Raw genomic sequence first — 56772 nt, forward strand, 5'->3', positions numbered from 1 at the left:
AGCTCGGCATTGGATGGAAATACGATCAAGGGCGCGCTGCCGTCGAGCAGCGTCTCGGGATGAAAGCTGAGCAGCGCTTCCAAAACCGCAATGGCTCGGTCGGACAAGAAAAAGGCTGCGCGCGCTTCCGTAAGCGAGCGCAGCAACGGCCATTTTTCTGGATGATCCGCTGTCGCATCTGCCATTCTTTCGCGGGCTCGCGCAGTCTTTTCCTGCGCGGCCAGCATGGCATACGACAGCGATCGCCCGCCAAACGGCGTGGTCGCGAAACGGTCAGTCATGTCTTTACCTCAAATTGAGGCAAGGGAAAGGTGTTGCCGGAACGCGTCCGACTCTTGACAAGTCTGGGCGGAAGTGATTCTCTCGAATTGCTACATTGAAGAGGGCTTCCGGGGCGGTGACGTTCTGGGGGCCTTTTTTCTTGCCGTTGTTCCTTCTCGTTTTCTCTCGGATTTTACGCTTACGCAAAGATCTGTGGCGGGTATCAGCCCCGCTTCTGTTGTTTGAACCTGTTCAAAAGCGCATCGAGCTCGCTGACCACAAACTCGGCAAAGCCCTCCGGCGCGTGCTCGGCAAAGGATAATGTCTTCTTGCCGTTGTCTGTCTGAAGACGAGCGACCGCGGCAGTGTTCCTGCCGGATTGTGGTATCGCCTGAGCCGTCGCAACGGGAAGTACGACAGGCTTTTCCTGCTTCAACAGCAGTTCGAAGAGCCGGTTGAACCGTCCGTTGCTATCCGCACCCTTGAAGACCGGCGTGGCAATTTCGGTAAGTGCCGCCTTGCGCGCTTCTTCCGGCCGCAGCAGTTCGGAAAACCTTATCCAACGCGGGCGGCCGATTTTCGGTGCGGGCCCGATTGCACGAACGATCGGGGCCGGAACAGCCGCAGCAACCTGGAGGAAGCGGGTCATTTCAGCCTTGTCGATCGACAGCGCGTCTTGCACAAGACCGCGCTCGAAGCCTCGTTCCACCAGGTTGCTGGCAAAAAATGCGCGTTCGATGAACGACAGGTCGCGCCGTTCGGTGTTTTCCTTGCCCTGCGCGAGGACGAGTTGCACATCGGTAAGATCGCGAATGATCGCCTGCACCGGTTTGGCAATCCGCGCTGCAGCGCGCAGACGCCGATGTCCATAGGCCGTCTGGTACACTCCGTGCTTGTCCGGATGCGGCCGCACAAGAATTGGTACCTGCTGTCCGTTCGAGCGGATGCTTTCGACGAGTTCTTCGAAGCTTTCATCGAGTGGCGAATCGCTGCTGAGGCGATCCTCGATGAAGGAACTTTCAACCAGGGCAGGATCGAGTTCGACGATGCGTTCGCTGCCTTCAAAACTATCCCTGATGCGGCGGGCATCCTCCAGCTCGCGCGAAATCCCTCCGAGCGAAAGTCCCATGGCTTTCACGGCGCCCGAAGCCGCGTGCGGCTTCAGCGGTTCGACGTTGCCGGGCGGCTGCGCCGCCGGAGCTTCTGCCGGCTTTGCTTCGGGTTGCGGCACCGTTTCAACGGTCCCGAACAAGGCTTTCAACTGATCCCTGCGGTTCTTGTCCATCACCGCCCCCTCACCCTGGCCTGTTCCAGGCCTTGGCGATCAGGCCCTCAATCTCGGCATTGACGGATGTCAGCGACTCAATCGCTCGGTCGTAGGTGGCGCGGGTAAAGCTGTCGCGCGACACTTCGTACAGCGTTTGCTTGGTCAGGCCCGCATCGGAGAATGCGGTCGACTTCACCACGGACGACGTTAGCACCCGGTCGCCGAAAAGCGAGCGCAGGAAGCCTGCAATCTGCTGTTGTGGTGCATCGTTCGGCTCAAAGCGGGTGATGAGATAGCGCATGAAATCGAAGTTCAATTCACCACCGGCTTCGCGGACAACTGCGAGAAGATCTGCCGTCATGAACAGAAACTGGCTCATTGACGCAACATCCAGCATTTGCGGATGCACCGTAACCAGAACCGAGGTCGCGGCACAAAGCGCCGAGAGCGTCAGGAACCCCAACTGCGGCGGGCAGTCGATAACGACGACATCGTAGTCATCGGAGACCGTGTCCAATGCCGCCTGAACCCGGGCGAAAAACAGTTGCTGCTCGACACTCTGGTGCGTTCCGTGTTGGCGATCGGCCAGCATTTGCGGGGTCGTGTGCTCGAATTCCTGGAGTTCAAGATTGCCCGGTACGAGATCGAGGCCGTCAAAATAGGTCTTGCAGATAATGTCCCGCAAATGGCGGCGGTCGCCATCGTAGCGGATCGCGCCGTAGAGCGTGTCATTTCCAGTCAGGTCAAGTTCGGGCTGATAGCCAAACAATGCGGACATCGACGCTTGCGGATCGAGATCGACCGCAAGCACGCGCAAACCGGACATTGCCAGGTACTGGGCGAGGTGAGCGCTGGTCGTTGTCTTGCCGGACCCACCCTTGAAGTTGGTGACGGCAATCACCTGCATATGCTCGCCCGCCTTCGGATCGCGATGCGGCAGGTAGGTTTTCGCCTTGGCGCCGCCGGCCTCGGCGAGGTGACGCCGTAATGCGTTGATCTCGGCGAGGGAATAAAGCCTGCGCCCGCCGCTACCGGTTTCGGGCTGTGGGCCCTCTCCGGCAAGCGAGAGCTGGCGCAGATAGCCGTCCGACACGCCGATGAGCCTTGCAGCCTCGCCACTGGTGAATTTGCGTAAGGTCTTTTGCGCCGTCGGCGGAAACAAACGATTGCGCATGGCCTGCAGCTGCGCCGACAGCATTTCGGCATCGGCGGCAATCGCCCGGTCGGCGGATATGCTAGCAGACAAAGATGCAGCGCTTGCCGGTTGCGCGCTGTCCTGTGGTCCTGTCTGTACCGCGTTCATCATGTTCACGTATTTATCCTGCATCGTCTAAGCCAAATCGTCTCGATGCAGGAAAACCATGCGCCGATTCGATAGAAAAACCAAAGGGGTAACGCCGGACAACAATTTAACGCTGCTTTGCGGCACTAACACCGCCACATTCTTCTAACGTTAAACTAACTGGATACCCCTAAAAACCGTAACCAAACTGGGGAAAGAACCGAGTCGCGTCAAGAACTTTATAGTTAACGCAAATTAACCATTTCGGCAGCGTGAAGCTACTTTGGTGCGGACCGTGTCTCGGCCGCCTGTTCCAAGCCTTCCGGACGATCTTGAGTGCGCAACCCAACGAGTTCGAACACGTCGAGCGCACCCTTGCGCCCTTTGACCGCCCGGGCGCCGAGTGACCGGAAGACAAATCGGTCGGCGCAGGCTTCTACAGTATGGCTGCTCACCAGTATCAGTGTGCCAAACTCCTTGTTGAGGCCCTCGAGCCGCGATGCGACGTTTACTGTATCGCCCATGCCCGTGTATTGCAGCCGGTCCTCCGCACCGACGTTACCGACAACCGCAGCGCCAGTGTGAATACCGAAACGCGTGACGAACTCCGGGGAGCCGGCTTCGCGTTGGCGAGAATTGAACACATCGAGGTCGGCTTTCAATCGCAAGGCGCAGCGGCAGGCGTTGGCCGCGTGATCCTCATCGGCGACGGGCGCGTTCCACATGGCGTAGACCGAATCGCCGAGAAATTGGATAATGGTCCCGTGGTTCTCGCGCACACCCCGGCTTATGAGGTCGAAATAATCGGACAGGAGCGCCACCACCATTTCCGGTTCGTTACTCTCGGAGAGGGTCGTGAAGTCGCGTATGTCAGTGAAGAGCACCGTCACCACCTGGCGCGTGGCGCTCCGATCGCCTAGCAGATCCGACTCAACGACGCGCCGGACAAGTTCCTTCGGCACGTAGAGGCCGAAAGTGGCAATGGCCGCGCGCGCGGAGGCGAGCGCCGATGCGAGGGACCCGATTTCCGAGATTCGAGAGCGGATCGGTTTGACGGGAGCAAAATCCAGATCCTTCAACCGCAGGGCCTGGCCAGTGAGTTTGGTCAGCGAAGCACTGATCATCCGCGAGACGAGGATGGCCATCGCAAGGCCGATGGCCAGAACGGCCAGCGCCGTCAGCAATCCCCGACGCAAGAGCACGTTGGTTTCAGTGGTGAAATCGGACTGTGGCGCCGCCACCACGATCGTGCTGCCTTTCAAGACAGAGGTGAAATCGACGGGAACGAAGAGCATCACATAGGTCTCGTTACCCGCGCTGAATGTGGTCGCACCCTTTCTTTTCCCGCTTCCAATCGTCTGCATCAACGTTGGGAGCAGCGGGTCGAGCGTTGCAAGCGCAGAAACATCCGGAACGGCGCCGCCCTCGGCGCTCGCCAGAAGGCTATTCATTATCCGGGTATCGGAATGAACAATGAGCTTGCCGTCCGTATCGAAAACATAAGCGGTCGAGCGCGGCGAGATGCGTTCGTCGGCGAGGAAATCGGCGATGCTGCCAAGCCGAATATTGGCGGCGACGACGACGCTCGGATCCGATGCGTGGCTAACGGCAAAGGTCTTCACCTGATTGCCGGTTAGTGGCATCGCATATATTGGGCTCACCACATTGCCGTCAGCGGCGATTGCCGCCTTGTACCAAGGGCGCTGGCGCGGATCGTAGTCCGCGCTCACCGGGTCGCGTATCTCAAGAACGTGGCGCTTCTCGTCTAGGAAACGCCAGGTTGACATGGGGTGGCCGCCATTGCCGGGAGCGATGATCTGAATGGCAATCGTTGCGTTTTCCGGGGGCTTCAAGTTCGCCCGCGACTGCTCGTCCTTGTGGAAGTTGAAGGCTCGAATGAACGATCCGTCGGGATAGCCGACCTGCAAACTGTCGAGATCCGGTGCAAGGAGCGCTGCTTCAGCTAAGAATTCGATCTTTTCTGCAAGCTGGTCGGGGGGCGGCGCACGAAATGAGTCGAGGACGCCTACAAGGCCTACAAAAGCCAGTTTATCGGAGAACAGCACCCGATAATGGTCAACGATACGTTCGGAAAGCGAGGCCATCTGCTCGTCGATCGCAGCGAGAGCAGCCTGCCGTGCCCGGTCGAACCCGAGCCACAGCAACGGCGCTGACACGCCGATAAGCAGCAGTACAATGATCACTCCGAGATGGACTCGAAGGGGCCGTGTCCAAAACGATCGAGAAGACGATTTCATATTCTGGCACGACCACGATGTTCGCGAATGACCTATGATAGAAGCAACAGCACCGTTTCTGCAACTTATCGGTGCAACATGCATTTGCCGAGCATTTCGGAGACTGGCAACATGGTACCGTGCAGGTGCGCCACAGGCCCAACTCCCGATGAGGTCCGATCCCCCATGCAAAATATCGAGTTCCCAGGTTTTGTCAGTCTGACAATAGCAATTGTCGTTTTCTTTATCGGCGCTGGTCTCAATGGCCGCATCGCGGCATTGCGGCGATGGAACATCCCTGAAGCCGTGACCGGTGGTCTGCTCGCGGCACTGGTGACGCTTCTTGCCTACCGCGTTCTGGGTATTGCGATTTCGTTTGATCTGGCGGCAAGAGACCTTCTGCTCCTCTACTTTTTTACCGGTATCGGTCTCAACGCGCGCCTTGCCGACTTGATTGCAGGCGGCATGCCGCTCCTTATCCTGCTCGGTTTGACGCTTGTCTATCTCGTCATTCAAAATCTTATAGCCGCTGGAAGCGCAGCCGCGCTGGGTTTGCCTGAAGGCATTATAGTTCTCATCGGTTCAGCTTCCCTGATTGGCGGACACGGCACGACCATCGCTTGGGCGCCCATTCTAGTTGAGCGTTTCGGGCTCACCAATGCGATGGAAATCGGTGTGGCGGCGGCGACACTTGGTCTTGTCATTGCGAGCCTGATAGGTGGTCCTGTCGCCGGTCTTCTGATCGCGCGGTATGGGCTGAAAGGCCCGGACGCTGCCCCCTCGATCGGGTTGCCGAACACGGCCCCGGAAGACGATCTCAATCACATCACGCTGCTGCGTACGATCCTCGTCCTTAACGTCGCCGTCCTTATTGGTTACGCAGTTGACGAACTCCTGGAGGATCTTGGGTTTCGTCTGCCACTCTTCGTTGCCTGCCTTCTGTCAGCAATCGTCTTGACCAATATCGTGCCGCGGATCATGCCGAACCTGTTCTGGCCGACGCGAACGCGCGCGCTGGCGCTCGTCTCCGACCTCTCGCTCAGCATCTTCCTCGCAATGTCGCTGATGGGCATGCAACTATGGACGCTGGGCGGGCTCGGTCCTTCGCTGCTTCTGGTGCTGGCACTCCAGACGATCGCGGCGATCGCCTATATACTCTTTGCGGTCTTCCCTCTCATGGGCGGCAATTATGATGCCGCGGTGATTGCCGGCGGCTTCAGCGGCATAAGCCTTGGGGCGACGCCGACTGCCATCGCCAACATGACCGCCATCACCAAGCTCCACGGCGCTGCGCCGATGGCATTCATCATCCTGCCGCTTGTGTCGGCATTCTTCATCGATATAGCGAACGCCTTCGCGATCGGCCTCTTCGTCAATTGACTAGGCGGTGCGATGAACCATCAACGCCTGCTGCTGATGCGACGCATGTCGACGATGCGGCCATCGCGTTGCCTCAGCGCAACCTCGAAACGGCTGCTGCCGCGCCAGGCGCGATAGACAAAAAAACGGCCCCGGCAATCGACGCGCCGGACATCGCGAAAACCGCGGCTGCGCAGCCGCCGTTCCCCTTCGCTGCAGGAGATCCCACGACCATTGCTGACGCTCGTACCAATGGTGACGGAGACGGTGGTGGCACTCGCCTCGCTTGGCAGCGCGACGGGCGAAAGCAGTATGCCGCAGGCCACGGCAAGCGAGACGAAAGATTGGCGCATGATGAGCTCCCGGATAGGCGGTATTCGAGGCAATCAGCGGCGTTGATGCCGGCCGGACAACTTTGGGACCAGACGCGTCGAAAAGCAAAACAATTGCTTTAGAATTGGCGCTATGAGCGATCGGGTGGTTAATATCAGCGTGACAGCAAACGGAATTGCTACCACTATTCAACGAGATAACGAGTCGGCGAAGTCGGTCGGGGGAAAACCGGTGTGAAAGCTTACCTGGCAGTATTGGCGAAGTCGTTTTCCGCGATCGGTCTTCTGGTTGGCATCCTGTTCTTTGCGGCGTCGCTGACGCCCAGCCTCATGCCGCGTTCGTATCTCGTCCAGGGGGCGCTCTCGGGGTTTTGCGCTGCGCTCGGATACGGTGTCGGCGTCGCCTGCGTCTGGCTCTGGCGTTATCTGGAAATCCCGGTACCCCGTGCCCGCGTTCAGCGCGCCGCCAACTGGATCGCGATCATTGTCTGCATCGGCACCGCAGGCGTTTTCCTGTGGAAGGCCGCGGGATGGCAAAACACGGTGCGCGGGCTCATGGGGCTCGGGCCGGTCGAGAGCGTCGAGCCGATCGAACTTGCCATCATCGCACTCGTTATATTCCTCGTTGTGATCATGCTGGCGCGCCTCTTCCGGCAAACATTCCGCCTGTTTTCCCGCTGGCTGAACCGGCTGGTACCGCGACGCATTTCAAACCTGGTTGGCGGCGTGCTCGCGGTTATCCTCTTCTGGTCAGTGGCACAGGGCATCTTGTTCAAGGGCGTCCTGCGCATGGTCGATACGTCCTTTCGTGAGCTCGACGCCCGCATCGATGACGGTTCGGCGCCTCCGGCGGATCCGAACAAACCCGGGGGCCCCGGCTCGCTTCTCGACTGGCAGAATCTCGGACGGCAAGGGCGCGCCTTCATCGCGACGGGACCCACGGGTGCCGAGATCGGCAGTTTTTTCAACGCAAAAGCACTTGACCCCGTACGGGTCTATGTCGGGCTGAACGCTGCGGAAACCGTCGATGAGCGGGCGCGTCTTGCCCTCGAGGAACTCAAGCGGGACGGCGGCTTCGAGCGATCCGCCTTGCTCGTCATCGTTCCGACAGGAACGGGGTGGGTCGATCCCGAGGGCATCGATACAGTCGAATTCCTTCACCACGGCGATATAGCCAGCGTCGCCATGCAGTACTCCTACCTCAGCAGTTGGTTGTCGCTACTCGTTGAACCGGGCTACGGAGCCGAGGCCGGGCAGGCGCTGTTTCGCGAAGTTTATCGCTACTGGACAACGCTGCCGCGTGACCACCGGCCGAAACTCTATCTTTATGGCCTCAGCCTCGGCGCCATGAACTCCGAACTTTCGGCCCACCTTTACGATATTATTGGCGACCCGTTTCAGGGCGCCCTGTGGAGTGGACCGCCCTTTCAGAGCCGCATCTGGAACTCAGTCACGGCGGATCGCAATCCCGGCTCGCCGGCATGGCTGCCGCGGTTCCGCGACGGATCCGTCATCCGGTTTACCAACCAGGACAACGCACTGAACATTCCTGACGCCGTCTGGGGCCCGCTTCGCATCGTCTATCTGCAATATGCCAGCGACCCGGTGACCTTCTTCGATTTCCACGCGCTCTACCGCGAACCCGCCTGGATGCAAAACCCGCGCGGCCCTGATGTCTCACCGAGCCTGCGCTGGATTCCGGGCGTGACCATGCTGCAACTGCTGTTCGACATGGCTATCGCGACGACCTCGCCCATGGGATATGGCCACGTCTATGCCCCTGAACACTATATCGACGGCTGGATAGCCGTGACCGATCCGCAGGGTGTGACGCCTGAAGATCTTGCTCGACTGAAGACATTTTTCATCAAACGGTCGCGCAGCGCTGATAATCCGCCAGCAAGTGATTGATCAATAGGGCAAATGCGGTGACGCGTCGATGGAAAAAGAAACGCGATGCATGGCCTTGGGATTTATTGCTAATCTCTTGCGCGCGCCGAGCAAGATATAGTTTTTCCAGTGCGCTACGGCGTTCATAACTTTGTGAAATTTGGAGGCAACATGTCTGATCTAATTGTGATCGTCTATCCCACCGAAGAAAAAGCCGAGGAAGTGCGCAATCGCCTTCTCGAGCTCCAGAAGGAATATCTCATTACGCTAGGCGATGCGGTAATCGCGACCAAGACCGACGCCGGCAAGGTCAAGCTGAACCAGATGGTCAGCACGACCGCGGCCGGTGCCGTATCGGGCAGCTTCTGGGGTCTGCTCATTGGCGTCCTCTTCCTCAATCCGCTGATCGGCGCCGCCGTGGGCGCGGCATCAGGTGCGCTCGGCGGAGCGTTGACGGATGTTGGCATCAACGACAACTTCATGAAGGATCTCGCGGCAAGCATCCAGCCCGGTAATGCCGCCTTGTTCGTACTGGTCCAGTCGATGACGGCTGACAAGGTCCTTAAGGACATTTCGCACTTTGGCGGCGTCGTTCTCAAGACCTCACTCGACGAGAGCAAGGAACAGGTCCTGCGCGACGCTTTGCAGAAGGCATCGTCGTGACCGTTTGAAGCGGGGGACGGCCATCAGCGGTTTCCCCTCGCTTCTCCAGCCGCAGTCGGCGGCGCGTTGGGCGCCCCTGACGGGTATTAGTGCTGACTTTTAAGAACAGAAATCAACGGGTAGGCCGGGCAAGGGTTGGGTTGACGAAGACATGACAGTCCAGAACGCCAAACCGATGATCGGCTACATTGCTGCCGGAATCCTGGTACTCGCGCTCCTGCGCTTTGGCCAATCCATATTTGTCCCGCTGGTCTTTTCCCTGTTCGTCATTGCGCTCGTCGGCCCGCTGCAGATCAAGTTGCAGCGCTGGATTCCGCAACTGCTTGCTCTGCTTGTGACGGTATCGGCAACGATCTTCATCATCATCGCCGTCGGTTCGTCCGTCACCTGGGGCTTCAGCAAGCTCGGCCAATGGCTGTTCGTCAATGCCCGCAGGTTCCAGGATGTCTACGTGCATTGGACCGACTGGCTGGAGGGACATGGCATTGCCATCGCGGGGCCTCTTGCCGATCGTTTCGATGTGACGTGGCTCGTCGGCCTTACGCAGGGACTTGCCGGCCGGCTCAACAGTTTTGCCGGATTTGCCTTGCTTGTCTTTGTGTTCGTGATGCTCGGCCTTTTGGAGATCGAGGCTTTCGGCAAGCGGCTGCGCTCTCCTGCCGTCCAGCCACAGGGCATGAGGATGCTTCACGCCAACCGCGAAATCTCGAAGAAGCTGCGCCGTTTCATGCTGGTGCGCACCTTTGCCAGTGTCCTGACTGGTTTGATCGTCTGGGCCTTCGCGTTGATCGCAGGTCTCGAACTTGCGGCAGCCTGGGGCGCTATCGCCTTTACGCTCAACTATATCCCATTCCTCGGGCCGTTTGTGGCAACCTTCCTGCCGACCCTCTTTGCCATAGGTCAGTTCGATTCGTGGCAGATGGCTCTAGCGGTATTCGTCGGGCTGAACCTGATCCAGTTCCTGATAGGCAGCTATCTCGAGCCGTTATTGATCGGCACGTCCTTGGCGATCTCGCCCTTTGCCGTGATTTTCTCGGTGTTCTTCTGGAGCTTCATGTGGGGGGTGCCGGGCGCGTTCATTGGCGTTCCGATTCTGATCGCCTTCATCATCTATTGTGAACAGTCGCCCGGGGCGAGGTGGATTGCGGTATTGTTGTCGGCAAAGCCATCCGACGACGATACGGACGAAGCTGCGACCTGACGCAGCTATCCGCTCAGGGTGTTTTTGTGAATCCTGCCATCCTTCATGATGACGGCGAGATGCTTCTCCGGCTCATTCATAAGATTGATGTTGTCCAGCGGATTCCCATCGACCACCAGGATATCGGCGAACGCGCCCTCCTCCACCACGCCAAGCTTGCCAGGATAGGGATTGCGCAGGTTGGAAAGCGCCAGAAGCTCGGCATTGGTCGATGTCGCCATGCGCAAGATCTCGGCGTTTGTGTACCAGCGGCTGAGATGCGTGAGCATGGTGCCCTGCCTTGCCGTCATCTGCGGAGAGAACAACATGTCGGATCCCCACGCAGTCTTGATGTTATGCTTTTTCGCAAGTTCGTAAGCAGTAAGCGTACCGGCGAAGACCTGCTGCAGCCGGTCGAAACTCGGCCCGGTCAGCGGCACTGAATCCTCCACCGAGAGAAACGGCTGGATGCTTAGCCAGACGCCCTTGTCCGCCATCAGGCGTGCCGTCTCCTCATCCATGAGATGGGCGTGCTCGATGCAGGCCGCCCCGGCATTGATGGCCCGCTGTACTGTATTCGGCGCGTAGGCATGGACCGTTACATAGGTGTTCCAGTCGCGCGCCACCGAAACGCCGGCGCGCAGATCATCCTCACTGAATGTCGACATGTCCAGCGGACTGCGCGGCGACGAAACACCCCCGCCCCCGACAAGCTTGATCTGCGACGCACCCTGCAGCATCTGCTCGCGGACGCGCATGCGCACTTCGTCGGCGCTATCGGCAATCATGGCGCCGCCGGTTTGTTCGATCAGGCTAAGCTGGGCCGGGTTGCGCGGTATCTCCGAAAGCGTGCGCAGATCGCCATGACCGCCGGAGGTCGTAATCATCGCGCCCGACGGGAAGATGCGGGGCCCGGGTATGACGTCGTTGTCGATCGCCTGCTTGAACGTGAATACCGGTCCGCCGACATCGCGCACTGTGGTGAAGCCGCGCATCAGGGTGCGCTCCGCTTCGGCTGTCGATGCCGTGAAAATTGCACCTGGGTCGCCGGTCGTTGCGATGCCGACGGGGACGGCCGCGAAGAGCGTGTGCCAGTGGGCATCGATCAGGCCCGGCATCAGCAAACGGTCGCCGCAATCGATGACAGTCGCATCTGAGGGCGGCGGGCTATTGCCAGTGTCGATTGTGGATATCCTGTTGCCCTCAACCAGGACCTGAACACCGGTTCGCGCGGTGTCGGACTTACCGTCGAACAGCTTCAACTGCCGGAAGAGGACTTTTGCGGGCTGTGCGGCGGCCTGGGCGAATGCCCCGCGCGGCGTCGCGGCGGCGGCAATTGTCGCGGCGACACCAGTCAAGAATCCGCGGCGTGTCAGATCTTCCAGGCGGCGGCATACCTGCTGCAATTCCGGCGACAGGCAGGCGCAACCGGCGCCGTTGACGAGGTGCTGGTACTTCTCACCAAGACGCATTGCGATGCCCCTTTGCACTACTTCAGGTTGAGGTCATCTTATACCAGCTAGCCCGATCCAATGCATTGAAGAAATCGGCAAGTGCGGCCGAATAAATGATGGGCAGTACAGCAGCTTGCAGCACTGCTCGTCGCCGGCCTTATCCGCTACCAGGTCAGATGCGCCTTGAGCAGGGCCTTGCGGCCTTCGCCATAGGAACAGACGAGCAGCCCCTGGCAGCCCGACACATAATCCTTGTCGAAGAGGTTGGTAACGTTGAGATCGACGCCCCAATTGTCCTTCTTGTAACCAACTTTGAGGTCGAGGAGGGTCGCGTCCGGAACCTTCAATGTATTCATGGCGTCCGCATAGCTCGAGCCGACATAGCGCACGCCACCGCCGACCGCGACACCTTCGAGCACCCCGGTCTGGAATGTGTATTGCGCAAAGAGCGAGGCCTGTATTTCGGGGATGAGGTAGGGGCGCTTGCCGATCAAGGCTATATCCGCATCGTCCTTCACTTCCATGTCGAGCGCAGTAAATGCCGCGGTCAGCCTCCAGGCCTCGGTGATATTTGCCTGCGCCTCGATTTCAAAGCCGCGCGAATTGACCTCGCCGACCTGGTATTGCGCCAGGAAAGGACCGGTCAGGACATTCTCCTTGGTCAGATCAAACAGCGCCGCCGTGATCAGACCATCGAACGTGGTCGGGCGGTATTTGACGCCGACCTCATATTGATGGCCGGTCTCTGGCTTCAGGAAATCGAGATTGGCATCGACGCCGATCTCTGGGCTGAAGAAGGTCGAGACGCTGGCATAGGGTGTAAGACCGTTTTCGAACTCATAGGCAATGCCGGCGCGCCCGCTCGTGCTGCCGTCATTGCCGTCATAGGATGGCTTGCCGGTCGCTTCGGTCTTCACGTAGTCGTAGCGGCCGTTGAGGGTAACGAGCCATCCATCGCCAAAACGCAGTTGATCCTGTGCGTAAATGCCGATCTGGTTGCGCTTCAAAACCTGGTCGATATAGGGCGTGAACATCGGACCCTGCGGTGCGCCATAAACCGGATCGACGGCGCTGATTGGCGTCGCACCACCCGTCGCCTGCATCTGGTCGATGTTGAAGTATTTATATTCGGCGCCGAAGAGCAACGTGTGTTCGATGGGACCGGTGTTCACCGTCCCCTCGAGTTGATTGTCGACGATGAAGGTGTTGACAGTCGTGTCGTGAAGGAAGTTGATCCGTGACAAATCGTAGTTGTCGCCCACCGGCTGTTCCGAGAACGGCACATATCCGAACGGATAGAGCGAGTGCTCGCGGACGTCGCCGTAACCATATCGAAGGTTCTGGCGCACCGTCCAGTCATTGTCGAACGTGTGTTCCAATTCGTAGCCGATAGCGGCCTGTTCGCGATTGTAGTCGTCGACCCCCGGCTCGGTGAAATTGGCATCGCGCTTGATCTTGCCGAACGGCGCGTCGACCACCGTTCCATAGTACGGCAGGAAGCTGCCGCCGCCATGGGTCTCATCAAGGTGGGTGTAGTTGGCGAGCACGGTAAATTTGGTCGACTCGTCCGGTTTCCACGTGAGACTTGGCGAAATCACGCCAAGAAACTCCTGTGAGAGATCCGTATAACCGTCGCCGCCCTGAATTTTGCCATTGATGCGGTAATCCACGACGTCGGAAGCCTTGTCGCCAATATCGAAGCCAAGATAACCCGTGCCGAAGCTGTCGATCCCGGTTTCGACATAGCGGAGGCGTTCGCCAGTCGGCCGCTTGCTGATAAAGTTGACGATACCGCCCGGATTGCTGCCGCCATAAAGGACCGAGGCTGGTCCCTTGAGGACTTCGACGCGCTCGATGCCCCATGAATCGATGAAGAAGCCGCCAAACCCATAGCCGAAGTTCTGAAGGCCATCGAGAAAGGTACCCTTTTGGGTAGCGTCGAAGCCACGGATATAGAACCAGTTGGTATCGCTGTCGGAACCGAAAGGCTGAGTGAAGACGCCGCTCGTAAAGCGCAGCGCCTCGTCGATCTTCGTCGCGCCCTGATCATCCATCTGTTCGCGGCCGACGACCGAGACTGCCTGGGGAATTGCTTCGATCGGCGTATTCGTCTTGGAGCCGGTTGTCGTGCGTTTTGGAACGAATCCCTGTACCGGTCCGGTGGCCGATCCGTCGCTCTGGTCGATGACGATCGGATTGAGCTCGATGTTGGAGGTCGTGCTCTGCGCCCTCGCTCCAAGCGATCCGAAACAAACGAGCAACGCAACCCCGCCGCTCAAGGCAAAGGTTGCTGACCGATAAACCCCACGCATTCTACCCTCTTCGACATAGACGGCCGAGCCGACCGCAATAATATTAAGTTGAGTATATATATCAACTTTTAAGAATTGGATTGAAAGTTTCTGTCGCCTTTTGAACGGTTTTGGTCCGAACTTGCCGATGGGAAGCTATTTGCAGAGATCGCGCAGCCAGGCGGCGGGGGTGATTCCAACGATCTTCTTGAACATGCGAGTGAGGTGCGCCTGATCGGAGAAGCCGGTGGCGGAGGCGATGGCCGGCAATGATGAACCGGGCTGTCTTAACAGCGCTTGTACCCGGCGCATCCGTGCCTTCATCTGCCACTGATGCGGCGCGACACCGGTGGAGGCCTTGAAGGCATGGCTGAAATAGGATTGTGACAGGCCAGCAAGGCCAGCAAGTTCCTCGAGGCGAATATTGCGCAGGCAATTATCTTCGATATAGCCGGTCACGGACCGCAACTGGCGCGGCGAGAGCTGGCTGCGTTGACGTTTCTGTTCCTGCGCGATGCCGAAAAGCTGGACGACTAGGGCTGTTGTCAGTCCATCGCCATAAAGGTCGTGTAAGGGCTGCTCCTTCAGGCACTCCTCGGCAATCAGTCTGGCAAGGCTCGCAATGCGGTCATCGAAGAACATGAGGCGGGGAGCGCCGAGCGTTCCGCATTTTCTCGCCTCCGGAAACCGATGCGACAGGACCGCAAGATCGAAATGCAGATCGAGGTGGCGCAGATATTCCACACCTTCGCCGCGACCCCAAACCGGAAGGCCCGCAGGTATGTAGCTCATTGGATAGAAGGCGACGTCGCCAGGCGAGCCATGCGAGGCCGGGCCAAGACCGACACTGAAGGTCCCGGAGCCTGCCTTGTCGAGGGTTACGAACAAACGCGGATCCTCGGATATATACTCGCCCTCGGCGCCAGGCTCGCATTTGACTGACCAGACATCGGCAACGACACCGGTCCAGGCCCGCCACTTCAGCTCGCCAAGAACCGTGACGCCTTCGACTTTGCTCGTCATCCTTGGATGAAACGTCATCGTTTCGCGCTACCCTTCGTGCCCATGGCGCCAGTAAGAGACGACGAGATGTTCCTCCCGCGCCAACTTGCGTTCCTTGCGCACGTGATTGCGAATGGATTTGAACGCCGAAAATTCGCAGCCGGCCCAGACAAAGACCCGCACATCCGTTGGAAACACCACCTTAGCGACTGCTTCGGGAAGCAGATCTGTTGTACCGGCGGCCGCGCCGGAACGATGCAGCCAGACAAGATCGAGATCGCAGGCCGCAGTAAGGTTTTGCTCATCTGCCTCGTCCTCGACTTCAATCCGCACCACGACCTTTGCAGCTGCAGGCAGACGCTCGAGCATGCGACCGATCGCAGGGAGGGCCGTCTCATCGCCGGCAAGAAGATACCAGTCCGCTTCCCCGACATCGCCGCCGCCCGGCCCTGTCATGCCGACAAGGTCACCGGGCATGGCATTGAGAGCCCATTGCGAACCGGGAGTTCCATCATGGATGACGATATCGATATCGACCTCGCCCCTGGCGGCATCAATCTTGCGAATGGTGTAGACGCGCGAGACGAGTTTGTCGCCTCCTTCCGGCCATTCCGGGCGACCGTCTTCGCCCATCACCGGCCATCGTGGTTGCGCGATGCCGTTCGGCGGAAACAGCAGGTGCACATGCAGCCCGCCATATTGGAACCGCGCAAGGTTGTTGCCCCGCAGCGTCACCCTGCGCATCCTCGGCGAGACATTGCGGCTTTCGACCACGCGCATTTCGCGGAAGAATGGCGGCACGCTTCCCACGGCCCCGTCACCCTCCCAGACAATACGTGGCCTTTCCGCCCGCGCAAATTCCAGCACGTGGTTGGCAAGCGCATATTTCATATAGGCAAGTCCGGTCTCGTCCTCGCCTTCGGCTGTCAAGGACAGGCTGTCCCCGTCGGCCGCAAGGTCAGCCTTGCCATACGTTAGACCGATGGTGCCGCCTTCACGACGCCGTGTGACATCCCCATGCTCTGAAAAGTGATCAAGCAGCTTGTTGAGATGCAGTGCAGGATTGGTGAGGGCGATCCGCGCAGATGCGCGCAAAATTGTGTCTGGCATATTGACCTCGGCAAAGGCAATCCCGCGCTGACACGCAGGAAAGCATCTATCGCTCAATACGCGATAATAATATGATAATTCAAGTCATATTATTGACAGGGCAGCTTGAACAGAAGTGGCCCGGCCCGCATGGCTGTGGACTCTGCGGTTACCGGGCCGGTCGTGCGACTGGAAGTCCTCGACGCCCCATGGACGCACAAACAGGTAAATAATTTACCGCGATGCGCCGATTCCACGGCCGACGCCAAGCGACGTCATATCCCTTCCGGCTGCAACGAGGTATAATCCGCCATACACCTTGTTCCGCTCCCCTCAATAGGAACGCCGATGAGCATTGAAGAACAAGTCGCCCGGCACTACACACACGGCTCGCTGGAAAAGGCGATATTGGCGGCACTCATAGCTGCCGGTAAAGACATCGATACATTGACGGCATCTGATCTTGCGCCCATTGACGAGTTTCATTTCGGGTGGCTTCCTGCGACCATAGAACTCGGCAGAAGCTTGCGTATCGAGCCGCAAATGCACCTCCTTGACGTTGGTTGCGGCATAGGCGGCCCGGCCCGCTATCTCGCCGAAACCTATGAGTGCCGCATCACCGGTGTTGATCTTACTGACGAATTCGTCGAAGTCGCCCGGGCGCTGACGGACCGCTGTGGGCTTGATGACCGCATCGATTTTCATCAGGCCAGTGCGCTCGCCCTTCCTTTCGATGAAGGCAGTTTCGACGCTGCTTACATGATCCACGTCGGCATGAACATTGAAGACAAGCACACGCTTTTTGCTGAGGTCTGGCGCGTCTTGAAGCCGGGCGGGCGCTTTGTCGTCTATGACATCATGCGTATGGGCGATGCGCCGCTGAACTATCCCATGCCCTGGGCCATGAACAAGGAAACGAGCTTCGTCGAGACGCCGGGCTTCTATGGCAAGACATTGAGCGCCGCAGGTTTCGAGATACAGGCAAAGAATAGCCGGCGCGATCTCGCTATAAAAATCGTCCGAGAGATGCAGGCCAAGGCCATGGCGGAGGGTCCGCCCGTGCTCAGTGGACAGATCATCATGGGACCAACGGCCAAGCAGCGACTGGCAAACGCTTTTGAAGCCCTCGAAAACGGAATTATCGAACCAATCGAGATTGTTGCACGGGCATAGTCGCGCTTTGATCCTCGCCTATTTCAGCTGGAACCCAAATCCTTCCAGTACGTCGCGAAGCTTGTCGCGGTTCTTCAGCGCCTCCTTCGTGGCGATACGGCGGGAGACCTGTTCCGACCAATCGATCGGTGTCATCGACTGGATTTTTTGGAAGGCGCGCAAAGTCTCATTGTAGAGACCGAGGTCGTCCTTGCTGGGGTTCTCGCTATATCGCTCGCGGTGGAGCACAGTGGGTTGCGGCAGGCGCGGCTTGGCATCTGTCTTGATCGCAGGATCGGGATATCCGACCGTCAGGCCGAACACTGGAAAAACCAATGCGGGCAGATCCAGTTCCCGGGCAACCGTAGCCGGATCGTTGCGCAGCGCGCCGATATAGCAGGTGCCAAGGCCGAGGGACTCAAAGGCGACCAGGGCATTCTGTGCGGCAAGTGCAGCATCGATGATGGCAAGGAGAAAGCCCTCGACATAGTCCAGGCCGTCAGATGTCGATCCTTCCGCATCGGCGATACGGCGCAGCCGGGAAAGGTCCGCAAGCCAAATGAGAAGCAAAGGCGCCTGGTCGATCTGCCTCTGGTTGCCAGCAACGGCGTTGATCCGCGCTTTGCGCTCTCGGTCTTCGACCGCAACGACACTCCATGCCTGCAAGTTCGACGATGTGGGCGCCGATTGCGCTGCGGCAATCGCAAGTTCCACGGCTTCGTTCGGAACAGGCTTTGGCAGGTAGGACCGCACGCTGCGATGATCGAGCAGAACATCAATCGTCTCTGTCGAAATTCCATGGCCAACCAAAGGATGATTTTCGCCGTATCGTTGTTCCAACAGCCTTTCCAGGCGGTCGCGCGGCGTATCGTTCAGGGTTCCGGCTGCAGTGATGGGCATCAATATTGCTTTCAATGGGTGCTTACGCGCCAGCGCAAGAGATAGTTTTCGACCTTAGCGGCGAGCCGGTTGAGAATAAACCCGACAATGCCGAGAATGATCACGCCGACCATAACAAGGGCCATGTCGAAGCGTTCGCGGCCGGCAATGATCAAGCCGCCGATGCCCGGGCCAACAGCAAGAAAATACTCGGCGCCGACCGTTGCCAGCCATGAATAGATCAACCCGAGGTGCACGCCTGTTGCGATCGATGGCAAAGCCGACGGAAGGAAGATGCGCGTGATGCGTTGCGTCGGCGTAAACCGCAGGGCATCGCCCACCTCGATCAGATCCGCCGGCACATTACGCATGCCTTCATAGGTGTTGAGCACGACGGGAATGAAGGCGGCGAGCGCGACGAAGACAATCTTGGCCTGTTCGCCGAAGCCGAACCAGATAGAAATCAGCGGGATCCACGCCAGCAGTGAAATCTGCTTCAGGCCGTTGAATGTGGGGGTAATCAGGGCATCGGCCACGCGCGACAGGGCAAGCAGCGTTGCAAAGAGCACGCCTAGAGCAGAACCGAGGAGAAAGCCCGCAATATTCCGAAACAGGCTGAACCCCAGTTCGCCGATCAGATTGTTGTCGATGAGTTCGCGCTTTGCCGTCAGGAAGACATCTTCGAGCGATGGAAGAAAGCGTGGATCGACGATGCCGCTGCGGCTCGAACCTTCCCACAAGATAAGGAGAAGGATCGGCAAGGTCAGACCACGGCGAATTTTCAGCACACGTTCGGAACTCACATAGGTAATCGCCATCAGCTTTCTTCCTTCTGCTTCCAGCGCTGCACGCGGTTTTCGGCAGCATCGAATCCCTTATCCATGAGGAACCCGACGATCCCGATTGCGATCATGGCGACAATAACGACATCGAGCCAGAACATCTGCCGGCCCCAGACGAGGAGGTACCCGAGCCCCTCGGAGGAGGCGAGCAGCTCGACGCCGACAAGCGCCGTCCACGAATGGGTAAGACCATAGCGAATGCCGGTGAAGATCGAGGGTGCTGCGCCCGGAAGAACGATCAGCCGCAGCGTTTGCCAGCGGTTGAAGCGGAGTGCGTGGCCCACTTCGACAAAATTGGCTGGTACGGAGCGAATGCCAGCCGCGGTGTTCAGGGTCATCGGGACAAGAGCGCCCTTGGCAATCACGATGATCTTCAAGGTTTCGCCGATGCCGAAGATCAGCATCAGCAAGGGGATCCATCCAAGGGTCGGGATTTGGGCGAAGGCGAGGAAGAGCGGGCGCACGTAGTCGTCCACGCGCCGCGACAATCCCATTGCGACGCCAAGTGTAACGCCCGCTACAGCACCAAACAGAAACCCGATCACCACCCGTCGCAGGCTCACCCCGGTGTGGTAGAGGATTTCACCTGACGCGATCATCTCGACCGCGGTGGCATAGACATAGGCGGGCGACGGCAGGATCTGCTCGGGAAGCCATCCCTGGCTTGAAGCCAGCCACCATGCTGCGACCAGCGCCAGCGGCAGGATCAGCGCAACCGCGACGCGGCGAAGCCTCAAACCGCTGCGCCGCAATCGCCATGTTCTGGCCCGCCCTTGCAACGATCTCGGCGCAAGGGCGGTATTATCGGACAGGAGCGTCATGTCGTCTCTTTGGTTGAGGCCAGATCAGGAGCCGAGAGGCTTGCCATTGGCGCCGTAGGACTGCCAAAAATTCTGAAGATTGAGCTTCGCCAGCGCCGCATTCAGATATTTCGGCTCGAACCAGCCATCAGTGCTTACATCACGCCGGATCAAGCCAAACTCCTTGGCTTTGATGGCTTGCTCTTGATACTGGGAAACAAGCAGGTCGTCGATCAGCGGCGAGTTGCGGTACGCGAGCGTGTCGTTGCTAAAGTAGTCCTCGAGGATCGGCACGGGCGTTCCAGACTTGTGCCAGAGCTCGAAAAGCGCAGCCCGGTTCGGCTCGTCCGACGACCACTGCGCCGCCTTGACGAAGGCATCGACGACGCGCTGGGTGATTTCGGGATGCTTGTCGATGAAGTCCTCGCGGCCGACGATGCCGGCATTGCGGCCGAATCGCGGATCATCGCCTTTGGTTGTATAGATCACTTTCGCGTTGCCCTTGGCAGCGAGGTTGATCAGTGGCGTATCGCCGAACGCGGCATCGATATCCTGGCTCGTCAACGCTGCGACCGTACCGGCGCTGTCGAGATTGATGACCTGAATATCCTTTTCCGTCAGACCATTCGCCTCAAGGATCTTGATCGCTGCGAGATGGCCGTTGGTACCGCGCTGATATGCGACCTTCTTACCCTTCAGATCCGCAACTGACTTGATGTCAGAATCCTTGGCAACGGCAAGGTAAAGCGGTTTGCGCGCGCCACTCGCCAGTAGATATTTTGTTTTCAACCCGTTGGCCCGGCCGATCAATGACGGGAGATCGCCCTGATAGGCAAAATCAAGCTGGTTGTTGGCAAAGGCCTCGTTGACCGCAGGTCCCGCACCCTTGAAGAAGAACCATTCGATCTTGACGTCAGGGTCATTGGCAAACTCCTTTTCGAGAAACTCGCCGGCACGCGCCGTCGCGGCAGAAGTCCCTTCCGCATAGGGCCTGCTGTCGACGCCGATCGCGGCGTAACCGATATTGATGGTCACCGGCTCGGCAACGGCCGGAACTGCCAGCAGCGAAGCAGCAAATGCGGCCAGAACCGTGCGGCGGGTGAGTTGCGATAGGCTCATTTCAGATCTCCGTCGTTGAAAGAATGGGGCGCCCCGATGGCTGCGAACGTGGCGCGTTCCGGGCAGCACTGGTGGTCTTGATTGGCGGGCGCTTCACCTGTGCGGGTAGCTTGGCGATTGTCTTCGGCTCGCCGTTCCGCGTCGTGCTGTTGAGAATGTCGAGAACATGGTTGCGGATACTGGCGAGTTGCGCCGAGGTCCGTTCGCGCGGATGTGGCAGGTCGACAGGTACGATCTCCCTGATCCGGCCGGGGCGCGGCGACATGACGACGACGCGATCGCCGAGGTAGACGGCCTCGTCGACATCGTGGGTGACCAACACCATTGTGATTTGCTCCCTCGCCCATATGTCCTGCAACTCGCCTTGCAGATGCGCCTTGGTGATCGCATCCAGGGCGCCGAAGGGCTCGTCGAGGAAAAGGACGTCAGGACGGTTGACGAGCCCGCGCGCAATCCCGGCGCGCTGGGCCATGCCGCCCGAGAGCTGGTGCGGATAGGCCTTTTCGAAACCGGTAAGGCCGACAAGCTCGATCTGTTTGGCAACGAGGTCCCGCTTCTCGGCCTTGGAAAAAGCCGCGTTTTCCAGCCCCAGCGCCACATTGCGCTCGACGGTCAGCCAGGGAAACAGTCGCGGCTCCTGGAATACGATACCGCGATCGAGGCTCGGACCGGTCACTGGCTTGCCCGCATGTTCGACAAGCCCGTCATGCCCGGTATCGAGACCCGCGCCGAGGCGCAGCAGTGTCGACTTGCCGCAGCCACTCGCGCCGACGATGGTGACGAATTCACCGGCCTTGACGTCAAGGCTGACGCGGTCGAGCGCCGTAAGTTCGCCGCCGTTGACACGGAATTGCCGGCTGACATTGCTGATCTTCAGATGGGCTGTGCTGGTCATCGTGGTCGCTCTCTTTCGCGAGTAAATGTTATTCGGCCGCGACGGCGGCATGCGCCGGATGCTGCGGCTCCCGCAGACCGAGGTGGCTGCGCAGCGTCTGGCCTTCATATTCGTTGCGGAAGAGACCGCGACGACGGAGTTCCGGGACGATGTGCTCGACGAAATCGGTCAGTCCGGCCGGCAAATGTGGTGGCATGACGTTGAAGCCGTCCGCCGCGCCAGTCTTGAACCAGTCCTCCATCTGATCGACGATCTGCTCGGGCGTCCCGATCACCTGCCAGTGGCCCCGCGCACCGGCAACCCGCAGATAGAGCTGGCGGATGGTGAGGTTTTCGCGTCGGGCCAGATCGATCATCAGCTTCTGACGGCTCTTGCTGCCATTGGTTTCGGTAACTTCCGGGAGCGGCCCGTCAAGCGGATATTTGGAAAGATCGACGTCACCTGCCATGCCGTTCAAAAGCGAGAGTCCAACTGCGGGATGAATAAGCTCCTGAATCTGCTCGAACTTTTCCCTGGCTTCCGATTCTGTTTTCGCGACGACCGGGAAGATGCCGGGCATGATCTTGAGTTCGTCCGGCGAGCGGCCATAGCGGGCGAGCCTCCCCTTCACATCACTATAAAAAGCGCGTGCATCGTCGGCATTCTGATGTGCGGTAAAAATGACCTCTGCCGTTCGCGCCGCAAGCTCCTTGCCCGGCTCGGATGACCCAGCCTGAACGATTACCGGATGCCCTTGCGGTGCACGTGCAACATTGAGCGGGCCGCGGACCTTGAAATGCTTGCCGCGGTGATTGAGGAGGTGCTGCTTCGACGGGTCGTAATAGATGCCGCTCTCCTTGTCGCGCAGGAAGGCATCTTCTTCCCAAGTGTCCCAAAGACCGCGCACGACGTCAGCGAACTCTTCCGCCCGTTCATAGCGCTCGGCATGGGCAACGTGGTGGTCCCGGTTGAAATTGTGCGCTTCGTCCTCACTGGCGGAGGTCACAAGGTTCCAGCCGGCGCGCCCGCCGCTGATGTGGTCGAGCGAGGCAAATTTGCGGGCGATATGATAGGGCTCGTTGTAGGTCGTCGAGGCGGTTGCGACAAACCCGATCCGCGTCGTGAGTGCGGCAAGCGCCGAGAGCAAGGTGAGCGGCTCGAACTGGGCCACATAGCGGATCGCCGTCCGGCTCAAGGCCTCGGTGTCCGTGCCCCGGGTGCCGACGCCATCGGCCATGAAGATCAGGTCGAACTTTGCGGCCTCGGCAATCCGGGCAAGTTCGGCGTAATGGGCGAAGTTCGAACCCGCATCGGCCTGCGCTTCGGGATGGCGCCAGGCCGCGATGTGATGACCCGTCGGATAGAGGAATGCTCCAAGTTTGATTTGGCCGGTTCGTTTGCCCATGACTTCGCCTTTCGTCCATTGCGTGAAGAAAAGCCTAGGCCGCAAATTTTAATCACGACAGAAATGGTATTCTTTAAAATCCAGTCTACGGGGTTTTATTGATTTAAGATGACTTATCCGCGGAGGTTGATTTTCGATGACGGTGGCGCCGACGTGCCCGCGGTGATTGATTGCCCGCGTCGCGGGTCCGATATCGTGCTAAGCTGATCAAGCGGAGGGTTTGGGATGAACCGCAACGATCACGACGAACATCTCATTGAAACGGTGTTTCGCAACGGCACGATCACTGTCGTCGGCGTCGTCCTGTCATTTTCGCTTGGGTTCCTCACCCAGTGGGCAAGCAATCCGGTACCCTGGAAAATCACGGATTTGCCAACCCTCTTTCTCATATCGATCGGCATTGCATTTCAGCTGCGTTCCCTCGCGCTCCTCTTGAAAACCGAATCCCTGAAAAAGTCCGTCTATGAACGGGCGAGTCGCTATTTCCTGATCGGCATCGTCATAACCGGCTCGGGCGTGTTCGTGGCAATCGTCATCGACTCCGTCCGTCTGCTTTCAGAACGCTACCAATGGATTTGGTAACGCGGAAAACTCGGCTAGTCTTGCTCCTCAGAGAGTTTATTTTGTTAAAACTTTAATAAAAATATAGTAAACATCGATATAAATACGAATATTTAAAGTAATACCTCATTTATTGCAAGGTGTGCTAAAGATTGTTCAACCACATTCTTTAAGGAGTGTGTAAACCGCTGCGACTGAGGTTCAGTGCGTTGCAACACCACCTTTTTCGCACACAGGGATATAGATATGAACAAGCTTTTCAAACGCTTCCTCAGGGATGAATCCGGCGCAACGGCAATCGAATACGGCCTGATCGCAGCCCTCATCTCCGTCGGCATCATCGTCGGAGTGAGGAGCCTCGGCTCAAGCCTCAGCACGACCTTAAACACACTCGGCACCACGATAGAGAAGAACGGCAAGTAAGCCGGTAGGGCGTCTGCTAGCAATTTCATGCAAACCTGCGGTTAAAAGTTAGACCGTCGATTGCGAGTATGAGGATTTGCTCACTTTCTGGCCCCTGAACATTAAAGGGCCACAGATATACGGTGGGAATCAAACAGCAAACTTGACGGCGCGGAAGCCATTTTCATCAACAGCAGGTTTGTCTTCCCAACGGTAATCGCCGATCTTGTGCCGAGCTCCGCACTACCAGACAGACGCTCTATCGTTTCGTTGGACCGAAAGGTGAACTTCGACACGATGGTGAATGGCTCTTGAAACGCAAAAAATGGTCTGATTATGTACAGTTCAAGAATGCAACAGTTGTTGGTCGTTGGTGACATTCATGGGTTTCCCGAAACCTTTGTTGAACTATTGGATGTTGGATCCTTTGAGCAGCGTGTTTTACAATTGGCTGACCTGAGCGGGCGTCCCGGTCTGCGCGGAGACAACCTTCACGATCATCTTGTCAAAAAAGACGGTTTGCAGCATGCCGTTCGGGCACTTCGCGAGACTAACGGACCTCCGTGCTTTGGGATCGGTTTCAGCTCCGGTGGAACTGCTCTGTGGAGTGCGGTCAAAGAGGGGTTGGAGATCCAAGCTCTAATCTGCGTGTCATCAACCAGACTGCGCTTCGAAACGTCTCCCTTGAATATACCCACCATCGTATTTTGGGGGGACCTTGATCCACATCGGCCAACTGAAATCTGGAATGATGCTGTTCCGGAATGTTGCAAAACCTACGCCGGCAAGCATCACGACTTTTATCGTGTTGACGCTCTTGCGCCTAACTCCCCCTTGCGAACAGATATTGGCGCCTTCATCGAGAGCGTTTCCGGTTTGCATAGCGGCGGTCCCGCACCAGCGCGCTGATAACTTCGGCTCGATGCAGCACGTACCGTGTCCCTTTAATGTTCAGGGGCCTTTCTGATCAAGATTCAAAGTAATTGCGCCTCGGCTCCAGCTATTCCAACTCCGTATCAAAGTACGACCTCTAACACTTTTGACAACCGGCCATGCAATGCTCAAGGTATTTTACACAAATACAACCATCTGATGTAATCGCGTGTTAATCACGACGTGGGTTAGCTATTTCTCAACCATGTTCCTTAAGTCGGCCGTAAATGGCCGCCGCCTAAGTTCGAGACGGTTCAACGAAACCGCGTCAACAAACAAACAGGGATACATGATCATGAGCAACCTCTTCGCACGCTTCCTCAAGGATGAATCTGGCGCAACGGCAATCGAATACGGCCTGATTGCAGCCCTCATCTCCGTCGGCATCATCGCTGGTGTACGCAGCCTCGGCTCCAGCCTGAGCTCGACCTTCAATACGCTCGGCACAACGATGACCGACGCTGCCAACTAATTTATTTGAGTGTCGCCTTTACTGGCGACCTCGTACTACCGGAGAGCCGCCGCGAGGTGGCTCTTTCGCTTTTCCAACATATGAATAAAGCGGCGGATTTGCGTGTTCCATATTCAGTCCAATGTCTGGAGGAAATGATGGAAAGATTGCAGGCTCCGCTCGCGCTGCTGGCGCGACTGTTTCTCGCCTATATCTTCGTTGTCGAAGGCTGGAGCAAGATCTCCGCCTATTCGGCGACCGCAAGCTACATGCAGACCAACGGTGTCACGCCCGGTCTGTTGCCACTTGTCATCCTGACCGAGCTTGGCGGTGGATTGCTGATCGCTGCAGGATTTATGACCCGTTATGCCGCGCTCGCGCTTGCCGGCTTCTGTCTACTGACGGCGCTGCTCTTCCACAGCGATTTCGGCAATATCGAGCAGGTCATCAACTTCAACAAGAATATCGCCATTGCCGGCGGATTTCTCGCCCTCATGGCCTTCGGGCCGGGCGCCTGGTCGATCGACGCGATGAAGCGCCGCGTTATCCAAAACTCGATGTCTTGAGAAACTCCGCAAGGCGCTCCGTTTGCGGCTTGTGGAACATTTCACGCGGATTGCCTTCCTCGCCGATACGACCCTGGTTCATGAAGATGACGCGGTTGGAAACCTCATAGGCAAAGCGCATTTCGTGGGTGACGAGCAGCATGCTCATGCCGTCCTGCGCCAGCGCCTTGATCACCTGCAGCACCTCGTTGACGAGTTCGGGGTCAAGCGCGGATGTCACTTCATCGAAGAGCATCAGCCTGGGGTTCATGGCGATGGCGCGGGCGATCGCGACACGCTGCTGCTGCCCGCCTGAAAGCTGACCCGGGAAATGGTCGGCACGTGATCGCAAGCCGACACGATCGAGCCATTTTTCGGCTATGGATCGCGCTTCGTCCTTGCCAAGCTTCTTCACCTTCATCAGCCCCAGCATGACGTTGCGGGCGGCAGTCATGTGCGGAAAGAGATTGAATTGCTGGAAGGCCATCCCGGTCAGGGCGCGTTGGCGGGCAATTTCCTTCTCCTTCTTGCGATGGCGCTGGCCACCAGCTGTTACATATCCGATCTCTTCGCCATCGATGCTGATCGAGCCGCCCTGGAACTCTTCCAGCATGTTGATGCAGCGGAGCATCGTGGTCTTGCCCGAACCGCTCGAACCGATAATGCTGATGACATCTCCCTGCGCCATGGTGCAGTCGACGCCCTTCAGCACTTCCACGTCGCCGTAGCTTTTGTGCAGGTTGCGGATTTCAAGAAGGTTGGACATCGGAGAATGCCTTACGATGGAACGGCGGTCTTGCGCTCGACATAGCGGCCGAAGCGCTCGATGGCGTAGTTGATGACGAAATAGAGGAAACCGGCGAAGAAATAGAACTCAAGGCTCATGAACGAGCGCGAGATCAATTCCTGTGTGCGCAGTAGTAGTTCGGCAACGCCGATGATCGAAAGGAGCGTCGACGCCTTGACCATCTCCGCCGCGGTGTTCACCCAGGCCGGCAGGACCTGGCGCAATGCCTGAGGGCCAAGAACGTAGGCGAAGGTTTGCGGGAAGGTGAGACCAATGGCCTTGGCCGCCTCGGTTTGCCCCTTCGGGATCGATTGCAGGGCGCCCCGGACGATTTCGCCGACATGCGAGCTGCAGAATACCGCAAGGGCAAGAACGCCTGCCTGAAACGGGCCAAGATCAAGCCCGATCGTGCCAAGCACGTAATAGCTCGCAAGGACAAGGACGAGGACCGGCGTGCCCCTGATGAAATCCGTATAGCCGCGAACGATCCAGCGCAGCGGGCGCACACCGTAGGTCAGGGCGAGCCCGACGAATACGCCGAGCACGGTGCCGAAGCAGATGGCGAGGAGCGATATCGATATGGTGACGCCAAGACCCTTGAGGATCGGGAAGCGCGCGAGCCAGAGGACATCGAGGAAGTGGGCTATATCCATCGGCTCACCTCGGCAAGGACAAGCGGCGTTCGACGCTGCGCATCAGCGCCGCGAGGATCGAGCAGGTGAATACATAGAGGCAGCTGGCGACGATCCAGGTCTCGATGACACGGAAGCTTTCGACATTGATCTTGCGCGCTTCGAAGGTCAGTTCCGGAATCGCGATCGCGGCGGCGAGCGAGGTATCCTTGAACAGCGAAATTATCGTGCTGCTTAAGGACGGCAGGATGTTGCGGAACATCAGTGGCGCAATGATCGACGTTCGAATCTGCATTTCCGTAAGGCCGATGGCGAGCCCCGCTTCCCGAAGTCCCGGCGGTATCGACAGAAGTCCGGCGCGAAACACTTCCGCAAGATAGGCGCCGGAATAGAGCGCGAGGGTGAAGACAAAGCTTTCGATCTTGCCGAGTCGCAAACCGAGCTGCGGCAGGGCAAAATAGCTGAAGAGCACCAGCACCAGGATCGGGGTGTTGCGGATGATCGTTACGTAGATACCGGCCGGCCGCTTGATCAAGCCGTTTTTCGAGATCAGTCCGAACGCGGTGATCAGGCCGATGATGGCGCCGATGAGGATTGCACCGAATGCAAGTGCGAGGCTGAGGGCCAGGCCTTGAAGGAGCAGGTCGAAGCTGCGCCAGACGGCAGCGAAATTCAGCGTATATCCCATTGCGTTCCCACCCGATGGAACCGGACCGATGCGCAGCACTCACGCAACGGCACCGGAGAGACCCGGAGCCGTTGCGCGATGCCGGTTACTTGTATTCGACCGGGAAGCCGATCTGCGGCGGGGTAAGGTCCTTGCCGAACCAGGTCTTGAAGGACTTGGCGTAGTAGTCGAACTCGACGCCGGTCATGGCTTCATGCAGGGCCGTATTGACGAAGTTCAGCCAATCCTGATCGCCGCGCTTCACACCGCAGGCATAGGTCTGCGGGTTCCAGCCATAGCCACCGTCCTTGTAGCGACCGGGATTCTGCGTCATGTACCAGGCAAGCGACGACTGGTCGGTTGCGGCAGCGTCGGCACGTCCGGATTCGAGCGCCTGATAGATGAGATCGACCGATTCATATTGGTCGACCTTGGCTTCGGGGAGCGCCGCGTGGACCATGCTTTCGGCATAGACGTTCTGCAGAACCGAAATCGTCACGCCGGAGCCGCCCGCCTTGAGCGCGGCGTAGTCGGCATATTTGCCGTCGGCCTTCAGCATGAGGCCGACGCCTTCGCGATAATAGGGGATTGTAAATGCGATCTGCTGCGCCCGCTCGCCGGTCACCGTCATGAACTGGCAGGTGATGTCCACCTTATCCGTGGTAATGTTGGGAATGCGCGCATCGGAAGACTGGTTGACGAATTCGATCTTGTCCGGGTCGTTGAACAGGGCCTTGGCGATGATGTGGCCCATATCGATATCGAAGCCCTGCAACTTGTCGTCGGCACTCTTGAAATGCCAGGGCGCATTGGTGCTGCCGGTTCCCAGGACCAGATGGCCGCGCGCCAACACTTCGTCGAGCTTGCTTTTGGTTTCTTGAGCGAATGCGCCAATCGAAGGCAGCGCAACGAGAGCGGCTGCAAGGGCCGCAATGTAAAGTCGTTTGGACATTTTGTTCCCCTATTCGTCAAAGCGAATCTTGTGTCGTTATCCATTATAGTGGAATATAATACCTAATAATGGATGACATATAGAATTACAGCGGCTTGAACTTGTCAAGCGGGATTTACCGCTGCTCTCTGGGCGCTTGGGGGTGCTTGAAATGGGCGCTCGCGCGGCCCAAAAGAAAAGCTCGCATCGGCGGATGCGAGCTTGAATTTTTACCTTGATTGTTCGTCTTATGCTGCGGCCGCAGCGTTGACGTGACCCTCGGCAATCTTTGTCAAGGCCTTGTCGGCATTCATCTCTTCGTTAAGGTTCTGCTGGAGAAGCGAAGCGCAATCTTCGCGTCCAAGCTGCTTTGCCCACGCGATCAACGTACCGTAGCGCGTAATCTCGTAGTGTTCGACGGCCTGACCGGCGGCGATGAGCGCGGCATCGAGCACCTGATCGTCATCGACTTCGCCGCTGACCTCGTCGGCCTCTTCGAGAATACCGTCGATTGCCGGGCAGTTCACGCCGCTGACGTCCACGCCATGCAGCTTGAAGACCTGCTCAAGCCTGTCGATCTGGGTCTCGGTTTCCTGCAGGTGTTTTTCAAACCCCATCTTCAGTTCTTGATCCGATGCCTTGTCGATCATTTCAGGCAAGGCTTTCACGATCTGGTTCTCGGCATAATAAATGTCGCGCAGTGTATGAACGAAAAGATCGTCCATCGTTTTGATGTCTTTCGAAAAGAAACCCATATCATTCTCCCTTGTTAGGACATGCATCGACATTCGGCGCCTAAAAGGCGCCGGCATGCAGTCAGTGTGTTTCGATTGCCCAGAGGAAACGGGAGGTATTGCTTATTGTTCCGAGATAATTTTCAGGTTTTTAAATTCTCACTTGCGGGTCCAGCCTGCCCTTCCCTGCGATCTCGATGCGGAAGGTTTTGCCGGCATCGGGATACGCCAAGCGTGAAGCCTCATCCATCTCGGCATAGGCACTGGTCACGACCAGGCTCGCGCTATCCGTGCCGATGAATGCGGGACAGGTCGGCTGCGGAATGGGCAGTTCAATCGTTCGGATGCGATTTCCCGATGGAGCAAAGACATCGATACGGGAGCCGCCCCAGGAGGCATTCCAAAGGTTGCCGTCAGCATCAGCCACCGAACCGTCAAAGCCCCCGCTCCCGGTATTCCTGAGAAACTCGGTGGGCTCGCCGTTCGGCAGTCCCGTCTCAGGATCCGTATTCACCCGCCAGACGATATTGAGCGCCAAATCCGCGAAATAGGCAGCACGCCCATCAGGTGCGAAACAGATCGAATTGGCGATCGAAATATTGCCGTACAGTTTGCGCAGCTCGCCCTCGCGATACCAATAAATGGCGCCCGCGCCCGGCTCGGCCTTCTTGCCCATGGTGCTGACCCAGAACGCGCCGGCCGGATGGACGCGCGCATCATTGGACCGCGTTGCGGGATTATCGGCTTCAATCGGCTGGTGCATGATCGTGTGCCCTGTCGAGCGATCGCGAACGAAGAGCCCGGTCTCCGTCAGGACGAGTTGGCGCTCCTTGTCGACGACTGCAAGCGCGCTCGCCATCTGACCGAGGCTATGCATGCGCGCTTCGCCGCCGGCGAGCGGCTTTTCAAAGAGCCGACCGGCAAGAATGTCAAACCACCACACCGTATTGGTCAGTGGATCAAAACCCGGCCCTTCTCCAAGTTCACAGGGTTCGTCATGAAATATGCTGATCTTCGTCATCGATGGCCCTTAGGCGGCGAACACGCGGTCATAGGCCGCCACAGTAACCCTTGCGCGTTCGCCGACAAGGGCGGCCGATGCGCCCACCTTGTAAAGGCTGGAGCCTAGGCCGAACGTTCGCACCCCGACCTTCGAATAGGCTGCAAAGCCATTTTCGTCGACACCGCCAACGGCGCCGATGACCGTTCCCCTGGGCAAGATCGCGCTGATGGCCTTGATACCGTCAGGCCCGAGGACGCTTGCAGGAAAGAATTTCAAGCCGGATGCACCAGCGCTCAGGGCGGCCAGGGCTTCGGTAGGCGTGAAAACGCCAGGCATGGTCACCATGCCTGCCGCGACCGCCGCTCTCAATACGGCCAAATCGACATTCGGGCTGATCATCAGACGTCCACCCGCTTCCGCCAGACGCGCGACATCCGCGGCGTCAAGCACCGTTCCGGCACCAACCAGAACGGAGGACGGCAATTTCTTCGCCAGCAACTCAATCGATCGAAACGGATCAGGTGAATTCAGTGGGACTTCGATCGCTTCAATGCCGGCTCTCACCAGTTCCTCAGCAATGCCCAGAACTTCATCCGGCTTCACGCCGCGCAAAATGGCGATTAGATCGCGTTGCAGCTTGGGCCATGGGGTGGATGCGCTTGTCATTGCATAGTCCTTATCAACGGGGCCAGATGGCCGAGGCGGCGACAAACAGGCCCTTTCGAACGGCTTCATCGGCGTCGACCACACCGAACTCGATGCTCGCGAGCGAAAGTGCCTTGCCGTAAAGCGTAGCCATGCTGCCAGAAGCAACGAGCGCGACCCTACCCTGGTGCTTCGATCTTGCGCCGGCAATTTCCGCGCCGATAAGCAGACCAGAAAGTCGTGAGGCCGCCCCTTCAGGCGAAAGGTTTTCGAGCAGCATCGCCGCGCGAATAGGAAAGAGTTCGCCGAGCATTGCTTCTCCAGACAGCATCAACTCCACTGCTGCCGTAAATTGCGGATGATCGGCAGAGGCGGAACTCGCAGCACCCTGCACCGAGTGCCGCAGGATCGACTGCGATGCGAGGAGCGCATAAAGTTCGCCCGTTAAATAGGTTGAAAACGTTTTCGCCCTGCCGCTCTGGAGTTCGACCCATTTCGAGTGGGTACCGGGCATGGCGACGACACCGTCCGTGATATTTCGTGCCAGCATGGCGCCAAGGAGTTGGGTTTCCTCGCCGCGCATGACGTTGGGAAAGCGCCCGGATTGCGACAAACCAGGGATGATCCGCACGTCACGGTCGATCCCGGTAATTTTCACGGCACCAGAAAGAATCGCATTGAGATCCGCCGGGACGGCAACGTAGTTGGCCTCGACCCAACCCTGGCGTGAGCCCGCCATGCCGCAGACGATAACCGGCAACTGCACGGGCGCACCGAGCTCGGAAAGGTGAGCTTCGAGTGTCGTGGCGAATCCGCGTTCCCGCGACGCGTCGAGCCCATCATCCGAACGCTTCTCGGCGATGATGTTCCCCGTGCCATCCACAAGCCAGAGGCGAAAACGGCTCGTTCCCCAATCGGCGAGGCCATAGGCGGGTGCAGACGTCACAGGCAGCCTCCATCGACGATCAGCGTTTGTGCTGTCAGCATGCGTGATGCGTCCGAGGCCAGGAAGAGGCAAGGTCCCACCATGTCGCCGGGCAGCAATTCCTCCGGGATGGCCTGCCTTTTCATATACGCTTCCAGCCCTTCTTGCGTGACCCAATGCGTGCGTTGCCGTTCCGTCATCACCCAGCCGGGCGCGATGGCATTGACACGGATCTTCTCGGGTCCGAGCCGACCCGCCAATCCCTTTGTCAGGCCTATGATTCCAGCCTTGGCAGCGGTGTAGGCTGGCAGGTTGCCCTGGTTGATCATGAAGGAGATCGAGGTGAAATTAATGATCGATCCGCCACCTGCCGTTCGCATGCCGGGTACGACAGCCTGGGCGGTAAAGAAGTGCGGGCGGAGATTTATCGCCTGGTTCCCGTCCCAGTAGTTCTCTGTCAAATCGTCAATGTCATGCCGGTCATCCCAGGCAGCATTGTTGACGAGAACGGTAACCGGCCCGTTCTTCGAAATTGCCGTGGCAACAGCGTTGCGCAGGGCCTCGATGTCAGTGAGATCGGCCTTCAAATAAAGCGGGCGGTTGCCGTATTTCTTGTCAAGCGCGTTGGCCAGGTCCTCGGAAGCAGCCTCAGCAATGTCGATGAAAGCAACGCGTGCACCTTGCGCGACGAAACCCTCCGTGAGGGCAGCGCCGATGCCGGACCCGCCACCCGTTATGAGCACGGAGCGGTTCTTCAGGTCGGGGAAAACGGCAGAAGGCATCATGGCTCGAACTCACAGCATAAGTTCCATTATTTGGAACAGTGTTTGACTATATCGAATTGATCTCCTAGGCTCCCGGAAGTCAAGATGTGACTCTGAATTCCGCACCCGGACAACTCACATTTGTTTAGTGAGCCCAGATTCAAGGTGAAGGTGCATGGAGAGCGCGAGTGAGCAAGAGCCGAACGACTGCTAGCGCCAGAGATACGGGCACACTCGGCAAGGCGGTCAGGGTGCTCGATATCATCGCCAACGCGAGCGAGCCGCTGCGATTTACCGATGTTCTGCGTCTTACCCGTCAACCGCGCGGCACGCTTCACCGGCAGATTTCAAACCTCATTGAAGAGGGCCTGCTCACGGTCAATCGCGATCAGTCCTACGGCCTTGGCCTTCGGCTGCTGCAGTTTGCATCACGGGCATGGGCGAGCAACGAATTGCGCGCTATCGCAGAACCGCATATCCGCAAACTGCACGAGGCGACGGGCGAAACCGTGCATCTCGGTGTTTTGCAGGGCACCGAGGTCGTCTACCTCGACAAGATCGAAAGCCGGCAAAATATCCGACTCGTCTCGCGCATCGGCAATACGGCGCCAGCCTGGTGTACCGGTGTCGGCAAGGCCGCACTGTCGGCGATGGCCGATGAAGATTTGCACGACCGTATCCGAAAAATTCATTTTACTCGCTTTACACCGCATACGATTACCGACGTACCGAGCTTGCTGAACGAGATTTCCGCGATCCGCAGGGCGGGCAACGCCTATGATCGAGAGGAACATGAACTCGGGATATGCTGCGTGGCCGCACCCGTCTCGTCGACTGACAAAAAGCTCATCGCTGGCGTATCGGTGACGGGGCCCGCATACCGTATCACGCCGGAAATCCTCTCCTCCTGGGCCGGAATCACCCGCGCAGCGGCGGCAGCAATCATGCATGACATGGCGATCCAGTTCTCGCCACGCCGTTCAGCCTGAGCGACTAGTTGCGGATGGTAAAATCCGCCTCGCGCGACTCTTCGAGAACGAGTTCGGCATTGGGCATGTCGTTGGAAAGTGCCCGTTGCTGGGCCGAGCCGACATTGTGGCCGAGGCCCAGCCAGCGCTGGACGAGACGGTTTTCGAGTTCGAGGCGATCGACCTCGAGAAAGACGGTAACGTCGAAGAGCGGCGCAAGCCGGTCCCATGGAGCCTGATCCAGAAGAAGGTAGTTGCCCTCGACGAGCAGGATACGCTGCCCGGCACGCACGATGTCGGCACCCGCACGCGCCAGATCGAGCTTGCGGTCGAATAGCGGGATGACCACATCATCGCCGATGTGCCGCAGGCGTTTCAGCAGCGCCTCAAAGCCGGCACAATCGAAGGTTGGCGGCGAACCCTTGCGCTTGCGCAGGTTCATGGCGTCGAGAATGGCGTTGTCGAGGTGAAACCCGTCCATCGGCACGACGATTGCCGCACCGGGTTCGCGAGCATTGATAGCTTCGCAAAGCGCCGCCGAAGCAGTCGATTTACCGGCGCCGGGCGCGCCCGCAATCGCGACGATCAGACGGTCGGTCCTTGCCGCCCGGGCAAAAAGTTCGGGAACCAGATCTTCGACGGTGATCATCATGGGGCGATACTCTGCGATGTTCTACGCTACCGCTTCTACCGTTCCCAACGATGCGGAGGAAGTATTTTCTTGGGACTAGCGGTCGAAGACGAGATAGTTTTCCCATGCACGCATTCTGAGTAGTATCCTGCGGATGATGGCGAGCGCCGCCATGCTTTTGGTATAAACAGCAACCTCCGCCGTTGCGCCACCCGGCAGATTATAGGCGGCGGCCTCCTCGCCAAGATCGATCACCGTAATCATGCGTCCAGGCGCTTGGCGGTCGTCGGGAGCAAGGAGCGTACCCGAGGGTTCAAGCTGTCCCGTCGCCATGGTTTCAACCACGGTCGTTACCGTGCCGCGAAAGACCTGGCCTGGAACAGCTGCAAAGGAGATCTCTGCTTCGTCGCCGGCCGCGACCCGTTGCAGCGACAATTGATTGAAGGCCGCTGCAAAGACGCGTCGGTCGGTGTGCACAAAAGTCATGACAGGACGGAGCGGCAGGGAGACGGCCATCATCCCCGGATGCAGGAACACCTGCGCCGCATAGCCATCCGTTGGCGCGCGGTAGACGCTCTGCTCGAGATCGAACTCCGCTCGCGCCACCTCGGCCTCGAGCTGTGCGACCGTCGTATCGACACCCCCACTCTGCGCGTTGGCGGCAAGGCGCGCCTGATCGGCCTGCGCGGCGGCGCTAGTAAGCGCGCTTTCCGCTGCCAGATAGAGATCACGCCGGTTGACCACGTCAGCCTCAGAAAACGGCGCATCTCCTTTCCTGCCCGCCCGCGCGTTGGCCGTCGCATGCCGGTCGTAGTCATCCTTGGCGCGGTCGCGTGAATCGCGCGCGCCATCGACGGCTGCGTTGGCAGCCTTAAGCGCCGCCTGGCGTTCGAGCGCGTCCTGCTGTGCTTTGGCCAGAGCGGCTTTCCGGTGGGCGAGCGCATATTCGAAGGGGCGCGGATCGAGCCGGAACAGGACGTCGCCTTTCTTCACATGGGTATTGGGTGCGACGGGAACGTCGACCACCTGGCCGTTGACGGCCGGGCTGATAGGCGTCGCATAAAAATAGAGCCGGGCCTCGGTCGTGAACGGGTGGTTATAGTTCATAGCGATGACGATGCCGCCGATGAGAACGACGCCGCCGAGCACGGTCGTCGTCAGTGTCCACTGATTGACCGGCAGCCGCAGCAGCCGGAATGCAGCGATGCAGAGAGCCGCATAAAGGAGGCAAAGGAGCGTGGTCATTTCGCGGAGGATCCGCCAACCAGTCGGCGTTCCAGGGCGGCAATCCTGTCTTCAAGCGCTTTCGACCCGCTGGAACCCATGCCCCATCCCCGGTCCGGCCGGTACATCATCGCCCAGATCCAGAGGAACGGCCAAATCGCGTGCAGCGTAAAGAGACTGACCCAACCTGCAGCTTCGATCGCATCCTGGTGCGGATGGTCGCGCGCCTTGGCTATCTTGTAGGGAACATCGTGGATCGCGATAATGCCGTAGACGAGAGTAACGGCCAGAAAAAACAGAAGCGCGAGCGCAACATAGTCAAGCACAATATCAACCTCGCAATGGGTATATCAAATGCGAAGCGATTAGCTCGGATTGGTATGTTTAAAAAGTACGTAACCGTAACAAGGACCGAATCCCCGCCGCAAAAAAGCGGCGGGGAAGGTATCAACTCAGGCGGCGAGCCACTTGTCGTAATCGGAAACCAGCAGATGCAGCGGCGCTTCGTCTTCGTCGATCGACGAGAAACGGCCGATAGGCTCGCGAAAGATATTGTCGGTCAGATCGTCGTTGACGGTCGACACTTCGCCGATCAGCACGTCACCGCCTTCGCCCCAGAATGCATGCCAGTTGCCCGGCAGGAGAGTTACGCTTTCACCCGGCTGCAGCTTCAGCAAACCTCCAGCTTTCAGCTTGACGATACGTCCATCCGTCGCGACTTCGACATCGGTCTTCTCATCGACACTGCCGTCGACATTGGAATTGAAAAGTTCGAGCACAAGCGTGCCGCCGCCGCGGTTGATGATGTCTTCCGCTTTGACGATATGGCGGTGCATCGGCGACAACTGCTTTTCGCGCGAGATCATGATCTTTTCCGCGTAGAGCATGCCGCCGCCCTTCTTCAGGTCTTCCTGGTTGCCATTGCGGGTCGTGAACAGAAAGAGGCCGAGTTCATCGAACTTGCCCTGCCCGTAGTCGGTAATGTCCCAACCGAGGCGGGCCTGCAGAATGGCCTTTGAATCGCTGGCGGTACGCGCCTTCAATTCCTCCGGTGACCAATAAGCGAAGGGCGGCATAACATAGCCGAAAGAGCGGATGAACTTGTCGCTCTCGCGGATGATTTCATTGACTTCGGAACGCTTCATTTTTCAAATTCTTCCTTCATGTAAATTACGCAACCAGTTCGGCCGGCGGGCTCTTTGCGCCAGTCATGAAAGCGACGGCATCGGACATCGTATATTCCTTCGGATTGATGACGCAAAGACGTTTTCCGAGGCGATGGATATGAATTCTGTCGGCCACCTCGAAGACGTGCGGCATGTTGTGCGAAATCAGGACGATCGGAAGTCCGCGTTTCTTCACGTCCTGAATGAGTTCAAGCACGCGCCGCGATTCCTTGACGCCGAGGGCAGCCGTCGGTTCGTCCATGATCACCACCTTGGAGCCAAACGCCGCGGCACGGGCGACCGCAACGCCCTGGCGCTGCCCGCCCGAAAGCGTCTCCACCGCCTGGCCGATATTCTGGATGGTCATCAGGCCGAGCTCCGTCAACTTGTCGCGCGCTCGCTTCTCCATGGCCTTGCGGTCAAGCATGCGGAACCACTTGCCCATGATGCCGGGCTTGCGGATCTCGCGGCCGAGAAACATGTTGTCGGCGATCGAAAGCGCCGGCGACAGGGCAAGATTCTGATACACCGTCTCGATGCCTGCGTCGCGGGCTTCCATGGGAGAGCGGAAGTGGATGGGCTTGCCATCCAGCTTGATCTCGCCGTCATCGGGGTGGATAGCGCCGGAAATCGCCTTGATGAGCGAGGATTTTCCAGCGCCATTGTCGCCAATCACCGCCAGGACCTCGCCCTTATAGAGGTCGAAATCCGCGTAATCGAGGGCTGTGACCCGGCCATAACGCTTTACCAGTCCACGCGCGGTTAGAAGGGGTTCGCTTTGCATCAGCCTGCTACCTTTCTGATCCACTGATCGATTGCGACGGCAAGGATGATCAGGACGCCGATGATCAGGTACGTCCATTGCACGTCAGTGCCGTACATGCGCATTCCGAACGAGAACACGCCGACGATGAGCGCGCCGAAGAGCATGCCGAGGATGGAGCCGCGTCCGCCGAAGAGCGACATACCGCCGATCACCACGGCGGTGATCGATTCGATGTTGGCAAACTGGCCGATCTGCGGCGAAACCGAACCGTTGCGCCCGATGGAGGCCCACCCGGCTAGTGCACAGATAAGACCGGCAAGCACGTAGACGGTGATCACGACGCGCTTCGTCCTGACGCCGGAAAGCTTCGCCGCCTCGGGATCGTCGCCGATGGCGTATACGTGGCGGCCCCACGCCGTATGGTTGAGGACATACCAGAGGACGGCAATCAGAATGAGCATGGCAAAGACGCCATAGGTGAAAGTGGCCCCGCCAATATTGATCTTCTGACCGAAGAACTGCAGCAAGGGCGCGTTTGTCTCAATATCCTGGGCCCGGATCGTCTCATTGGCGGAATAGATGTATGTCGTTGCGAGGAAAATCTGCCATGTGCCGAGGGTGACGATGAAGGGCGGCAGCTTCACGGTCGCGATAAGAAAACCGTTGATGAAGCCGCACAATGCGCCGAGCGCAACGCCGCAGAGGATCGCAAGTTCAACCGGCATTCCGTATCGAAAGGTGAACTGGCCCATGACCACTGAAGTCAGCACCATGATCGCGCCGACCGAAAGGTCGATGCCGGCGGTAAGCACGACCAAGGTTTGCGCCGCGCCGACGATACCGACAATCGCCACCTGCTGAAGAATAAGCGACAGCGCGAAGGGCGTGAAAAATCGCGACCCGACGATGACGGCGAAGATCAGCAGTGACAGAACGAGAACGATCAGAGGTACCGAGGCCGGACTCGAATGCAGGAAGTGCCGCAGTTTTTCGAGGGGGCTTCGCTCATGCTGATCGAAGCTCGCGACCGTCGTCGCACTTTGCGACAGCACGCGCTCGAACTCTTGCCCGGTCTGAGATGTGGTGTTGGTTTCCGTCATGGCTGGGCCCTCCCTGAACCGCTGAAGTCGGAGAGAGGAGGTTACACCCTCCTCTCTCCCCCTGCTTGCTTTATTGCTGGCTCAAACCCTGGATCAGCCCCAGCACTTGCCCATGCCGGTCTTGACATCAATGGACTCGAGGCCCTGAACCGGCTTGTCAGTAACGAGCGCAACGCCGGTGTCAAAGAACGACTTGCCTTCCGTGGGCTTCGGCTTTTCGCCGGTATCGGCGAATTTCTTGATCGCCTCGATGCCGAGGGATGCCATCAGCAGCGGATATTGCTGTGACGTCGCGCCAATGACGCCGGCCTCGACGTTCTTGACGCCTGGGCAGCCGCCGTCGACGGAAACGATGAGAACGTCTTTCTCCTTGCCAACAGCCTTCAGAGCCTCATAGGCGCCGGCAGCTGCCGGTTCATTGATCGTATGGACGACGGTGATGCTTGGGTCTTTCTGCAGAAGGCTTTCCATCGCCTTGCGGCCGCCTTCTTCATTGCCGTTGGTGACGTCATGGCCGACGATACGCGGATCCTTTTCGTCGCCGATCTTGTTGATGTCGACAACATCGATGCCGAAGCCCTTCATGAAGCCCTGATCGCGCAAGACATCGACCGTTGGCTGCGACGGCGTCAGATCGAGGAAGGCAATCTTCGCGTCCTTCGCCTTGTCACCGAGCGTACCGGCGGCCCACTTGCCGATCAGTTCGCCCGCGAGGAGGTTGTCGGTGGCGAAGGTTGCGTCGGCCGCATCAGCAGGGTCGAGCGGCGTATCCAGTGCGATGACCAGAAGGCCTGCGTCGCGCGCCTGCTTGACGGACGAAACGATGCCGGCCGTATCGGACGCAGTCAGCAGAATACCCTTGGCGCCGTCAGCGATACACGTCTCGATTGCAGCGACCTGGCTTTCGCTGTCGCCGTCGATCTTGCCGGCGTAAGTCTTCAGATTAACGCCTAGTTCCTTGGCTTTGGCGACAGCGCCTTCTTTCATTTTGACGAAGAAGGGATTGGTGTCCGTCTTGGTGATCAGGCAGGCGCCGACATCCGCCGCCTGCGCCGGAGCAGCAAAAGCGGTAATCGCCAAAGCGGCGGCACCAAAAACGCTTGATTTCAGATAAATGCTTCTGAGCATGTCACTTCCTCCCAAAAAATCGCGCCAGTCCGCGATAGGCCGGCGCCCTGCCGGTCCCTTGTTCAACTCCTAACACCTCGGACAGTTATCCTCCCGGCCAAGTGTTCCGCCTAGCAAATACCACTCGCCTCGGGCTGTCAACATTAATAAATCACTCTGATTTAATATTGACACTCCGGCTTCATGCCGCCATTGTCGGTGTACATCGGGAGGAGTCCCACTTGGGCATTCGAGCTACTGAGCGGGCAGGCATGGGAGGAACCAGGCCACCGCTTCACCACGGCACAAATCAAAGCGGGATGCGCGAGCACAATGAGCGCGTTGTGCTGTCGTTGCTGCGCCAGCATGGCAGCCTTGCCAAAACTGCGATCGCTCGGATGACGGGCCTCTCGGCTCAAACGAGCTCTATAATCATGCGCATGCTTGAAGCGGATGAACTCCTGACCCGCGAAGAGCCCCTGCGCGGACGGATCGGTCAGCCACTTATTCCGATGTCCCTCAATCCGGAAGGTGCCTTCTTCTTCGGACTTAAGATCGGGCGGCGCAGCGCACATCTCGTTTTGATCGATTTTGTCGGCAACATCCGCTCGCTGTTGCATATTTCCTACGACTATCCAGCCCCTGAGCCGATCTTCGCATTTGCCGAGGAGGCGATCGACGATATGACAAAGGACCTGACGGAGAGGCAGCGGGACAGAATTGCCGGCATCGGCATCGCCGCTCCGTTCGAACTCTGGAAATGGGCCGACACGCTCGGAGGTCCACAGGAAGTCATGGATCAATGGCGCGACTGCGATATCCGCGCGCGCATCGAAGCGCTGTGTCCCTATCCCGTTTACCTGCAGAACGACATGACGGCCGCCTGCGGCGCGGAACTCGTGTTCGGCAAGACCAAGGACATCAGCGATTTCGTCTACTTCTATATCGGTTCGTTCATCGGCGGCGGCATCGTCATCAGCGGCAATCTCTATCCGGGGCGCAGCGGCAATGCCGGCGCGCTCGGCTCGATGCCGGTACCGGGACCCGACGGCGCGCCGCGCCAGCTGATCGATGTGGCCTCGATCACCGCCCTCGAGAAGGTTGTCGCGAGCCTCGGCCGTGACCCCTCCCCGCTTTGGGCTTCGCCCGAGGATTGGGGGCCGATGGGCGGCGAACTCGACGCATGGATCAACCAGGCTGCCAAAGCGATCGCGCAGGCGGTTGTCGCTGCTTCATCCGTGGTGGATTTCGAGGCGGCGATCATCGACGGCTGGATGCCTGCAGACGTGCGCGCGCGAATCGTTGCCGCTGTACGCCTCCATGTCGGGACTTTCGATCTTGAAGGGCTGCAACTGCCGGCGATTTTCGAGGGGACTGTCGGCATCCACGCCCGCGCCATCGGGGCGGCTAGCCTTCCGCTCGCCGACCGCTTCCTGATCGGGCAGAAGATCTACAGAAAGGTGGACTGACATGCTCATCGGAATCCCGCCGATGCTGGGGCCGGAACTGCTTTTCACCCTGCGCTCCATGGGCCACGGCGACGAGATCGCACTTGTCGACGGCAATTACCCAGCGCTGGAACACGCAAGGCGCCTTATTCGTGCGGACGGCCTGCCGCTCATTCCCCTCCTCGACGCCATTCTGCAAGTCTTGCCCGTCGACGATTTCGTCGCGGAGGCGCTGTTTCGTGCTTCGGTAAAAGGCGATCCCGCCCTTGCAGATCCGGTACACGAGGAAATGACGCAAGTCTGTGCCCGCCGTGCCAAGGGTTTCAAGCTTGTTGCACTGGCCGGCGATGCCTTCTATGCACGTGTGAAAGCCGCGCACACGATTATTGCGACAAGTGAACCGCGGCTCTATGCCAATATTATCATCCGCAAGGGTGTCATATATCCAAGAGAGATTGACCTATGATTTTATGTTGTGGCGAGGCCCTGATCGACATGTTGCAGCGCAAGAGCGAGGCAGGAGAGCCTGCCTTTGCACCCTATGTGGGCGGCGCTGTTTTCAATACCGCCATCGCGCTCGGCCGGCTCGGAATTGCAACGGAGTTCTTTTCCGGAATTTCGTCGGATTTTTTCGGGCAGATGCTGCTCGACAGTCTCGCCGCCAACAAGGTCGGCACCACCTATGCCCATATTTCGGAGCAGCCGACGACCCTCGCTTTCGTCCGTTTGACCGACGGCCAGGCAAGCTACATGTTCTATGATGAGAACAGCGCCGGACGTTCGCTTGCAGTCGAACACCTGCCACAGCTGGGCGACGATATAACCGCCCTACAGTTCGGCGCCATCAGCCTTATCCCGGAGCCCTGCGGCTCGACCTATGAAGCGTTGTTGGCACGCGAGCACGAGAAGCGTGTCACCATTCTTGACCCCAACATTCGCCCTGGCTTCATTCCCGACCGGGAAAAGCACATGGCCCGTATGCGTCGCATGATCGCCATGACCGACATCCTCAAGATCTCCGATGAGGACATGCGCTGGTTTGGCGAGAGCGGAACGATGGACGAGATCGCCCGGCGCTGGATCGTGCCGGCGAATAAGAGCGGACCGAAACTAATCCTCGTTACCCACGGCGCCGACGGTGTCACAGGTTATACGGCGGACCTCACAGTGCACGTCTCGGCCCAGAAAGTTCCCGTCGTCGATACGGTCGGCGCTGGCGATACCTTTACCGCCGGTGTCCTTGCTTCACTTGAAGAAGCGGGCCTTTTAACCAAGAACGCGGTCACGCGCCTCACCGAAGGCCAAGTCCGCGAGGCGTTGTCGCTGGGGGTGAAAGCGGCGGCGGTGACGGTATCGCGCGCGGGCGCTAACCCGCCGTGGCGATCGGAGTTGGTGTAGTTCGTCAAACAATTCTAGCGATATGGATACTTATTGACTTTAGTATCTATTTGGATACTTATATGTATAGATTCCTTTGTCCACGCAGATCAAAAAATGGTTGGCGGGTCTTTCGGACATAAAGGCCAAAGCGCGCATTCTGGCAAGAATTCGCTCTGCTGAGGCAGGAAACTTCGGAGATTGTGCGGCCGTTGGCGACGGCGTGTCGGAGATGATAATTCACTACGGGCCCGGCTACCGCGTTTACTATGCGCGATAAGGCGAACATATCTTTTTGCTGTTGGTCGGTGGTGACAAAAGATCGCAAAAACGCGACATAGCGCTGGCCCGGGAGATGGCAAAGGACATGGGAAAGGCAACGGATGACCGAGTTTACCAAGTTCGACGCATCGGAGTTTCTCGATAGCGACGACATGATCGCTGAATATCTTGCCGCCGCCCTTGAAGACGGCAATCCTGACGTATTTATCGCAGCGCTCGGAGACGTCGCCAAGGCCCGAGGAATGGCCAAAATCGCCGAAGTATCGGGCCTGGGTCGAGAGAGCCTTTATAAAGCGCTCAGGCCCAGTTCAAAGCTTCGATACGAAACTGTCCAAAAAATTGTCAGCGCACTCGGGGTAAAGCTGACCGTTACCACGACGCGCGCTGCTTGAACTCTCATATTTCCAGATCGAACGCGGCGGCCATCAGGGTCTTCGTATAGTTCTGGGTCGGCGTTTCAAAAATGTCCTCGGTATCGCCTTCCTCGACAATCTTGCCGTTCTTCATGACGATGACGTAGTCGGACATTGCCTTGATCACTGCAAGGTCATGGCTGATGAATATGTAGGAGAGGTCGTGCTTATCCTGGAGGTCTCGGAGAAGATCGATGACCTGTCCCTGCACGGAACGGTCGAGCGCTGACGTCGGCTCGTCGAGTATGACCACCTTCGGCTTGAGGATCACGGCGCGGGCAATGGCGATGCGCTGGCGCTGGCCGCCCGAAAACTCGTGCGGATAGCGATTGCGCGCTGCGGGATCGAGCCCGACCTCCTTGAGCGCAGCAATTGCCCGTTTGTCGCGCTCGGCGCGTGATAATTGCGGCTCGTGGATGAACAGGCCCTCGGTTATGATCTCACCGACGGTCTGGCGCGGCGACAGGGAACCGTATGGGTCCTGAAATACCAGCTGCAATTCGCGCCGCAGCGGGCGCATGGCAGATCGGTCGAAATTGGAGATATTCTTCGAGCCGAAATGATATTGGCCGCTGCTTGGCAGGAGCCGCAGCAGCGCCCTGCCCAGGGTCGATTTGCCTGAACCGGATTCGCCGACAATCCCGATTGTCTGGCCCTTTTTCAGCCGGACGCTTACGCCGTCTACCGCGCGGAACATGGTCTTCGCGCTGGTAAAGAATCCGCCGCCAATGGCGAAGTCGACCGCGACATTGCGCCCCTCAAGGATGATTGGCGCATTGTCGGCCGGCGGCTCCTTGGTGCCGCTCGGCTCGGCGGCAAGCAGCATCTTGGTATAATCCTCCTGCGGATTTTCAAAGATATCCTTGATGCTGCCGCGTTCGACGACGTCGCCGCGGCGCATAACGACGACGCGATCGGCGAAGTGCTTGACGATCCCGAGATCATGGGTGATCAGCACGATGGCCATGCCGAAACGCTTTTGCAGTGATCGCAACAGGTCGAGGATTTGGGCCTGGATCGTCACATCGAGGGCCGTGGTGGGCTCGTCGGCGATCAGCAGATCCGGTTCGTTGGCAAGGGCCATGGCGATCATGACGCGCTGGCGCTGTCCGCCTGACATTTCATGCGGATAGCTGTTGATGCGCCGCTCCGGGTCGGGGATGCCGACGAGCTTCAACAACTCCAGGACACGCACCTTTGCCTGCTTGAAGGTCATTCCCTTGTGGTGGACGAGAGGCTCGGCGATCTGGCGGCCAACAGTATAGAGCGGATCGAGCGAGGTCATCGGTTCCTGAAAGATCATGGTGATCTTCGAACCGCGCACCTCGTTGAGTTGCTTAAGCGGCAGACCGACCAGTTCCCTGCCGCGGTATTTCGCTGAACCCGTCACCCTGCCGTTCCTGGCAAGGAGGCCCATGATGCCCATCATGGTCTGGCTCTTGCCCGACCCGGATTCACCGACGACCGCAAGCGTTTCGCCCGCCTTGACGTCAAGATCGATCCCTTTGACAGCATTTACGTCGCCGTCGGGTGTCGTGAAGTCGACCTTCAGCCCGCGTACGGACAAGATATTTTCTTTGGTGTCCGTCATATCAGCGGTCCTTCGGGTCGAGAGCATCGCGCAATCCGTCGCCAATGAAGTTGAGCGAGAACAGCGTCAGGACAAAGAAAATCGCGGGGAAGATCAGGAACCACGGTGAAGACTGCATCTTGTTGGCGCCGGCCGAGATCAATGCGCCCCAACTCGTCAACGGCTCCTGCACGCCCAATCCGAGGAAGGAAAGGAAACTTTCGAGCAGGATGACTTTCGGCACCACCACAGTGACGAAAACGATGACCGGACCGATCGTGTTGGGAATGATGTGGCGGCGAATGATCTGCCAATCGGTCAGTCCCAGGGCTTGCGCAGCGCCGATGAATTCGCGGCGCTTCAGCGCGAGCGTCTGGCCGCGCACGATGCGGGCCATGTCGAGCCATTCCACCGCGCCGATTACCAGGAATATCAGGATAAAGCTGCGTCCGAAGAAAACGACAAGTACGACGACGAGAAAGACGAAGGGCAGCGAATAGAGAATTTCCACAAGACGCATCATCACATTGTCGAGACGCCCGCCGATATAACCGGAGATGGCGCCGTAGACGACGCCGACAACCAGGGAAACCAGGCTGGCAAGCAAACCAACGGCGAGCGAGATTTGTCCGCCCAGCATGACGCGCGCCATGAGATCGCGGCCATTGTCGTCCGTGCCGAAAAGGAAGTATTCGCGCTTGACCTCGCCCGCGAGCTTCAGGGTCTTGCCGTCATTTTCCGTGGCCGTGACCTTGGTGTTGTCGAACTCGTTGGCCCGGTCGAAATAGCGCGTCACGCGGGGATCGATCGGCTGCTCGGAGCTGACGCTCGCGGTGAAGTTGTTACCATCCACGGCAAACTCGTTGAGCTCGACGCGAGCCCGGCTTGCTACGCCCTTCATCACGTCATTGAGGGTATCGGCCTTCGGATAGGCCTCGAGGCTCGGACCCATGTTTACGTAGGACGGAAACACCTGGTCATAGGTGTGGCTCAGGAAATAGGGACCGACAAAGGAAAAGATCGTGATAAGCGCAAGCATGACGCAGCCGGCCATCGCCGCGTAGTTGCGGCGAAAGCGCATGACCGCAAGTTGGAACAGGCTGCGACCCTTTGATTCCTCTGGAGGAATGATGGTGGTGGGAACATCGATCAGATCAGTCATGACGAACCCTCGGATCAAGAAGGCCGTAGAGAATATCGACCACAAGATTGAAAACAATGACAAAAATGGCGACGAGTACGACCGTTCCCATCACTAGCGTATAGTCGCGATTGATTGCGCCCAGAACGAAATAGCGACCGACGCCGGGAATTGTGAAGATGGACTCGACGACCGCCGAGCCAGTCAGCAAGGCGGCGGCGCAAGGCGCGAGATAGGAGACGACCGGGAGGAGCGCGCCGCGCATAGCGTGGGTTACGACCACCACCTTCGCAGGCAGGCCGTAGGCGCGCGCGGTGCGGATGTGATCCGCATGGAGGGCCTCGATCATCGACCCGCGCGTGAGGCGAGCAAACACCGCGAGCTGGGGCAGGCCCAGCGTGATCACCGGGAGGATGAGGAACTTAAGCGATCCGTCGCCCCAGCCGCCGGCAGGAACCCAGGCAAGCATGAGCGCGAAGATCAGGGTCATGATTGGGCCGACGACAAAATTTGGCACGGTGACGCCGGTCGTTGCCACGGACATGACGAGGAAATCGATAAAACTGTTCTGCCTGAGCGCCGCGATCGTTCCGATCAGCACCCCGCCGATCAAGGCAAACAGCAAGGCGTAGGTACCGAGCTGGACCGAGTAAGGAAGACCTTTGCCAATGAGCTCGGCAATGGTGTTATCCTTGTAGATGTAGCTCGGCCCGAAATCGCCGGTAACCGCGTTCTTCAGGTACTGCAGATATTGGTTCCATAACGGCTGATCGAGATGGTAGGCCCGCATCAGGTTTTCCATCGTCGCCGGCGGCAAAGGTCGTTCCAGGTTGAATGGTCCGCCTGGCGCAAAGCGCATGAGAAAAAAGGAAATCGTGACGACAATAAACAGCGTCGGCACGGCGCTCGCCAGTCGGCGAAGGACGAAATGAAACATCGAACTAGTCTCTTCTTCTTGTCGGAACAGTTCAAGAATGAGGTTGTGTTTCTCTCAACTTGAAGACTGCATCATCCCGTTGCACGGCGCAAATGGTTCCGCTCGGCCGACCCATGAGGATCACCGGTTTGGCGCTCTTGACTGTTGTTCTGTCGGAACGTGCCGCATTGCGAGCCGGGCAAACGAACGGCGCAACCCGGGAAAAACCGGGTTGCGCCCACGATGCTATTCGACGCTCAGATACTTGCTCAGATGTTCATTGTTGGCGTTGTCACCCCAACCCTTCACCTTGTCGGAGACGAGCCAGAGATTGGCATCGTTCATCAAGGGGGCGATGGGCTGATCCTTCATGATCAGCGCCTCGGCCTCATGCAGGATCTTGGAGCGGGCCGCGGGGTCGCGCTCCTCATAGGACTTCTTCATCAGCGCATCGAATTCCGGGTTCTCATAGTGCCCGTAATTGAAGGTCTTGTTGGTGCTGACGTTCAGATTGAGGAAGTTCTCGGCGTCGGCATAGTCGGCGGTCCAGCCGGCGCGCGCAACGTTGAACTTGCCGCCTTCCTGCAGGTAGGCGTAGTGCGACGAAATATCGAGATTCATCAGCGTTACATTGGCGCCGAAGGTCTTCTTCCACATGTCGGCGACGGCTGTCGCAACCTTCTGGTGGTTCGGGTTGGTGTTGTAGCGGATTTCGATGTTGAGCGGCTTGCCGCCCTCGCCGTATCCGGCTTCCTTCATCAACTCGATAGCCTTGTCTTCGCGGTCGAGCTGCGACATGCCGGCGAAATCGGCCTTGGACGGCTCGCCATAATTTTCAAGGCCCGGAGGCACCAGCGAATAGACCGGAAGTTTCGTGCCGTCGTAAATGTCCTTGGCGAGGAAGTCGCGATCAACCGCCATCGACAAGGCACGTCGTACGCGGGCATCGTTGAAGGGTTCGGTACGCGTGTCGAACGGATAATAATAGGTCGCGGCGGCGGGCGTCACATGAACCTGCTTCGGATTGGCGTCGCGCAGGCGCTTGATCTGGTCGGAGGAGAAATTATAGACGAGATCGAGTTCGCCGGCCTCGTAGCGGCGCAGGCCAGCGGCCTGGTCTTCGAGCGGGTAGAAGATGACCTTGTCGAGCTTTACGTTGGCAGCGTCCCAGTAGTTTTCGTTCTTCACGACCGTGAGGTGGTCATTCGGAACGTGCTCCACCAGCTTGAAGGCGCCATTGCCGACCAGCTTGCCTGGCTTGACGAATTCGGCGCCGTTCTTCTCGAAGCTCGCCTTGTTGACTGGCAGCGCGGACTGGTGCGACAGAAGTTCGATAAAGAACGGCGTCGGGCGCTCCAGCGTGATTTCAAGCGTCTTGTCGTTGACGGCCTTCATGCCGAGCTGGTCCACCGGCATCTTGCCCTTGTTGATCGCTTCGGCATTCTTGATCGGATAAAGAATGTTGGCATAGCCGGCAGCCGTCTTCGGATCTTCCTCACGCTGCATCGAGAAGATGAAATCTTCAGCAACGACCGGCGAACCATCGGACCACTTGGCGTTTTCACGCAGCTTGAACGTATAGACGAGGCCGTCGTCGGATACAGTCCAGCTTTCGGCTGCGCCCGGAACGATCTTGCCATTGGCGTCATAGATCGTCAGGCCTTCGTAAAGATCCTTCAGAATAAAGGCTTCGATATCGATGGAAGTCTGCGACTGATCGAGGGTCTGTGGCTCACCGCTATTGCCGCGATGCAGCACAGCTTCGGCCAGCGCCGGGCTTGCCGCCATCATCAGCGATCCAAGCAGCATTGCCGCGCGGATATTCAGTTTCATAAAGGTCATTTTTCTTTTCCTTCCCCTCTAAGAGAATTGCGAAGGCATGAACAAATGACAAAATTTTCCCAAACGCAAGGAGGGTATAATACTTTAGTCGTAATATTTTGATCCCACGGAGCTTACGAGCACGTCAAAAAATTGTTGCACCATATGGACCAAATGGTCATTTGGCGGCGCTTTATCGGGAAAATGCGGCAGATTCGGAATCGGGACAGAACAACCGCGGATCATGTGGAAAACTGCCGTCTAGGACACGATTTCGGACGCGAAACCCATCGGATCGGCTGCCGGATAGCATAAATTCGTAGCACTTAGGTCGTATTTCATGGCTCCCACCTCCTGTTGCATAGTGGGTTACTCAAGACTTTTTCATAATGAATTTTGAAAGCGGCCCATGCTTAACGTCGATTGGAACGACCGGAACGGCGGAATGCCGCCACGCGAAACCTTCTGGAGCGCATACAGCTTCATTATCATCGTCATCTTGCTCATCGCAGCCGGTGGAATCGCGCTTTATTTTTTCGGCGAAGACCTCTTGAATAGTCGTCCGTCGAAGGGCGTTGCAAGCCAAGCTCAGAGCGGGATTTCACCGGAATTTTACGCGCGCTTCGATATTCAGCCCCTGCCTGCCGAGGTTGCAGGCAGCGGTTCCATGGCCAGGAATCTCGCCATTCTCGTAAGAGAACCGTGCGATTGGCAAGCCACTTATAAGTTTACGGACGACCTTCGCGAAGCAGGCTATCGCCGCGAGGCCGCGAAGGTCTTTCTCGCGTTTACCGCCAAGTGCAATCCCTCGGACGTCGCGCTCTACAATGCCGCGGACATATTGTATGGCCTGAGCGATCTGGATGCGGCGTTGAAGGTGTCGAACGATCTCATCGTTATGTCGCCCGATTTGGCCCAGAACCATTACATGAGGGCACAAATTCTCGAGGACGCCAAGCGCTACCAGGAAGCCATAGACGAGTACGACTCGACAATTGGCCTGACCGATGATCTGAAATCGCTCAACAGCACCGTTTTTCGTAGATTGTCGCTGAGCTATGCGGCTCTCGGTCAATATTGCCAGGCCATCACGCCGATCCAGACATGGATCTCCATTGATCCATCTGAAAACGATACGCCGCGCACCCAATCGATCATCAAGGACTATAGCCGCAAGGGTAAATGTGCCGAAAGCTATGCCACGGGCAGCGATCGATTTCCCACCCAGGGCAAGGATGTCATCACCGCCCAGGTCAGTGTAAACGGCGTGACCGGAACATTCGTCGTCGATACAGGTGCAAGCTCAGTCTCGTTGACCAAGTCGTTTGCCGAAAGGGCCAAGATACGCCTTGGACGCGATCACATGGTCCGGTTGCAAACGGCGAACGGGATCGCCATGGCGCAGCGCACTTCGCTGGAAAAAGTGAAGCTTGGAAAAGTCGAGGCCGACGATGTAGCAGCTGTTGTTCATGCCGACGACCATGCCTTGGGCGAGGGTACCGACGGCTTGCTCGGGCGCTCGTTCCTGTCGCGCTTCGACGTAACGTTCGGCGCCAAGGAATGGCGTATCGAGAGCAAGAAGCAGCGCGAGTGATTTCCCTGGCCAGACAGCGCGCTAGTCCCTTTTGTAGCCGGTAGTCCGAATTGTCGGGCGTGACGTATACTCATGAGCGGTGAGTCGCTCCTTCCAGTGCGAGCTTCACTTCACGCGCAAGTTGGAAAGGGGTTGTGGTTCCAATGTCGGCAGTTGCCATTCTAATTACCGCGACGATTGCCTTCTCGGCCGTTATGGCGGCGGCGTGGCTGGTGCAGCGGGTAACTGGCAACGACGGATGGGCCGACGTATTCTGGTCTTTCGGTGTCGGAACGATAGCGGCGCTCGCCGTTTCTGCCTCAAGCGATATGGTTTCTGCCGACCGCAAATATCTGGTGATTGCCCTCGTCCTCATCTGGTCCCTCCGACTCGGCGGCCACATTCTCGTCCGGACGTTGAAGAATGGCGACGATCCCCGCTATGTCAGGCTGCGGCACGAATGGGGACCCAATGCCGCTTCGCGCATGTTCTTCTTCCTGCAAAGCCAGGCCTTCGCCGGGGCGATGCTCGTAATCTGCGTCTACGTAGCGGCTTCACGTCCCGATGCGGAGCTCGAATTTCCGGATTATCTCGGCGCGCTGATCATGCTTGTTGCGCTCCTCGGCGAGGCGGTCGCCGATTGGCAGCTAAGAACATTTGCCAGAGATCCCGCTAACTACGGTAAGGTCTGCGATGTCGGACTTTGGGCATGGTCGCGCCATCCCAATTATTTCTTCGAGTGGCTTGGATGGACCTCCTATGTCTTTATCGGCGCCGATTTCGACGGCGACTATGCTCATGGCTGGCTGACATTGGTCGCGCCCGTCCTGATGTATGTGCTTCTGCGTCACGTTTCCGGGGTTCCGCCACTCGAGCAGCACATGCTGGCAACACGGGGCAGTGCCTTTCGCGACTACCAACGGCGCACCAGCATTTTCTTCCCGCGCCCGCCACGTTGACCAGTCAGTCGACCGCCTCGGTATCGCGCAGCAAGGCTTCAAGGGTTTCGAGCCGATCCGCCTCGATGGGTGGTTTGTCCCAGCGCAGGCGGGAGATACGCGGAAACCGCATGGCGACGCCCGACTTGTGGCGCTTCGAACGATTGAGCCCCTCGAAGGCGACTTCAAGCACAAGTCCGTGTTCGGGCTCGGCCCGCACCGATCTCACCGGGCCAAAGCGTTCGGTGGTGTTGTTGCGCACATAGGCGTCGAGCCGTTTCAATTCCTCGTCGGTGAAACCGAAATAGGCCTTGCCGACAGGCACGAGATGCGGCTCCGTCTCAGGACCCGTCCAGACCGCAAAAGTATAGTCCGAATAGTAGCTCGAGCGCTTGCCATGGCCGCGCTGCGCGTAAACGAGCACAGCATCGATGATGAACGGATCGCGCTTCCATTTGAACCACAGCCCCTTCGGCCTGCCGGGAACATAGGAGGACGAGCGCTGCTTGAGCATAAGTCCTTCAATGATCGGATGTGGCGGGTTGCGCCGCAGTTCGACAAGATCTTCAAAACCAGCAAATGGAACGAGCGGTGATAGATCGAAGCGCGTTGGGTCGAGTTTCTCGACGAACGTCTCGAGGCGTTCGCGGCGCTCGGCAAAGGGTAAAGCGCGGACATCATCAGGTCCGTCGAAAAGAATATCATAGACCCGCACGAAAGCCGGATGCGTTTCAAGTTGCCTGACCGAGACCGCCTTGCGGTTCAGCCTTTGCTGCAGGTCGCCAAATGCACCAATCTCGATACCGTCTACGGCACTGCGACCGACGAGAAGTTCGCCATCGAGCGTGCCTTCGAAATCCATGGCATCGGCGATATCCGGGAAGGCATGGGAGATATCGTCCCCCGTGCGCGAGTAGATGCGCCTTTGCCCGCCCTCCGCCGTCAACTGCACGCGGATACCGTCCCATTTCCATTCCGCCGCATAGTCTTCAGCATTGATGCGGGTATAGTCCGGCTCCTCCAGCGGCGTCGAGAGCATGACCGGACGGAAGGGAGCGGCGGCAAGACTTTGCGGCTTCTCCGCGGTATTTTCCAGCCAGGCGAACAGCGGCTCATAGGGCGGCTTCAAGCCGTGCCAAAGTTCCTCGATCTCTACGACATCGACGTTGCCGAACTGCGCCAGCGCCTGCTTGGCAAGGCGCGCGGACACGCCGATACGCAGGCCGCCGGTGGCGAGCTTGATCAGGGCATAGCGCGCCGAAGCGTCGAGTTGGTCGAGCCAGCGCTCGACCAGTCGGAGGGCGTCGCTGCGCGATGCCCGAGCGAGAGATGCGACGACATCGCCGAGCGAAGGCGCCGCATTGGCGCGCACCGCCTCATCCGCCGACCAGACAAGCGAAATGGTCTCGGCAAGGTCGCCGACATAGTCGTAGGAATAGGCGAAGAGCTGCTCATCGATGCGCTCATTTACCAGCGCGCGCAGCATGGCCGGCTTGACATTGGCAATGTCGAGATCGCCAGTGATCGCCGCTAGCGCAAGACCGCGATCGGGGTCCGGCGTCACTCGGAAGTAATCGACCAGCAAGGTGATCTTGCCGTTGCGTGCCGGGGTAAGAACAAGCCGGTCGAGGAGTTGTGCAAATTCTTCCATCAGTCGCCCTCGTCCTCATAGCCGACGAGATGCAGCGGCCGCGCCGCGATATGGTTGAGGTCGCACCAGCGCACCAGCGCCTCCTCGCGGCCATGGGTGACCCAAACCTGCTTCGGCCCGAGATCGCCGATGGTCTGCGTGAGCTCATCCCAGTCGCAATGGTCCGACAGGATGATCGGCAGTTCGACGCCCTGCTGACGCGCCCGCTGGCGGATGCGCATCCAGCCCGAGGCGAAGCATGACACCGGATCAGGAAAGCGGCGGGCCCAGCGGTCGAGAAACGCCGATGGCGGCCCGACAATGATGGCTCCGCGAAAATCGGAACTTCCGTTCTCGACCGTCGCGGGCGCAAGCTTGCCGAGGTGGATGCCCTGCGACTGGTAATAGTCGCACAGCTTTGCCAGCGCGCCATGAATGTAGATCGTCTGGTCATAGCCGGCATCTCGGAGCATACGGATAACCCGCTGCGCCTTGCCGAGCGCATAGGCACCGACGAGGTGCGAACGCTCGGGAAACTGCTCGACAGATTTCAACAGCTTGGCGATCTCATCGCGACTGTCTGGATGGCGAAAGACCGGCAAAGCGAAGGTTGCTTCGGTGATGAAAACATCGCATGCGACTGGCTCGAAACCGAGGCAGGTCGGATCAGGACGCCGCTTGTAATCACCCGAGGCAACGATCCGCATTCCTTCCTTTTCAACAGCAATTTGGGCGGAACCAAGCACATGCCCCGCCGGATGGAAACTCACGGATACGCCATTGATTTCCGTGGTCTGGCCAAGCTCTGCTGCCTGGGTCTGGCCGGCGAAGCCCGCACCATAGCGCAGGGCCATGATATCGAGCGTCTGCCTTGTGGCCATGACCTTCGCATGTCCAGAGCGGGCATGATCGGAATGTCCGTGAGTGATCAACGCGCGGTCAACTGGGCGTACCGGATCGATATAGAAATTACCGGCGGGCGAGTAGAGCCCGGCGGGGGTCGAGCATAGGAGTGCTTCGGGGCGCATCATTGCAAATTGGGAGCGCGATAAAGACACCCCCCTCTGTCCTGCCGGACATCTCCCCCACAAGGGGGGAGATTATACTGATGCAAACGAAATTGTTCTTTCGCGAACGTCGCCGGTTGATTGCGAGATTTCTGCAAGTCGATCTCCCCCCTTGTGGGGGAGATGTCCGGCAGGACAGAGGGGGGTAATATTGCCATCATCATCTCATCAATCACTTGGACCTTGCGACAACGAACATAGGTCGCATTTGGCTCCGTACAATCCTGACAAAGAAAACTTGGCGCATCGACACCGCGCCATTACATTCGCGCAAGTGAGCACCAGCAAAGCCGCCATAGCCGAGACCGGCACACCCATGCTGCCGCCGGCCTTTCTCGACTGGTTCCAGTCGAAGGGCTGGTCGCCGCGCGCGCATCAGCTCGAACTTCTCGAGGAGGCGCAGGCGGGAAGATCGACGCTTCTGATTGCCCCGACCGGCGCCGGCAAGACCCTCGCAGGATTTCTGCCCGCTCTCGTTGACCTGTCCGCCCGCGGCAAGAGCAATGCGCCAAGCCGCGGCGTCCATACGTTGTACATCTCGCCGCTGAAGGCCCTTGCCGTCGATATCCACCGCAACCTCGAAAAGCCGATCGACGAGATGGGCCTCGATATTTCGCTGGAAACACGCACCGGCGATACGCCCGCCTATAAGCGCCAGAGGCAAAAACTCGCGCCCCCGGACATTCTGTTGACCACCCCCGAGCAACTCGCTCTGCTCATATCCGGCAAGGATGCCGGCAAGTTCTTCGAAGACCTGCGCTACGTCATCCTCGACGAGCTTCATTCGCTCGTCACCTCGAAACGTGGTCATCTGCTTGCCCTCGGCCTTGCACGCCTACGGCAACTGCAGCCCGGATTACAAGCGGTGGGCTTGTCCGCGACCGTCGCCGACCCAGACGGATTGCGGCGATGGCTGCTGCCACAGACTGAGGATGCGCCAAAAGCGAGCCTCGTGACCGTGGAGGGCGGCGCCAAACCCCATATCACTATCCTAGATACCGAGGACCACGTGCCCTGGGCCGGACATTCGGCGATTTATGCGATCCCCGGTATTTATGAGGCGATCAAGGCGCACCGGACAACACTGATCTTCGTCAATACCCGCAGTCAGGCTGAGCGCCTGTTCCATGACCTTTGGATGGCGAACGAAGACAACATGCCAATCGCCGTACACCACGGTTCGCTCGATGTCAGCAAACGCCGCAGGGTCGAACAGGCGATGGCCGCTAATACCCTGCGTGCCGTCGTTGCCACCTCGACCCTCGATCTCGGCATCGACTGGGGCGACGTCGACCTCGTCATCCATGTCGGCGCGCCGAAGGGCGCCAGCCGCCTTGCGCAGCGCATCGGCCGCTCAAATCACCGCATGGACGAGCCGTCGCGCGCGATCCTCGTTCCTGCAAATCGCTTCGAGGTGATGGAATGCCAGGCCGCGCTCGATGCGAACTATATCGGCGCACAGGATACCCCGCCGCTTGGCGCGGGTTCGCTCGATGTGCTGGCGCAGCACGTTCTCGGCATGGCCTGCGCCGCGCCGTTCCGCGCCGACGATCTCTATGCTGAAGTGATCACGGCCCTTCCCTATGCCGAACTGGCGCGCGAAACCTTCGACCGGATCATCGATTTCGTGGCAACCGGCGGCTACGCTCTCAAGAGCTATGAGCGCTTCGCCAAGATAAGGCAGACCGCCGACGGCACATGGCGGGTGACGCATCCGCGTTTCGCGCAGCAATATCGGCTCAATGTCGGCACGATCATCGAAGCTCCGGCGCTCAATGTCAGGCTCGTCCGGCAAGGGAGCAAGGGCGCTGTGCGCGGCGGGCCGGTTCTCGGCAAGGTGGAGGAATCGTTTATCGAAGCATTGTCGCGGGGCGATACGTTCTTCTTTTCCGGGCGCGTGCTGCGGTTCGAAGGCATTCGCGAAAACGAGTGCCTCGTATCGAAAGCGGACGGCTTCGACGCAAAGATACCCTCCTATGCCGGTGGCAAGTTCCCGCTGACCACCTATCTCGCGGATCAAGTGCGAGGAATGCTCGCCGACCCGAAGCGTTGGGGCGCGCTCCCGGATCAGGTGAGCGACTGGCTGCGCATCCAGAGGGACAGGTCGATCATTCCACAACCCGGCAGCCTGCTTGTCGAGACGTTCCCGCGCGGCGAGCGCTCCTATATGGTGGCTTATCCCTTCGAAGGAAGACTGGCGCACCAGACGCTCGGGATGCTTTTGACCCGGCGTCTTGAACGGGCCAAGGCGCGTCCACTCGGTTTTGTCGCAACGG

The 56772-nt window shown here is 58.5% G+C and carries 55 protein-coding genes and 1 pseudogene (2 of these 56 only partly in view); 19 read left to right on the plus strand and 37 right to left on the minus strand.

The features are described from left to right. The 4 genes from repC to BLR72_RS19130 form a co-directional block, all read right to left on the minus strand. A protein-coding gene (gene repC, locus BLR72_RS19115; protein WP_091951086.1) for a plasmid replication protein RepC crosses the window boundary here: on the minus strand, positions 1 to 281 show its 5' end (the start). The gene continues 1036 nt to the left of window position 1, outside the view; 281 of the gene's 1317 nt are visible here — the first part of the coding sequence; the start codon lies at positions 279 to 281; its stop codon lies beyond the left edge, outside the window. A gap of 203 nt (positions 282 to 484) precedes the next feature. Beyond that, on the minus strand, positions 485 to 1546 hold the full coding sequence (repB, locus tag BLR72_RS19120; protein WP_091951088.1) for a plasmid partitioning protein RepB: 1062 nt from the start codon (positions 1544 to 1546) through the stop codon (positions 485 to 487). A gap of 10 nt (positions 1547 to 1556) precedes the next feature. Continuing rightward, positions 1557 to 2834 (minus strand): plasmid partitioning protein RepA, encoded by a 1278-nt coding sequence (repA, locus tag BLR72_RS19125; RefSeq protein WP_244506773.1) that lies wholly within the window; start codon positions 2832 to 2834, stop codon positions 1557 to 1559. A 254-nt stretch (positions 2835 to 3088) separates the two neighbouring features. Next, entirely contained in the window at positions 3089 to 5014 is a 1926-nt protein-coding gene (locus BLR72_RS19130; RefSeq protein WP_175492410.1) for an adenylate/guanylate cyclase domain-containing protein, read from the minus strand. A gap of 219 nt (positions 5015 to 5233) precedes the next feature. Here BLR72_RS19130 and gltS point away from each other — a divergent pair, with 219 nt between their 5' ends. Further along, entirely contained in the window at positions 5234 to 6427 is a 1194-nt protein-coding gene (gltS, locus tag BLR72_RS19135) for a sodium/glutamate symporter (protein WP_091951092.1), read from the plus strand. Between the two features lie 20 nt (positions 6428 to 6447). On the opposite strand, the gene BLR72_RS19140 is transcribed toward gltS, so the two are convergent. Continuing rightward, positions 6448 to 6759: a hypothetical protein gene (locus BLR72_RS19140; RefSeq protein ID WP_091951094.1), complete on the minus strand. Its 312-nt coding sequence runs from the start codon at positions 6757 to 6759 to the stop codon at positions 6448 to 6450. A 213-nt stretch (positions 6760 to 6972) separates the two neighbouring features. Here BLR72_RS19140 and BLR72_RS19145 point away from each other — a divergent pair, with 213 nt between their 5' ends. The 3 genes from BLR72_RS19145 (at position 6973) to BLR72_RS19155 (ending at position 10492) form a co-directional block, all read left to right on the plus strand. Further along, positions 6973 to 8649, plus strand: coding sequence for an alpha/beta hydrolase (locus BLR72_RS19145; protein WP_244506760.1), 1677 nt, complete (start codon positions 6973 to 6975; stop codon positions 8647 to 8649). A 150-nt stretch (positions 8650 to 8799) separates the two neighbouring features. Further along, the gene (locus tag BLR72_RS19150; RefSeq protein ID WP_027232239.1) at positions 8800 to 9291 is read left to right on the plus strand and encodes a DUF1269 domain-containing protein; all 492 of its coding nucleotides are present in this window, start codon (positions 8800 to 8802) and stop codon (positions 9289 to 9291) included. A 151-nt stretch (positions 9292 to 9442) separates the two neighbouring features. After that, on the plus strand, positions 9443 to 10492 hold the full coding sequence (locus BLR72_RS19155; RefSeq protein WP_244506761.1) for an AI-2E family transporter: 1050 nt from the start codon (positions 9443 to 9445) through the stop codon (positions 10490 to 10492). Positions 10493 to 10497: 5 nt separating this feature from the next. On the opposite strand, the gene BLR72_RS19160 is transcribed toward BLR72_RS19155, so the two are convergent. From BLR72_RS19160 to BLR72_RS19175, 4 genes are all read right to left on the minus strand, one after another. Beyond that, positions 10498 to 11943 (minus strand): metal-dependent hydrolase family protein, encoded by a 1446-nt coding sequence (locus BLR72_RS19160; RefSeq protein WP_091951095.1) that lies wholly within the window; start codon positions 11941 to 11943, stop codon positions 10498 to 10500. A 146-nt stretch (positions 11944 to 12089) separates the two neighbouring features. Beyond that, a complete protein-coding gene (locus tag BLR72_RS19165) occupies positions 12090 to 14237 on the minus strand; it encodes a TonB-dependent siderophore receptor (protein ID WP_091951097.1) in 2148 nt (715 codons plus the stop codon). A 135-nt stretch (positions 14238 to 14372) separates the two neighbouring features. After that, complete coding sequence (locus tag BLR72_RS19170) at positions 14373 to 15257, minus strand: helix-turn-helix domain-containing protein (protein WP_091951099.1); 885 nt, start codon at positions 15255 to 15257, stop codon at positions 14373 to 14375. A 9-nt stretch (positions 15258 to 15266) separates the two neighbouring features. Further along, complete coding sequence (locus BLR72_RS19175; RefSeq protein ID WP_091951101.1) at positions 15267 to 16328, minus strand: siderophore-interacting protein; 1062 nt, start codon at positions 16326 to 16328, stop codon at positions 15267 to 15269. A gap of 327 nt (positions 16329 to 16655) precedes the next feature. Here BLR72_RS19175 and BLR72_RS19180 point away from each other — a divergent pair, with 327 nt between their 5' ends. Then, positions 16656 to 17480 carry a class I SAM-dependent methyltransferase gene (locus BLR72_RS19180; protein ID WP_091951103.1) on the plus strand — a complete coding sequence of 275 codons (825 nt, stop codon included), beginning with the start codon at positions 16656 to 16658 and terminating at the stop codon, positions 17478 to 17480. A gap of 18 nt (positions 17481 to 17498) precedes the next feature. Here the strand turns inward: BLR72_RS19180 and BLR72_RS19185 are convergent, their stop codons facing one another. From BLR72_RS19185 to BLR72_RS19210, 6 genes are read right to left on the minus strand one after another with little or no spacing between them, the layout of a single operon-like run. Next, entirely contained in the window at positions 17499 to 18359 is an 861-nt protein-coding gene (locus BLR72_RS19185; protein WP_091951105.1) for an NADPH-dependent oxidoreductase, read from the minus strand. Positions 18360 to 18370: 11 nt separating this feature from the next. Further along, complete coding sequence (locus BLR72_RS19190; RefSeq protein ID WP_091951107.1) at positions 18371 to 19156, minus strand: ABC transporter permease; 786 nt, start codon at positions 19154 to 19156, stop codon at positions 18371 to 18373. Beyond that, positions 19156 to 20001 carry an ABC transporter permease gene (locus BLR72_RS19195; protein WP_091951109.1) on the minus strand — a complete coding sequence of 282 codons (846 nt, stop codon included), beginning with the start codon at positions 19999 to 20001 and terminating at the stop codon, positions 19156 to 19158. Before BLR72_RS19195 ends, BLR72_RS19190 begins: the two co-directional genes overlap by 1 nt. Before the next feature lie 24 nt (positions 20002 to 20025). Continuing rightward, positions 20026 to 21099 carry an ABC transporter substrate-binding protein gene (locus BLR72_RS19200; protein WP_091951111.1) on the minus strand — a complete coding sequence of 358 codons (1074 nt, stop codon included), beginning with the start codon at positions 21097 to 21099 and terminating at the stop codon, positions 20026 to 20028. Position 21100: 1 nt separating this feature from the next. Next, on the minus strand, positions 21101 to 21994 hold the full coding sequence (locus BLR72_RS19205; RefSeq protein ID WP_091951113.1) for an ABC transporter ATP-binding protein: 894 nt from the start codon (positions 21992 to 21994) through the stop codon (positions 21101 to 21103). A 28-nt stretch (positions 21995 to 22022) separates the two neighbouring features. Then, positions 22023 to 23378, minus strand: coding sequence for an LLM class flavin-dependent oxidoreductase (locus tag BLR72_RS19210; protein ID WP_091951115.1), 1356 nt, complete (start codon positions 23376 to 23378; stop codon positions 22023 to 22025). Between the two features lie 225 nt (positions 23379 to 23603). On the opposite strand from BLR72_RS19210, the gene BLR72_RS19215 reads away from it, so the two are divergent. The 5 genes from BLR72_RS19215 to BLR72_RS19235 all read left to right on the plus strand — a co-directional run bounded on the left by BLR72_RS19215 (position 23604) and on the right by BLR72_RS19235 (position 26291). Continuing rightward, positions 23604 to 23960: a hypothetical protein gene (locus BLR72_RS19215; protein ID WP_091923426.1), complete on the plus strand. Its 357-nt coding sequence runs from the start codon at positions 23604 to 23606 to the stop codon at positions 23958 to 23960. A 225-nt stretch (positions 23961 to 24185) separates the two neighbouring features. Continuing rightward, positions 24186 to 24362, plus strand: coding sequence for a Flp family type IVb pilin (locus BLR72_RS19220; protein WP_081815911.1), 177 nt, complete (start codon positions 24186 to 24188; stop codon positions 24360 to 24362). 330 nt (positions 24363 to 24692) lie between these two features. Further along, a complete protein-coding gene (locus BLR72_RS19225) occupies positions 24693 to 25250 on the plus strand; it encodes an alpha/beta fold hydrolase (RefSeq protein WP_091951117.1) in 558 nt (185 codons plus the stop codon). Positions 25251 to 25569: 319 nt separating this feature from the next. Further along, complete coding sequence (locus BLR72_RS19230; RefSeq protein WP_027232253.1) at positions 25570 to 25746, plus strand: Flp family type IVb pilin; 177 nt, start codon at positions 25570 to 25572, stop codon at positions 25744 to 25746. Between the two features lie 137 nt (positions 25747 to 25883). Further along, positions 25884 to 26291: a DoxX family protein gene (locus BLR72_RS19235; RefSeq protein ID WP_091951119.1), complete on the plus strand. Its 408-nt coding sequence runs from the start codon at positions 25884 to 25886 to the stop codon at positions 26289 to 26291. Here BLR72_RS19235 and BLR72_RS19240 read toward each other — a convergent pair. The 9 genes from BLR72_RS19240 to BLR72_RS19280 form a co-directional block, all read right to left on the minus strand. Further along, complete coding sequence (locus tag BLR72_RS19240) at positions 26269 to 27036, minus strand: amino acid ABC transporter ATP-binding protein (protein WP_091951121.1); 768 nt, start codon at positions 27034 to 27036, stop codon at positions 26269 to 26271. The two genes, BLR72_RS19235 and BLR72_RS19240, sit on opposite strands and share 23 nt — an antisense overlap. Before the next feature lie 11 nt (positions 27037 to 27047). Further along, on the minus strand, positions 27048 to 27710 hold the full coding sequence (locus BLR72_RS19245) for an amino acid ABC transporter permease (protein ID WP_091923429.1): 663 nt from the start codon (positions 27708 to 27710) through the stop codon (positions 27048 to 27050). Between the two features lie 4 nt (positions 27711 to 27714). Next, positions 27715 to 28377, minus strand: coding sequence for an amino acid ABC transporter permease (locus BLR72_RS19250; RefSeq protein WP_027232257.1), 663 nt, complete (start codon positions 28375 to 28377; stop codon positions 27715 to 27717). A gap of 85 nt (positions 28378 to 28462) precedes the next feature. Further along, positions 28463 to 29308: a transporter substrate-binding domain-containing protein gene (locus tag BLR72_RS19255; protein WP_091951123.1), complete on the minus strand. Its 846-nt coding sequence runs from the start codon at positions 29306 to 29308 to the stop codon at positions 28463 to 28465. A 227-nt stretch (positions 29309 to 29535) separates the two neighbouring features. Then, positions 29536 to 30042 (minus strand): YciE/YciF ferroxidase family protein, encoded by a 507-nt coding sequence (locus tag BLR72_RS19260; RefSeq protein ID WP_091923442.1) that lies wholly within the window; start codon positions 30040 to 30042, stop codon positions 29536 to 29538. A gap of 130 nt (positions 30043 to 30172) precedes the next feature. Continuing rightward, positions 30173 to 31042 carry an SMP-30/gluconolactonase/LRE family protein gene (locus tag BLR72_RS19265; protein ID WP_091951125.1) on the minus strand — a complete coding sequence of 290 codons (870 nt, stop codon included), beginning with the start codon at positions 31040 to 31042 and terminating at the stop codon, positions 30173 to 30175. Positions 31043 to 31051: 9 nt separating this feature from the next. Next, positions 31052 to 31690: a 2-dehydro-3-deoxy-6-phosphogalactonate aldolase gene (locus BLR72_RS19270; RefSeq protein ID WP_091951127.1), complete on the minus strand. Its 639-nt coding sequence runs from the start codon at positions 31688 to 31690 to the stop codon at positions 31052 to 31054. A 13-nt stretch (positions 31691 to 31703) separates the two neighbouring features. Continuing rightward, on the minus strand, positions 31704 to 32615 hold the full coding sequence (locus tag BLR72_RS19275) for a 2-dehydro-3-deoxygalactonokinase (protein ID WP_091951129.1): 912 nt from the start codon (positions 32613 to 32615) through the stop codon (positions 31704 to 31706). Then, entirely contained in the window at positions 32612 to 33379 is a 768-nt protein-coding gene (locus BLR72_RS19280) for an SDR family NAD(P)-dependent oxidoreductase (RefSeq protein ID WP_091951131.1), read from the minus strand. The genes BLR72_RS19275 and BLR72_RS19280 overlap by 4 nt, the downstream gene beginning before the upstream one ends. Before the next feature lie 167 nt (positions 33380 to 33546). Here BLR72_RS19280 and BLR72_RS19285 point away from each other — a divergent pair, with 167 nt between their 5' ends. Beyond that, positions 33547 to 34347: an IclR family transcriptional regulator gene (locus BLR72_RS19285; protein ID WP_091951133.1), complete on the plus strand. Its 801-nt coding sequence runs from the start codon at positions 33547 to 33549 to the stop codon at positions 34345 to 34347. Between the two features lie 4 nt (positions 34348 to 34351). Here BLR72_RS19285 and BLR72_RS19290 read toward each other — a convergent pair whose 3' ends face one another. From BLR72_RS19290 to BLR72_RS19320, 7 genes are all read right to left on the minus strand, one after another. After that, positions 34352 to 34978: a nucleoside triphosphate hydrolase gene (locus tag BLR72_RS19290; RefSeq protein WP_244506762.1), complete on the minus strand. Its 627-nt coding sequence runs from the start codon at positions 34976 to 34978 to the stop codon at positions 34352 to 34354. Between the two features lie 75 nt (positions 34979 to 35053). After that, entirely contained in the window at positions 35054 to 36202 is a 1149-nt protein-coding gene (locus tag BLR72_RS19295; RefSeq protein ID WP_091951135.1) for an HlyD family secretion protein, read from the minus strand. After that, entirely contained in the window at positions 36199 to 36510 is a 312-nt protein-coding gene (locus BLR72_RS19300; protein WP_091951137.1) for a DUF3302 domain-containing protein, read from the minus strand. The genes BLR72_RS19295 and BLR72_RS19300 overlap by 4 nt, the downstream gene beginning before the upstream one ends. A 123-nt stretch (positions 36511 to 36633) precedes the next feature. Then, a complete protein-coding gene (locus BLR72_RS19305) occupies positions 36634 to 37326 on the minus strand; it encodes a D-lyxose/D-mannose family sugar isomerase (RefSeq protein ID WP_091951139.1) in 693 nt (230 codons plus the stop codon). A 25-nt stretch (positions 37327 to 37351) separates the two neighbouring features. Further along, positions 37352 to 38131: an ATP-binding cassette domain-containing protein gene (locus BLR72_RS19310; RefSeq protein WP_027232269.1), complete on the minus strand. Its 780-nt coding sequence runs from the start codon at positions 38129 to 38131 to the stop codon at positions 37352 to 37354. Then, positions 38131 to 39213, minus strand: coding sequence for an ABC transporter permease (locus BLR72_RS19315; protein WP_027232270.1), 1083 nt, complete (start codon positions 39211 to 39213; stop codon positions 38131 to 38133). The genes BLR72_RS19310 and BLR72_RS19315 overlap by 1 nt, the downstream gene beginning before the upstream one ends. Before the next feature lie 93 nt (positions 39214 to 39306). Continuing rightward, positions 39307 to 40341 (minus strand): sugar ABC transporter substrate-binding protein, encoded by a 1035-nt coding sequence (locus BLR72_RS19320; protein ID WP_091951142.1) that lies wholly within the window; start codon positions 40339 to 40341, stop codon positions 39307 to 39309. 251 nt (positions 40342 to 40592) lie between these two features. On the opposite strand from BLR72_RS19320, the gene BLR72_RS19325 reads away from it, so the two are divergent. The 5 genes and pseudogenes from BLR72_RS19325 to BLR72_RS19345 all read left to right on the plus strand — a co-directional run bounded on the left by BLR72_RS19325 (position 40593) and on the right by BLR72_RS19345 (position 43819). Further along, positions 40593 to 41789 (plus strand): ROK family transcriptional regulator, encoded by a 1197-nt coding sequence (locus tag BLR72_RS19325; protein ID WP_244506774.1) that lies wholly within the window; start codon positions 40593 to 40595, stop codon positions 41787 to 41789. Between the two features lies 1 nt (position 41790). Next, complete coding sequence (locus BLR72_RS19330) at positions 41791 to 42234, plus strand: RbsD/FucU family protein (RefSeq protein ID WP_091951146.1); 444 nt, start codon at positions 41791 to 41793, stop codon at positions 42232 to 42234. Beyond that, a complete protein-coding gene (locus BLR72_RS19335; RefSeq protein WP_091951148.1) occupies positions 42231 to 43166 on the plus strand; it encodes a carbohydrate kinase family protein in 936 nt (311 codons plus the stop codon). Before BLR72_RS19330 ends, BLR72_RS19335 begins: the two co-directional genes overlap by 4 nt. 70 nt (positions 43167 to 43236) lie before the next feature. Further along, positions 43237 to 43572, plus strand: a pseudogene (locus BLR72_RS19340) (type II toxin-antitoxin system RelE/ParE family toxin). Further along, the gene (locus BLR72_RS19345; RefSeq protein ID WP_091951150.1) at positions 43529 to 43819 is read left to right on the plus strand and encodes an addiction module antidote protein; all 291 of its coding nucleotides are present in this window, start codon (positions 43529 to 43531) and stop codon (positions 43817 to 43819) included. The pseudogene BLR72_RS19340 and the gene BLR72_RS19345 overlap by 44 nt, the downstream one beginning before the upstream one ends. Before the next feature lie 4 nt (positions 43820 to 43823). Here BLR72_RS19345 and BLR72_RS19350 read toward each other — a convergent pair whose 3' ends face one another. The 4 genes from BLR72_RS19350 to BLR72_RS19365 all read right to left on the minus strand — a co-directional run bounded on the left by BLR72_RS19350 (position 43824) and on the right by BLR72_RS19365 (position 49309). Continuing rightward, positions 43824 to 45431: an ABC transporter ATP-binding protein gene (locus BLR72_RS19350; RefSeq protein ID WP_091951152.1), complete on the minus strand. Its 1608-nt coding sequence runs from the start codon at positions 45429 to 45431 to the stop codon at positions 43824 to 43826. A 1-nt stretch (position 45432) separates the two neighbouring features. Then, entirely contained in the window at positions 45433 to 46572 is a 1140-nt protein-coding gene (locus tag BLR72_RS19355; RefSeq protein ID WP_091951154.1) for an ABC transporter permease subunit, read from the minus strand. Beyond that, positions 46565 to 47488 carry an oligopeptide ABC transporter permease OppB gene (gene oppB, locus BLR72_RS19360; RefSeq protein ID WP_027232277.1) on the minus strand — a complete coding sequence of 308 codons (924 nt, stop codon included), beginning with the start codon at positions 47486 to 47488 and terminating at the stop codon, positions 46565 to 46567. Before oppB ends, BLR72_RS19355 begins: the two co-directional genes overlap by 8 nt. Positions 47489 to 47713: 225 nt before the next feature. Then, positions 47714 to 49309: a peptide ABC transporter substrate-binding protein gene (locus tag BLR72_RS19365; protein WP_091951156.1), complete on the minus strand. Its 1596-nt coding sequence runs from the start codon at positions 49307 to 49309 to the stop codon at positions 47714 to 47716. Positions 49310 to 49697: 388 nt separating this feature from the next. Between BLR72_RS19365 and BLR72_RS19370 the strand changes: the two genes are divergently transcribed. Together BLR72_RS19370 and BLR72_RS19375 are read left to right on the plus strand one after the other, a co-directional pair. Then, complete coding sequence (locus BLR72_RS19370) at positions 49698 to 50882, plus strand: TIGR02281 family clan AA aspartic protease (protein ID WP_091951158.1); 1185 nt, start codon at positions 49698 to 49700, stop codon at positions 50880 to 50882. 143 nt (positions 50883 to 51025) lie between these two features. Next, on the plus strand, positions 51026 to 51820 hold the full coding sequence (locus BLR72_RS19375) for a DUF1295 domain-containing protein (RefSeq protein ID WP_091951160.1): 795 nt from the start codon (positions 51026 to 51028) through the stop codon (positions 51818 to 51820). Between the two features lie 4 nt (positions 51821 to 51824). On the opposite strand, the gene BLR72_RS19380 is transcribed toward BLR72_RS19375, so the two are convergent. Further along, positions 51825 to 53450 (minus strand): cisplatin damage response ATP-dependent DNA ligase, encoded by a 1626-nt coding sequence (locus tag BLR72_RS19380; RefSeq protein ID WP_091951162.1) that lies wholly within the window; start codon positions 53448 to 53450, stop codon positions 51825 to 51827. Continuing rightward, entirely contained in the window at positions 53450 to 54457 is a 1008-nt protein-coding gene (locus BLR72_RS19385) for a ligase-associated DNA damage response exonuclease (RefSeq protein WP_091951164.1), read from the minus strand. Before BLR72_RS19385 ends, BLR72_RS19380 begins: the two co-directional genes overlap by 1 nt. A 355-nt stretch (positions 54458 to 54812) precedes the next feature. Here BLR72_RS19385 and BLR72_RS19395 point away from each other — a divergent pair, with 355 nt between their 5' ends. Continuing rightward, positions 54813 to 56772: the 5' portion of a ligase-associated DNA damage response DEXH box helicase gene (locus BLR72_RS19395; RefSeq protein ID WP_091951166.1), read on the plus strand. Its footprint extends 512 nt past the window's final position; 1960 of the gene's 2472 nt are visible here — the first part of the coding sequence; its start codon is at positions 54813 to 54815; the stop codon falls past the right edge of the window.

This window comes from Phyllobacterium sp. YR620 (genome assembly GCF_900104165.1).
GTDB classification, from domain to species: domain Bacteria; phylum Pseudomonadota; class Alphaproteobacteria; order Rhizobiales; family Rhizobiaceae; genus Phyllobacterium; species Phyllobacterium pellucidum.

Coding starts and splice junctions, on each gene's coding strand:
- gltS (WP_091951092.1), top strand. CDS start 5,234: ATGCAAAATATCGAGTTCCCAGGTTTTGTCAGTCTGACAATAGCAATT.
- oppB (WP_027232277.1), bottom strand. CDS start 47,488: ATGTTTCATTTCGTCCTTCGCCGACTGGCGAGCGCCGTGCCGACGCTG.
- BLR72_RS19185 (WP_091951105.1), bottom strand. CDS start 18,359: ATGCCCATCACTGCAGCCGGAACCCTGAACGATACGCCGCGCGACCGC.
- BLR72_RS19170 (WP_091951099.1), bottom strand. CDS start 15,257: ATGACGTTTCATCCAAGGATGACGAGCAAAGTCGAAGGCGTCACGGTT.
- BLR72_RS19180 (WP_091951103.1), top strand. CDS start 16,656: ATGAGCATTGAAGAACAAGTCGCCCGGCACTACACACACGGCTCGCTG.
- BLR72_RS19155 (WP_244506761.1), top strand. CDS start 9,443: ATGACAGTCCAGAACGCCAAACCGATGATCGGCTACATTGCTGCCGGA.
- BLR72_RS19265 (WP_091951125.1), bottom strand. CDS start 31,042: ATGACGAAGATCAGCATATTTCATGACGAACCCTGTGAACTTGGAGAA.
- BLR72_RS19350 (WP_091951152.1), bottom strand. CDS start 45,431: ATGACGGACACCAAAGAAAATATCTTGTCCGTACGCGGGCTGAAGGTC.
- BLR72_RS19150 (WP_027232239.1), top strand. CDS start 8,800: ATGTCTGATCTAATTGTGATCGTCTATCCCACCGAAGAAAAAGCCGAG.
- BLR72_RS19175 (WP_091951101.1), bottom strand. CDS start 16,328: ATGCCAGACACAATTTTGCGCGCATCTGCGCGGATCGCCCTCACCAAT.
- BLR72_RS19385 (WP_091951164.1), bottom strand. CDS start 54,457: ATGCGCCCCGAAGCACTCCTATGCTCGACCCCCGCCGGGCTCTACTCG.
- BLR72_RS19230 (WP_027232253.1), top strand. CDS start 25,570: ATGAGCAACCTCTTCGCACGCTTCCTCAAGGATGAATCTGGCGCAACG.
- BLR72_RS19160 (WP_091951095.1), bottom strand. CDS start 11,943: ATGCGTCTTGGTGAGAAGTACCAGCACCTCGTCAACGGCGCCGGTTGC.
- BLR72_RS19245 (WP_091923429.1), bottom strand. CDS start 27,710: ATGGATATAGCCCACTTCCTCGATGTCCTCTGGCTCGCGCGCTTCCCG.
- BLR72_RS19200 (WP_091951111.1), bottom strand. CDS start 21,099: ATGAGCCTATCGCAACTCACCCGCCGCACGGTTCTGGCCGCATTTGCT.
- repA (WP_244506773.1), bottom strand. CDS start 2,834: ATGATGAACGCGGTACAGACAGGACCACAGGACAGCGCGCAACCGGCA.
- BLR72_RS19335 (WP_091951148.1), top strand. CDS start 42,231: ATGATTTTATGTTGTGGCGAGGCCCTGATCGACATGTTGCAGCGCAAG.
- BLR72_RS19255 (WP_091951123.1), bottom strand. CDS start 29,308: ATGTCCAAACGACTTTACATTGCGGCCCTTGCAGCCGCTCTCGTTGCG.
- BLR72_RS19330 (WP_091951146.1), top strand. CDS start 41,791: ATGCTCATCGGAATCCCGCCGATGCTGGGGCCGGAACTGCTTTTCACC.
- BLR72_RS19250 (WP_027232257.1), bottom strand. CDS start 28,377: ATGGGATATACGCTGAATTTCGCTGCCGTCTGGCGCAGCTTCGACCTG.
- BLR72_RS19310 (WP_027232269.1), bottom strand. CDS start 38,131: ATGCAAAGCGAACCCCTTCTAACCGCGCGTGGACTGGTAAAGCGTTAT.
- BLR72_RS19140 (WP_091951094.1), bottom strand. CDS start 6,759: ATGCGCCAATCTTTCGTCTCGCTTGCCGTGGCCTGCGGCATACTGCTT.
- BLR72_RS19235 (WP_091951119.1), top strand. CDS start 25,884: ATGGAAAGATTGCAGGCTCCGCTCGCGCTGCTGGCGCGACTGTTTCTC.
- BLR72_RS19190 (WP_091951107.1), bottom strand. CDS start 19,156: ATGGCGATTACCTATGTGAGTTCCGAACGTGTGCTGAAAATTCGCCGT.
- BLR72_RS19215 (WP_091923426.1), top strand. CDS start 23,604: ATGAACCGCAACGATCACGACGAACATCTCATTGAAACGGTGTTTCGC.
- BLR72_RS19205 (WP_091951113.1), bottom strand. CDS start 21,994: ATGACCAGCACAGCCCATCTGAAGATCAGCAATGTCAGCCGGCAATTC.
- repB (WP_091951088.1), bottom strand. CDS start 1,546: ATGGACAAGAACCGCAGGGATCAGTTGAAAGCCTTGTTCGGGACCGTT.
- BLR72_RS19345 (WP_091951150.1), top strand. CDS start 43,529: ATGACCGAGTTTACCAAGTTCGACGCATCGGAGTTTCTCGATAGCGAC.
- BLR72_RS19225 (WP_091951117.1), top strand. CDS start 24,693: ATGCAACAGTTGTTGGTCGTTGGTGACATTCATGGGTTTCCCGAAACC.
- BLR72_RS19365 (WP_091951156.1), bottom strand. CDS start 49,309: ATGACCTTTATGAAACTGAATATCCGCGCGGCAATGCTGCTTGGATCG.
- BLR72_RS19380 (WP_091951162.1), bottom strand. CDS start 53,450: ATGGAAGAATTTGCACAACTCCTCGACCGGCTTGTTCTTACCCCGGCA.
- BLR72_RS19325 (WP_244506774.1), top strand. CDS start 40,593: ATGGGAGGAACCAGGCCACCGCTTCACCACGGCACAAATCAAAGCGGG.
- BLR72_RS19280 (WP_091951131.1), bottom strand. CDS start 33,379: ATGATGCCTTCTGCCGTTTTCCCCGACCTGAAGAACCGCTCCGTGCTC.
- BLR72_RS19305 (WP_091951139.1), bottom strand. CDS start 37,326: ATGAAGCGTTCCGAAGTCAATGAAATCATCCGCGAGAGCGACAAGTTC.
- BLR72_RS19370 (WP_091951158.1), top strand. CDS start 49,698: ATGCTTAACGTCGATTGGAACGACCGGAACGGCGGAATGCCGCCACGC.
- BLR72_RS19295 (WP_091951135.1), bottom strand. CDS start 36,202: ATGACCACGCTCCTTTGCCTCCTTTATGCGGCTCTCTGCATCGCTGCA.
- BLR72_RS19375 (WP_091951160.1), top strand. CDS start 51,026: ATGTCGGCAGTTGCCATTCTAATTACCGCGACGATTGCCTTCTCGGCC.
- BLR72_RS19220 (WP_081815911.1), top strand. CDS start 24,186: ATGAACAAGCTTTTCAAACGCTTCCTCAGGGATGAATCCGGCGCAACG.
- BLR72_RS19270 (WP_091951127.1), bottom strand. CDS start 31,690: ATGACAAGCGCATCCACCCCATGGCCCAAGCTGCAACGCGATCTAATC.
- BLR72_RS19240 (WP_091951121.1), bottom strand. CDS start 27,036: ATGTCCAACCTTCTTGAAATCCGCAACCTGCACAAAAGCTACGGCGAC.
- BLR72_RS19195 (WP_091951109.1), bottom strand. CDS start 20,001: ATGACGCTCCTGTCCGATAATACCGCCCTTGCGCCGAGATCGTTGCAA.
- BLR72_RS19165 (WP_091951097.1), bottom strand. CDS start 14,237: ATGCGTGGGGTTTATCGGTCAGCAACCTTTGCCTTGAGCGGCGGGGTT.
- BLR72_RS19315 (WP_027232270.1), bottom strand. CDS start 39,213: ATGACGGAAACCAACACCACATCTCAGACCGGGCAAGAGTTCGAGCGC.
- BLR72_RS19210 (WP_091951115.1), bottom strand. CDS start 23,378: ATGGGCAAACGAACCGGCCAAATCAAACTTGGAGCATTCCTCTATCCG.
- BLR72_RS19260 (WP_091923442.1), bottom strand. CDS start 30,042: ATGGGTTTCTTTTCGAAAGACATCAAAACGATGGACGATCTTTTCGTT.
- BLR72_RS19320 (WP_091951142.1), bottom strand. CDS start 40,341: ATGCTCAGAAGCATTTATCTGAAATCAAGCGTTTTTGGTGCCGCCGCT.
- BLR72_RS19290 (WP_244506762.1), bottom strand. CDS start 34,978: ATGATGATCACCGTCGAAGATCTGGTTCCCGAACTTTTTGCCCGGGCG.
- BLR72_RS19355 (WP_091951154.1), bottom strand. CDS start 46,572: ATGACTGATCTGATCGATGTTCCCACCACCATCATTCCTCCAGAGGAA.